The following is a 56272-nucleotide window of genomic DNA, read 5'->3' as shown; positions in this document are numbered from 1 at the left end:
CGCCTCGCACCTACTCGGTGCCTCGGTCGGGCGCGAGGGCACGGCGGTGCAGATGGGCGGTGCGCTGGCCGATCAGCTGACCTTGCTGCTGCGCCTCGGCCACCAGGAGCGCCGCATCCTGCTGATGGCGGGCATCAGCGCCGGCTTCGCCTCGGTATTCGGCACGCCGCTGGCCGGCGCCGTGTTCGGCCTGGAAGTGCTGGCCATCGGCCGCCTGCGCTACGACGCCCTGCCCGCCTGCCTGGCCGCCGCCGTCGCCGCCGACCGCGTGTGCCAGCTGTGGGGGGCGCATCATACCCACTATGCGATCCCCGCCGCTGCGATTCCGGCCGTGACGGCGTGGACGCTGGCGGCGCTCGTCGTCGCCGGCGCCGCCTTCGGCCTGGCCGGCAAGCTGTTCGCCGACTGGACCCATGCGCTGGGCGGCTGGTTCAAGCGACGCGTGGCCTACGCGCCGCTGCGCGCGCTGCTGGGCGGCATCGCCATCGCCGCCGCGGCCATGCTGCCGGGCACCGGACACTACCTGGGGCTGGGCATCCCGACCATCCAGGCCGCGTTCGTGCAACCCATGCCGCCCTGGGACTTCGCCGGCAAGATGGCTTTTACCATCGCATCGCTGGCCAGCGGCTTCAAGGGTGGCGAGGTGACGCCGCTGTTCTACATCGGCGCCACGCTCGGCAATGCCTTATCGCCGCTGCTGCAGCTGCCGTTTCCGCTGCTGGCCGGGGTCGGCTTCGTGGCCGTGTTCGCCGGCGCCGCGAATACGCCGATCGCCTCGACGCTGATGGCGCTCGAGCTGTTCGGCGCCGAGGTCGGGGTGTACGCCGCCATCGGCTGCGTGGTCAGCTACCTGTTTTCGGGACATACCGGGATCTATCGCTCGCAACGGATCGGCAACGGCAAGCACGGCCATGGAGAGCGGGCGCCGCACGCGTTGCGGCTGGGGGAATTGGCCGAATGGCGGCGCCGGGCCGGAAAGGAGAGCGCCTCCGAAGAGTGAGGCGATGCGTACGCCGCCAGCCCAAGCAGAGCCGGCAACGACGGCCACCGGCCCGGGCAGGTCTTGCCGCGATCGCAACCGCGGCCGTGTGTCAGGCGCGCTCGTCGCCGGGCACGGCGCTCATCGCCAGGTCGCGCACGTTCTTTTGCACGGCGACGATGGCGAACAGGGCGAGCACGAAGGACATCGCATAAAAACCCTTTTCGCTCAGGCTCAGGGTGGCGTTCAACAGGCCCACCACCAGCAGCAGGACCGCGGCCAGCAGCGACATCCAGCACAGGCCGAAGTAGATGCCGGTGACGCGTATGCCCTCGGCGCGGTCGCGCACCGTCTTCTGCAGCGACACCGCGGCGAAACAACCGTACAGCAGGATCGTCAGGTAATACCCCTTTTCGTTCAGCTGCATCTGGGCATTCCACAGCCCGATCAGGTAGGCGGCCAGCCCGATGGCGAGGGCGGCCCAGGAAGCGCCGACGAAGGCCGGGCTGGGGCGATAGGCGACGGTGCCGGACAGGCTCATGGGACGCTCCGCGGTCATGGATGAGGCTGGAACTTTGCCAGATCGTCATGGCAACCGCAAGTTGCAATGAATTTCCGCGGAACAATGTTGCGATGGATTATTGCGGTTGTGGCCGGCGCGCTACACAGGGCGCCAGATCAGCCGAGCTGCCACTTGGCGCGCGCCGCATCGTCGCTCACGCGCGCATCGACCCAGCGCGCGCCGCCCGGCGTCTGTTCCTTCTTCCAGAACGGCGCCTCGGTCTTCAGGTAATCCATGATGAATTCGCAGGCTGCGAAGGCTTCGCCGCGGTGCGCCGCGCTGCACGCCACCAGCACGATCTGTTCCATCGGCTGCATCGGTCCGACGCGGTGCACCACCAGCGCGCCGTACAGCGGCCAGCGCGCGCGCGCCTGCTCGACGATCTCTTCCAGCGAGCGTTCGGTCATGCCGGGATAGTGTTCCAGCTCCAGTTCCGCCACCCGGTCGCCGTCGTTCATGTCGCGCACGGTGCCGACGAAACTCACCACCGCCCCGATCCGGGCGTCGCCCGCGCGCAGGCGCGCGACTTCCGCGCCCAGGTCGAAATCCGCGGACTGTACCCGTACCTCGATCATGCATCCTCCCCGCTCGTCATCGTTGCCAACCTCATCCATTCTTCGCCAGGCGCATGACCAGCTGCTCGATGCGCGAGGCGGTGCGCGCGTCCAGCAGCGCCGGCAAGGCGCACAGGGCGCGCAGGCCGGCACCGGACGCGGCCGCGCCGCCCGGGTTGCCGCCCGCCGGCTGGCCGGGCGCCGCTTTCTGGCCGGCCCCGCGCTGCGCCGCCGGCTTCGGTCCCGACTTGAGCGAGGATTGCAGCACCTCGACCTGCAGTTTCAGGCGCTCGCGCGCGAATTCCGGGCCGCTGTCGATGCCGGCGCCGATTTCCAGGCGCAGCAAATCGTGCAGCAGCGCATCGCGGTTGTGCTCCAGCTGCCGCGCATAGGCGGCGCGCCGGGCCTGGTCGCCCTGCAGCGCGGCCAGGGCGGCGTCGAAGCGGGTGCGCAGCACGCGCTCCAGCTCGGCGTCCGGCGCCGCGACGGCGTCCCAGCGCGCTGCCCAGTCGACCGGCGCGGCATCGGCATCGTCGCCGCCGGCGACAGCCTGCTCCAGTTCGCGCACCAGGCGCAGCTTGTCGCGCAGGTGGCCGGCCTGGGCCACGCCGGCGGCGCGGCGCACGCCGTCGGCATGCTGCTGCACCAGCGCCAGCGCGGCGTGGAAGCGTTTCTCGACGCGCGCCTCGTGGGCGCGCGGCACCGGGCCGATCGCCTGCCATTCGGCCTGGGCCTCGCGCAGCAGCTTGCCGGCGCCGGCCGGGGTCGCGTCCGGCGCCGCCGCCTCCAGGCGCGCGCTGATCGCTTCCTTGGCGGCTTCGTGGGCGCGCCGCTCGATGTCGGCCTCGTGCATGCTGTCCTTGCGGCGCTGGAACACGTCGTCGCACACCGCGCGGAAGCGCTGCCACAGCGCCTGCTCGCTCTTGCGTTCCAGCGGCAGCGCGCGCGCATGTTCCTGCCAGCGCTGCTGCAGCGCGCGCATGGTGTCCACCGCGTGGCGATCGTGCGGATCGATGGCGGCGGCCAGCTCGATGATCTGTTCGCGCTCGGCCATCTCGGCCTTGCGCTGTTCTTCCAGCGGCGCCTGCAGCACGTTGAGGGCGTCGGCGAAGGCGCCGTCCAGGCGCTTCTTGTCCTTGCGGTCGATCGCGCCCAGGTGGCTCCAGGCCAGGCGCAGGCGCTGCACGGTGCCGGCCACGTGCTTCCATTCGGCTTCGCCGGATTGCAGGCGCGCGATCTCGGCGCGCGCCTCTTCGACCAGCTTGTCGCCGCGCGCCGCGTTGGCGTGGCGCTCGTCGGCCAGGTGGCGGAAATGGGCCGCGGCCGGGGCGTAGGCGGCGCTGCAGGCGGCGTCGAAGCGCTCCCACAGGCTCTTTGGCGCGGCGCCGGACAGGCTGTCGAGCGCCTTCCAGCGCTCGCGCATGCTGCCGACCTTCTTGGCCAGCTCGCTCATCGGCAACTGCTGGGTCGTCAAGGCCTCGACGGCCTTGATCAATTCTTCGCGCGACACGTTGCCGCCCCAGCGCGCCCAGTCGGACAGGCGCTTGAATTCGCTGCGCACGTGCGCCAGGCGGTCGGACTGGGCCGGCGTCAGGCGCATGCCCTTGTCGCGCGCTTCCTTGAGCGCCTTGTCGAGTTCGGCGGCGGTGCCCAGAGAACCCTGCTGCAAGGCGGCTTCCATGGCATCCATGTTGTCGATGAAGTGCTGGTCGGCGCCCTTGTTGCGCGGCGCGCTTCCCGGCTCCCGGGTCCTGGGCGGGCTGGCTTCCTTCGGCTTGCGCGCTTCCGGTTGCGGCGCACTGGCCAGCAAGGCATCGAAGCGATCCTGCAATGCGCCGCCCTGGCCCTGCGACAAGGCCTGCGCCAGTTCCTGCGGCAGCGGCGGCAGCGCGCGCCATTCCTTGCGCAGCGCATCCGCGTCGAGTTCGGCGGCGGGCCGGGCCTGCCGGTCCTCGAGGAAGGCGGCGCGCGCCGCCAGCGCCGACTGGCCGGCTTCGATCGCATGCAGGCCGGCCTGCAGCTTCTGGTGCTCGACGCCGAACTCGGCCGCCAGGCCGCGCGGCAGCGAGGCGTGTTCCGGCGCCTGCAGCGCCTCGCCCTGCTCGCGCGCCAGCGCATCCAGGCGCTCGGCCAGCTCGGCGGCGCTCGGCGCGGCGTCCGGCTGGGCCGACCCGAGCCGGCGCAGCGCCGCCAGGCGGTCGATCATGGCGCGCTGCAGGCGCACCTGGTCTTCCAGGCGCCGGCCGAGGGCGGTGCGTACCTGGCCGAAGGCGTCGGCCAGTTCGGGCGCGGCGATGACCGCCCATTTGCGGTCCAGTTCGGCAACATGGTTGGGCGTCAGCAGTGCGTCCTCGAGCAGGGCCTGCGCCTGCGCCAGCGTGGCCTCGGCGCGCCGGTGCTCGGACTCGCGATGGCGGTGCGCATCCAGGCGCGCCTGCATCAGCTTGGCGACACGGCGGTCGGTATTGCGCATCGCCGCATGCACGCGTTCGAGGGCGTCGGGACTATGGACGGACTCGGCGGCCGTGAGCCGCAGTTCGGAAAATTCGCATTGGAGAATGAATTCCACCGCGGCCGCTTCGTCGCCCCGGACCAGGGCCAGGCGCTCGGCCTGGAGCGCGCGCGGCGCGGTGGAGGCGGCCGGCCGGGAGGCGGACGGCTCTGGCTGCGCGCCCTGTCCGGCCGGCTTGTCGCCGGACTTGTTGTCGCCCGACCGCTTGAATAGGAACTCGAACATGATGAAATCGCACTTCCAAAATCGCCATCATAGCAAAGAACCCTGATGGCTTCGCGCCGCGGGGGCGGCGCGTGCAGGCATGGCCGTGTTCGAGCGTCGACGCCGCTTCAATGCAGGGCCGACAGCGCGGCGTGGCGGCGGCCGCCCTCGGCTGCAACCGGATCGCGTGCGAGCCGCCCGCCGCGCGGCGTCCCGCGCCGCTCGCGCGCATGGGCGTCGTGCGCCAGCATCTGGTTGGCGATCGCGAACCAGGCATCGCCGCCCACCGCGCTGCGCGCCAGCGGAAACAGTTCGTGCTCCTCGCGCTCCAGGCGCCGCCGCAGGGCCGCGACGCAACGCTCGACGGCGCCGCAGAACTGCACGCGCGGCACCGCGCGCTCGGCCGCGCCGATGCAGGCTTCGGCCGCGTCCAGCGCCTGCCAGGCGGCGCGGCTGAGCTCCTCGAGATCCTGCAGCAGCCCGTCGGCGACGGCGGTGTGGCGGCGCAGGGCCGGCACCAGGAACTTGTCCAGCTTGCGCCAGTGGCAGCTGTCGTAGGCCTGGCGCAGGCCGGCGCACAACTGCGCCGCGCGGCCGGTGGCCAGGGTGTGGAGATCGCCCGGCAGGACATGCAATTCTTGCAGCAGCGAGTGCAGCGCCGCGCGAACCTTGTTTTGTTCGACGGATAGGGCAACGAGGGTGTAAGTCGACGTCAGCATTCGGTCTCCGCTCGATGTTTTTGCCCAAACGAATTCCCGCCGGACGGTGGGGCCAGCCTGGAAGCCTGGATGGGAAACGTTGGTGTTGAACAAGCCCAAAAGAATGGTTTTATTGTCATCGGGCCTGAAGGAATACCAAGTGTAAGTTGCTTGCCCATCCGGCATTTGATCTAGCTCAAACCGGGAACCCAGCAAGCCACTTGGGCCGGCTTGCCGATCGCTCATCGGTAAAGGTGTTGCCAATCCGCCGCGCCGGCTAAAATAAGGGCATGCCAAGCAAGCTTCCCATCTTCCCCGGCCCGCGCACCGCACGCGGCGCCGTACTCGCGATCCTCCTGTCCAATGCCGACCAGGCCGGCGCCGAACCACTGCGCGGCCGCGTCACGCTGGCCGCCATCGTGCGTACCCTGAAACGCAAGTACCACTGGCCGATCGAGACCACCAGCTTTCCCTCCAACGCGCCCGACGGCCGCGCCACCTGGGCCACCGTGTACAGCCTGCCGGCCGAGGTCATCGCCGCGGCCATGGATGGGCGCGGGCGCGACTGGCTGCGCAGCAGCACCGGCGATCGTTAACACGCGCGCGGCGGCGCCAGCGCCGCCAATGCCGCCCGCAGCGGCCCGGCGAAGGCTTCCGGCTCGGCCTGCACCAGGGTCACCTGCGAACAAGCGTGCCAGCGTGCGCAGCGCAGGAAGGCGCTGGCCAGGTCGCCGGCCAGGCGGCCGCCGGTGCGCACGCCCGGCTCCAGCGCCAGCGCCTTCAGCTCGAACACGCCCTGCTTGCGGTGCGCCTTGGCGTCGACCCGCCCCACCAGCGCGCCGCGGCGCAACAACGGCAGCGTGAAATAACCGTGGCGGCGCTTGTGCGCCGGCGTGTAGCACTCCAGCCGGTAGTCGAAGCCGAACAGCTCGGCCGCGCGGCGCCGGTCCCAGACGATCGGGTCGAACGGCGACAGCGGACTGGTGACGGACGGCGTCAAGGCGCCGGCGGCGGCGCGTTCCAGCAGCGGGGCATGGTCCGGATGCACGAACAGCGCATCGCGCCAGCCTTCGACCCGGACACGCAGCAGCAGGCCGGCATCGGCCAGCGCGTGCGCATCGGTGTGCGGCGGCCGGGTGCGGTGGTAGTCCGCAATCCAGGCCGCCCTGGCCACGCCCAGCGCCTTGACCGCCTGCAGGACCAGGGCGCGCCGGGCGGCGTCCAGCGACGGCATATCGGCGTCGTCCCAGCCCGGCAGCACGCGTTCGGCCAGGTCGTACACACGCTGGAACTGCTGCCGGCGCGCGATCATCAGCCGGCCGGTCGTGAACAGCACCTCGAGCGCGCGCTTCTGCGGCTTCCATTGCCACCAGCCGCCGGCCTTGCCATCTTCGCGCACGAAATCCGCCGAGCGCACCGGGCCATGGGTACGAATGTGCTCCAATACGCGCTCGACCTCGTCCGGGTGCTCGCGCATCCAGGCGCCCGCGTATTTCCAGCCGAGCGAGCCGGGATCGATCATGCGGTGCCGGTACAGCCCGTAATCCTCGACCGGGATGAAGCAGGCTTCGTGCGCCCAGTACTCGAACAGCCGGCCCTGCTCCAGCAGCGCGTCCAGCCAGCACGGATCGTAGTCGCCCAGGCGGCTCCACAGCACCAGGTAAGGACTGCGCGCCACCACGCTGATGGTGTCGATCTGCAGCACGCCCATGCGGCGGATCGCGGCCAGCACGTCGCCAGGGGTGGCGCGGGCGCGGCGCGCCTGCAGCATGCCCTGGGCCGCCAGGTGCAGGGCGCGCGCGGCGCCGATGGAAAGGATCGGTTCGCTCATGGGACGATTGTAGTGGGCCCGGCGAAACGCCATCGCCCCGCACACCGCCGCCCCGGTCTGCGCTATAGTGGACGCCCTGGCTCATCCACCGCGCCGGCCCGGCGCATCTCCTGCTCATCGATCCCATGCGGCTGCTGCACACCTCCGACTGGCACCTCGGCCAGACCCTGCACAATTTCGACCGGACCTGGGAGCACCAGCGCTTTCTCGACTGGCTGCTCGACACCATCGTGGCCGAGGAGATCGACGCGCTGCTGATCGCCGGCGACATCTTCGACAACGCCAACCCGTCGGCGGCCTCGCAGCGCCAGCTGTACCGCTTCCTGCAGCAGGCGCGCGCCCGCTCGCCGCAGCTCGACATCGTCGTCATCGCCGGCAACCACGACTCGGCCGGGCGCCTGGAAGCGCCGGGACCGTTGCTGGAAGCGCACGGCACGCGCGTGGTCGGCCACGTGACGCGCGGCGCGGATGGCGCGATCGACCTGGAACGCTTCCTGGTGCCGCTGACCGACAAGGCGGGCGCAATCGCGGCCTGGTGCGTGGCGATCCCGTTCCTGCGTCCGGGCGACGTGCCGCGCGTGCCGGCGCCTGGCGCACCTGCCGATACCGGCGCGGCAACCGATATGGACGGGGCGGCCGGCGACGGCGCGGCGGGCGGCCAGGCCGCGGCGGACGAATCGGGCGCCGGCGGCGTCCACGACGCCTACCTGCAGGGCATCGCCCTGCTCTACCGGCAAGCCTATGCGCTGGCGCGCGCCCGCTGCACCGCGGGCCAGGCGATCGTCGCCATGGGCCACTGCCACATGGTCGGCGGCGATGCCTCGCCCGATTCCGAGCGCCGCATCGTGATCGGCGGCACCGAGGCGCTGCCGGCGTCGATGTTCGATCCGTCGATCGCCTACGCCGCCCTCGGCCACCTGCACCTGGCCCAGCGCGTCGGCAAACAGGAGCACCTGCGCTACAGCGGCAGTCCGCTGCCGCTGTCGTTCGCCGAGGTCGGCTACCAGCACCAGGTGCTGCGCATCGACCTGGAAGACGGCGCCGCGCGCGCCATCGTGCCGCTGCCGGTGCCGCGCGCGGTGGCGCTGCTGCGCGTGCCGGCCAGGCCGGCCCCGCTGAAGGAAGCGCTCGCCGAACTGGTGAGCCTGGACCTGCCCGACCTGCCCGAGCACGCCCGCCCCTACCTCGAAGTGCGGGTGCTGCTGGACGGTCCGGAACCGGGCCTGCGCGCCCAGGTCGAAGCGGCCATCGCCGACAAGCCGGTGCGCCTGGCCAAGATCGAGCCGAGCCGGCGCGCCGTGGCCGCGGACGAGGCCGATGCCGCCCTCACGCTCGACCAGCTGGCGCAGCTGCAGCCGGACGACATCTTCCGCCGCCTGTGGCGCCAGCGCTTCGGCGACGAGGCGCCGGACGACCAGCTGTCTGCCTTTGCCGAACTGATGCTGCCGCAGGATGGCGATGCCGCCGCGGCGGGTGCGAAAGGCCGCAAATGAAGATCCTGCGCATCGGCGGCAAGAACCTGGCCTCGCTGGCCGGCGAGTTCGAGGTCGATTTCGAAAGCGAGCCGCTGGCGTCGAGCGGCCTGTTCGCCATCAGCGGCCCGACCGGCGCCGGCAAGAGCACGCTGCTCGACGCCCTCTGCCTGGCCCTGTACGACGCCACGCCGCGCCTGCTGAAGGGACCGCGCGCCGGCAACCTGCTGCCGGACGTCGGCACCGACCTGCTGTCGGTGCAGGACCGGCGCACGCTGCTGCGGCGCGGCGCCGCCGAAGCCCACGCCGAGGTCGACTTCGTGGGCAACGACGGCGGCCGCTACCGCGCGCGCTGGAGCGTGCGCCGTTCGCGCAACCGCGCCGGCGGCGCGCTGCAGCCGTCCGGCATGAGCCTGCAGCGGCTGCCGGAACTGGCGGCGCTGGGCGGCACCAAGACCGAGGTGCTGGCCGAGATCGAAGGCCGCATCGGACTCTCGTTCGAGCAGTTCACGCGCTCGGTGCTGCTGGCGCAGAACGAATTCTCGGCCTTTTTGCGCACCGACGAGAACGAGCGCGGCGAGCTGCTGGAGACGCTCACCGGCAGCGCCGTCTACAGCGAGATCTCGCGGCGCGCCTTCGAACGCTGGCGCAGCGAGCAGGAAGCGATGCGCCGCCTGAGCGCGCGCCTGCAGGACCAGGCGCCCATGGCGCCCGAGGCGCGCAGCGCGCTGGACGAAGAATACGGCGCCGCCCAGGCGGCATCGAACCTGCTGGAAGCACGGCGCGCGGCGCTGCAGCTGCGCCTGCAATGGCGCCAGGAGCTGGAGCGCCTGCGCCAGGGTGAGCTCGAGGCCGCGCAGGCGCTGGCGCAGGCCGATGCCGCCAACGCCGAGGGCGGCGCGCGGCGGCGGCGCCTGGCCACGCTCGACGCGGTGCAGCCGGCGCGTCCGCTGGTGGCCGACCTGCAGCGCCTGGCGCACGAACGGCAGCAAGCCGAATCCGCACTGGAAAACGGCGAGCGCGAACTGGCGCGCGCGCTGGAGGCGCAGCAAGCCGCGGCCGGGGCGCGCCGGGAAGCCGAACGCCGGCTGGCGCGGGCCGAGGAAGCGCTCCAGGCGCAAGGGCCGCAACTGGACCGCGCCAAGGCGCTCGACGCCACGCTGGCGGCGCTGGCGAGCGCCCACGACAAGGCGCGCGCCGCGCGCGACGGCGCCGTTCTCGACGCCGGACAGGCCGCCAGCGCCTGCGCCGCCAGGAGCGCGCAGCGCGACGCCGCGGCGAACGCCCTGACCGACACCCGCGCCTGGCTGGCGGCGCACGCCGGCTTGCAAGACCTGGCCACGCAATGGGCGCGCTGGGAACAACGGCTGGTACAGGCGCAGGGCGACGCGCGCCGCGACGCCGACAGCGCCGCCGCGCTGGCGCACGCGCGCGCCGGCCTGACGCGCGCCGCCGCCGCGGCGCAGACGATCACGGCCGACCTGGCCGGCGCCGCCGCGCAGCTCGACCAACGCGACGCCGCCCGGCGCCAGGCCGCTGCGGCGCTGCTGGAAGTCGATGCCGACGGCCTGCGCGGCGAACGGCGCGCACTGGAAACCCGGCGCGAACGCCTGGCCGCCTTCGGCGCCGCCAGCAACGGCCTGGCGGCGGCGCATGGGCAGTTGGCCCGGCTCGACGCCCAGGCCGCGCGCCAGGACGAAGCGCGCGCCGCCGCGGCACGGGCGCTGGAGACGGCGCGCGCGGCCGGCGCCGTCGTCGACGCGACGCTGGCCCAGTCGGAGCGCCTGCTGGAAGCGGCCCAGCTGGCCTGCGCCGGCGGCGCGGAAAGCCTGCGCGCCAACCTGGCCGACGGCGCACCCTGCCCGGTGTGCGGCAGCGAAGACCATCCGTACCGGCACCAGGAAGCGCGCCTGCACACGGTGCTCGACGCGCTGGCCGGCGAAGTCGGCGCGCGCCGCCGCGAGCAGCGCGCCAACCGCGACGAGCAGACACGGCTGGACGCCGCCATCGTGGCCGCCGGCGAACGCCTGCAGGCACTGGCCGAGGAGCGTCCGGCCCTGCACGAAGCCATCGAGCAACTGGAAGACGAGCTTGCGGCCAGCCCGCTGGCGGCCGAGCTGGCCGGCAGTGCCGATGCCGGCGGCAACGCCCGGGCGGATGCGCCTGCGGATAACTCGCCGACCGCTACAGGCGCCGCGGCGGCGGCCCGCCGCGACGCCTGGCTGGCGGCCCGGCAGGACGCGCTGCGCGCCGCCGTCGATGCGCTCGACGCGCGCGAAGCGGCGCTGCGCCGCGCCGAGCAGGCGCGCGACGCCGCCGGCCAGGCCTGGGACGCCGCCCAGCGCGCGCACGCGCGCCTGGCGCAGGACGCCCAGACCGCGCAGGCGCTGCGCGCAAGCCTGGACACCGAAAGTGCCGCGCTGGCGGCGACGCGCGCAGCCGCCGGCACCGCCCTGGCCGCGGCGCTGGCCGAACTGGACCCGGTGCTGGCGCAAGCCTGCGGCCCCGCCTGGCAAGACGAATGGCGCAGCGATCCGGAGGGCTGGCGCCAGGCGCGCGCGCGCGCTGCCGCCGACTGGAACGCGCAATCGGCGCGCCTCGGACAGCTGGAGGCAGAGCGCGGCGCGCTCGAGGCCGGGCACGCGGCTGCGCAGGAACGCGCCGCAATGGCGGCGCAGCGGCTGCTCGATGCGCGCGCCGAGTTCGCACGCATCGATGCCGAGCGCGAGCAGCAGCGGCGCGAACGCGGCGCGCTGTTCGACGGCCGGCCCGCCCGCGAGGTCGAGGGCGCGCTGGCGGCCGACGTGGCTGCATCGCGCGCGGCGCTCGACGCCGGCCAGGCCGCCAGCCTGCAGGCCGTCCAGCTGGAAGCGCGCGTGCGCGAGGCGCAGGAACGCGCGCGCCAGCGCGGCGCCGACCTGCAGCAGGCCGCCGCCGACACCGCAGCGCGCCTGGTGCAATGGATCGAGGACTTCGACGCCACCGGCCCGGCCCTGGAACCCCTGGCGGACGAGCGCCACCTGGCCGAGCTGCTGGCGGTGGGCGCGGCCTGGATGTCGCAGGAACGCGCATTGCTGTTGGAACTGGACGGTGCGGCGCGCCAGGCCGGCGCCGTGCTGGCCGAGCGCCGCGCGCGCCTGCGCCAGCACCGGGAGGCGGCGCCGCCTTCGGCTGCCGACGCGGCGCAGCCGGACCTGGCCGACACCGCCATCGACGAGCTGCAGCAGGCCGTCGACGGCGCCGAACGCGAGCGCTGCGCCGCCCACGACGGCGCTACCGGCCTGATGCTGCGCATCCGCGAGGACGACCACCGGCGCGAGCGCGCGCGTTCGATGCTGGACGAGATCGAGCGCCAGCGCGCCGTCGAGGAACGCTGGGCCAGGCTGGCGGAACTGATCGGTTCCGCCGACGGCAAGAAGTTCCGCAACTACGCCCAGCAATTCACGCTCGACGTGCTGCTCGGCTACGCCAACCGCCACCTGTCCCAGCTGGCGCGGCGCTACCGCCTGGAGCGCGTGGCCGGCGCCGGCGGCCCGTCGCTGGCGTTGATGGTGCGCGACCAGGACATGGGCGGCGAGGTGCGCTCGGTGAACTCGCTGTCCGGCGGCGAATCCTTCCTGGTGTCGCTGGCGCTGGCGCTCGGGCTGGCCTCGCTGTCGTCGAACCGGGTCAAGGTCGAGTCGCTGTTCATCGACGAAGGCTTCGGCAGCCTGGACAGCGAGACGCTGGGCGTGGCGATGGACGCCCTGGACGCGCTGCAGTCGCTGGGCCGCAAGGTGGGCGTGATCTCGCACGTGCAGGAGATGACGGAACGGATCGCCACCAGGGTGCTGGTGCGGCCGAACGGGGGCGGCAGCAGTTCGATCAGCGTGCAGTGAGCGGCACGATGGGCGCCGCGGTGCGGCGTCGTCCCCGGTGCTAAAATGCCCGCCTTTTCCGCGCTGCGGCTCATCCCTCCCTTCCGGTACAGAACCATGTCCAAACCCGCCCGTATCCTAACCTTCAAGTGCGCCAAGTGCGACAAGCCGGTCAAGGTCTTCTTGCAGAAAGTCTCGGCCTGCTCGCACATCCAGCCCTACCAGGGCATCTGCGGCTGCGGCGAAATCAAGCGCCACGCGACCGGCAACCCGGACGCGGTGAAATCCTTCGTCGAGTCGAACGACGCCCACTGGCACCACCATCATTGAGCGGCGCCCGGTGACTACTCCAGCGAACATGCCGACGGGCGAACCCGCCGGCGCCGATGGCGCCTTTGCACTGCTGGCCTGGACCGAGGACGGCGAGCAACGCACTGCGCGCTGGCGCTCCGAAAGCGGCTGGCCGGCGCCGAAGAAGGTCGTCATCGCCGACGACACCATGAGCGCCGACACCGCCTGGCGCCTGGCGCTGGACGGCACCGGCCTGCTGTGGCGCGGCGACTTCCAGAACGCGCGCCAGCTGCTGCAGGCGCTGATGCGGCGCCTCGACCACAAGGGCGGCCGCGGCAAGCGCGCCAAGCCTGCCAAACCCGCCGCCACCCTGACCGAGCAGTTCCACCGCCACCGCTTGTCGCAGCTGCAGCGCGCGCGCGTGCTGGCGCTGCTGCTGATCCCGTTCGAGGCCGATTGCAGCATCCCGCTGCGGCGCGCGCCGGACGTGCGCGACGCCTGCCTGGAAGCGTACGGCGCCGTGCACGAACCCATCGTGGCCTCGCTGCGCGAGCTGCTCGGCCTGATCGGCGCGCACGAGTGGCGCCGCAAGGGCGTGTTCATTCCCGCGCTGGACGAGCGCATTCACCCCTGGTACGGCGTGTTCTCGCCGGTGCGCGGCGAATACGTGGAACTGGTGGCGCAGGCGCCGCTGCCGCGTCCGGGGTCGCCAGCGGCGGCGCTCGCCTTCGACATCGGCGCCGGCAGCGGCGTGCTGTCGGCGGTGCTGGCGCGGCGCGGCCTGCAGCGCGTCGTGGCCACCGACATGGACGAGCGCGCGCTCGGCTGCGCGCGCGCCAACATCGCACGCCTCGGGCTGGCGGCGCAGGTCGAGGTGGTGCGCGCCGACCTGTTCCCGCCGGGCCGCGCCGGCCTGGTGGTGTGCAATCCGCCCTGGCTGCCGGGCAAGCCGAGCTCGGCCATCGAGTACGCGGTCTACGATCCGGACAGCCGCATGCTCAAGGGCTTCCTGGCGGGCTTGAAGGACCATTTGCTGGAACAGGGCGAAGGCTGGCTGATCCTGTCCGACCTGGCCGAGCACCTCGGCCTGCGCTCGCGCGCGCAGCTGCTGGGCTGGATCGCCGGCGCCGGCCTGCAGGTGGCCGGCCGCCACGACATCCGTCCGGTGCACCCGAAGGCGAGCGACCCGGACGACCCGCTGGCGGCGGCGCGCTCGCAAGAGGTGACCTCGCTGTGGCGCCTGCGCGTGGCCTGAATACCGTCGTCCCCGCGCAGGCGGGGACCCATACCCGGCTTCCAAGACCCAGGCATCAAGAAAGACTGCGGCATCTCCGAAGTCGCGGGTTCCGATGTTCAGCATGGCTCCCCGCCTCCGCGGGGACGACGGATCTACCCGGCCGTGGCCACCCGCGCACTTTCCCGATTTGCATTGCCGTCCCGCTTGCGCTACAATGGCATCAACAGACGCGGGGTGGAGCAGTCTGGCAGCTCGTCGGGCTCATAACCCGAAGGTCACAGGTTCAAATCCTGTCCCCGCAACCAGTTTCGTAGTGTACAAGCCCGACTCCAGAGGGCCTCGATCATCGGGGTTCGCTCTTGCAGCCGGGCTTTGTGTTTTGGCCCGCGCATCAATGAGAGACAAGAAAGACAACGCCACCTTCGACTTGCCGGGCCTGGAAACACCGGCACGGGATGAAGGCGTTGCCGTTGCCGACACCGATGCGCATACGGACGCGCCGAAACGCGCCACGCCCCGCCCGCGCCGGGTCGCGCTCAAGCAGGAGCAGCTGCAGCTCCTGGAAGAAACCGACACCTCCGGCTTGCCGGTCTGGAAGCGCGATCCGAACCTCGACCTGACCGGCCTGCCGATCTGGCAGCCGGCCTGATTTCACCACCGCGCACGCGGATTTCACCATGCAAGATACCGCCTTCTCCTCGCTCCAGCTCGAGGAGCGCTTCCTCGCGAACCTGTCCCAGCTCGGCTACCGCCAGATGACGCCGGTGCAGGCATCCGCCCTGCCCGCGGCGCTGGCCGGGCGCGACCTGATCGTCCAGGCCAAGACCGGCAGCGGCAAGACCGCCGCCTTCGGCATCGGCATGCTGCTCAAGCTGAACCCGACGCTGTTCGCAGTGCAGGGCATGGTGCTGTGCCCGACGCGCGAACTGGCCGACCAGGTCGCCGGCGAACTGCGCCGCCTGGCGCGCGGCATCGGCAACGTCAAGGTGGTCACGCTCACCGGCGGTGTGCCGATGCGCCCGCAGATCGCCAGCCTCGAATTCGGCGCCCACATCGTGGTCGGCACCCCGGGCCGGGTGCGCGACCACCTGCAACGCCGCACCCTCGACCTGGCGCGCCTGCACACGCTGGTGCTGGACGAGGCCGACCGCATGACCGACATGGGTTTCTACGACGAGATCGCCGGCATCGTGCGCGATTGCCCCAGCTATCGCCAGACCCTGCTGTTCTCGGCCACCTACCCGGACGACATCCGCGAAGCCACCGTCCACTTCCTCACCGATCCGCAGGAGATCGCGGTCGAGACGCAACATGCGCCGGCCCAGATCGAACAGCGCTTCTACGAGATCGGCTTCGACGGCCGCGACGCCGCCGTGGCGCGCCTGCTGCGCCACTACCGCCCGGCGTCGGCGATCGCCTTCTGCAACACCAAGGCGCGCTGCCGCGAAGTGGCCGATTACCTGCAGCAGCAGGGCTTTTCGGCTCTGGCGCTGTACGGCGAACTGGAGCAGCGCGACCGCGACGAGACCCTGGTGCTGTTCGCCAACCGCAGCTGTTCGGTGCTGGTCGCCACCGACGTGGCGGCGCGCGGCATCGACATCGCCGGCCTGGAAGCGGTGATCAACGTCGACGTCTCCAAGGACCCGGAAGTGCACGTGCACCGGGTCGGGCGCACCGGCCGCGCGGGCGAGAGCGGCCTGGCGCTGTCGCTGTGCGCGCCCAACGAAAAGCGCTTCGTGCGCGCCATCGAGGACATGCAGGGCGCGCCCGCGTCCTGGCATCCGCTGGACGAGCTCGATGGCGACGCCGGCGTGGTGGAACCGGCGCCGATGGTCACGCTGTGCTTCGCCGGCGGCAAGAAGGACAAGCTGCGCCCGGGCGACCTGCTGGGCGCGCTGACCAACGACGGCGGCCTGACCAAGGAACAGGTCGGCAAGATCCACATCCTCGAATTCGCCAGCTACGTGGCGCTGGCGCGCGACGTGGCCGAGCAGGCCTTCGCGCGCCTGAGCGCCGGCAATCCGCTGGGTGCGGACTACGGCAGCGTCAAGGGACGCAATTTCCGGATGCGTTTCATTACGCCCTGAGCGGGAGCGCGACAAGGGACCGGCGCCGGCACCACGGCGCACGGTTGGGCTGAAATCCGACAACTTTCCTGTTATTCTGGCATGATTTTGCTACGCAACCAGATCGACGAGATGACCAGCCCAACCAATACCGGCCCGGACCACGCGGCTTCCATCGGCAACACCGTCAGGGACATCGTCGAGCACGATCCCGGACGGATCGACGAGGCCTGGTGCTACAAGCTCATCCGCCAGCTGCTGCGCTCGATCGACATGCAGACCGCGATGGGCATGCCGCACCGCGCCATCACGCCCGACACCGTCGCCATCCACGACAACGGTGCGCCGCTGCTGCTGCCCCTGCTCCTCAGCGACGTACGGCCCGCGGTAGAAGAAGACCTGCATGCCCTGGCCGGCGTCATCCACTACGCCATCACCCGGGAACTGCTGCCGCAAGGACCGTTGCGCGGACGCGACCTGCCCGGCTACGGCGAACCGCTGCTGACGGCGATCGACCGCTGCATGTCGCCCGATCCCGGGGAGCGTCCGCACGGCATCGGCGAACTGCGCGGGCTGCTCGGCATCGCGGCGGTCGAGACGCCGGCGCCGCCGCCTGCGCCGGCCGGACTGGACCTGCCCGGCCTGGACCTCGATGCGATCGATCCGGCCGACCTGGGGCCGATACCGGACGACGAGCCTGCGCCGGCCGATGCCCTGGAGCCGGATCCGGCGGCGCAGCTGGATGCCATCATCGCAGAACTGGATGCGGCGGCGGACCCGGACGACGGTGCACCCCGGCCGGACGCACCGGCGCAGGAAAGCGACGCTTCCGCACGAACCGGGATGGCACAGGTTCCCGACCCGGCGCCCGCGCCCGTACCCGATACTGCGCCCGTGCCCGTACCCGTACCCGATACTGCGCCGCTGGCCGATGCCGCCCGATCCGGCGACACGGCGCCGCCCGCCGTCCCGGCGCAGCTGATCAAGCCCGCGCAAGCGGGACCGGCCGCGGATGCGCCGTCCGTACCCGCTGCCGATGCGGCATCCGCACGGCCGGCTTCCTCGACGGACGACGGGCCGGTACCGCAACCGCTGCGCCCCTCCAGCCCGGCACCGCTGGAGACAGCCGCCGTCATCCCGCCGCTGTCGGCCTCGACATCCCCTTCGGTCGCGGTCGGCATCCCGCCGCCGCCGCTGCAGGCCGGCAAGGCCAACGCCGGCCGCGCACCGCAGGCGCAGCGCCGGCCCTGGAGCCTGGCCGTGGGCGCGGCCGTGCTGGTGGCCATCGTGCTGGCCGGGTACCTCGGATGGCGCGGCAAGGGACCGTCCACGCCTGCCGGCCGGGCACCGGCACCGGTGGAGGACGCCGGAACCGTGCCGGGTACCGGTACGCCAGCCGCCAGCGTGCCGGCCGCCGGTACGCCTGACATTGGCACATCTGCCACCGGCAGCGCCGGGACGGGCACCGACCAGGCGCCGTCCGCCGCGCCGTCCGCGGCGCCGCCCACTACGTCAGCGAGCACTGTTGCACAAGGCGGTACGGCGACGGCGCCGGCAACGCCCGCGGCAGCCGCCGGCCAGCCGGCGAGCGGCAACATGGCGGCCACGCCAACACCGTTCCCGGCGCCCGCAACTGCCAAGGCGCCCATGCCGCCGTTGCAGCCCGGCGCACCGCGCAACGCCGGCAGCGTCAATCCCGCCCCTGCACCGGCCGCCGCGCCGGAGCGGCCGGCCGCCGCGTCTTCGGCGGCGCAGCCGGCATCCGAAGCGCCCGTCCCCAACGGCGGCGCCGCCTACCGGCTGCAGATCCAGCCGTGGGGCGTGGTCTATGTGGACGGCGCCGAACGCGGCGTCAGTCCGCCGCTCAAGCGCGTGACGCTGGCGCCGGGACGCCACACCATCCGCATCGCCAATCCGAATTTCCAGGAACGCGCGCTCGAAGTCGATACCGCCGAAGGCGACGGCCGCATCACGGTCGACTTCGCCGCCGAATGACCCACCACGGAGGCGCCATGCACCAGACCAGCCAGCACCCAGCGACGACCGGCCAGCGCGGACGGACGCGGACCGTCCCGCCGCGCGCCGCCGGGCTGCTGTGCGCGCTGCTGGCCGCAACCGTGCTCGCCGCCTGCAGCGGCGACCCGATCCTCGATACGCGACGCGCCCGCACGCCTTCCCACCCCAAGGCCGCCGATGTCCTGAAACGCCAGGCGGCGCCGGCGCGCGAGCGCAGCGACGCCATGGCCGGCAACGCCGCCAGCGAGGCCGGCCTGCGCGAAGGCATCCGCCTGTACGGCGACGGCGACTTCAACGGCGCCATCCGGCGCCTGGCGGCGCGCGACGTCGCCGGCGGCCCGCAAGCCACCCGCCTGGAAGCGCTGAAGTACACTGCCTTCAGCTATTGCGTGAGCGCGCGCGCGGCGCAGTGCCGCCAGGCCTTCGACCGGGCGCTGCGGCTCGATCCGTCATTCACCCTCGACCCCGGCGAGCAGGGCCACCCTCTGTGGGGGCCGGTGTTCGACAAGGCCCGCCAGGCCGCGCCACACCCATGAGCAACCTGCCCGCCAACTGCGACCGCCCGCTGGCGGAAAGCGCATCGCCCGCGCCGGCGTCGACGCGCAGCGCCCATCCGAACTTGGTGCTGGCGACGTCGATCCTGTCGACCAGCCTGGCCTTCATCGACGGCTCGGTGGTGAACGTCGGCCTGAGCACCATCGGACACGAACTGGGTGGCGCGGGCGCCGACCTGTCGTGGGTGGTGAACGGCTACCTGCTGCCCCTGAGCGCCCTGCTGCTGCTGGGCGGCGCCGCCGGCGACCGCTTCGGCCGGCGCCGGCTGCTACTGGCGGGCATCGCGGTGTTCGCGCTGGCATCGCTGCTGTGCGCGCTGGCGCCCAACTTGTGGCTGCTGGTCGGCGGGCGGGTGCTGCAGGGCGTCGGCGCCGCCATGCTGATGCCGAACAGCCTGGCGGTGCTGGGCGCCACCTTCGAGGGCAAGGCGCGCGGGCGCGCGATCGGCATCTGGGCCGCGGCGGGCGCCGCCGCCGGCGCCCTCGGTCCGCTGCTGGGCGGCTGGCTGATCGACGCCGTCGGCTGGCGCGCCATCTTCACCATCAACCTGCCGATCGCAGCGCTGGCGCTGTTCATGGGCTGGCGTTTCGTCCGGCCGCCCGCCGACTCCAAGCCGGCCGCGCTGGATCCCGCCGGCGCCGTCCTGGCCAGCCTGGGCCTGGGGTCGCTCACCTGGGGCCTGGCCGCGGCCTCGGCCGACAAGGGCCTGACGCTCGCCTCCGGCCTGGCGCTGCTGGCCGGCGCCGCCATCCTGGCGGCCTTCGTGCTGGCCGAGCGGCGCGCCGGGGAACGCGCCATGCTGCCGCTGTCGCTGTTCCGCGCGAACGGGTTTTCCGGCCTGAACCTGATGACCTTCCTGCTGTACGGCGCGCTCGGCGCCTTCATGGTGCTGGTGCCCTACACGCTGATCCAGGCGCTCGGCTACTCGGCGCAGCAGGCCGGCGCGGCGCTGCTGCCGTTCCCGGTGGTGCTGGCGCTCGGTTCGCCGCTGATGGGCCGGCTGGCCGGCAGCATCGGCTCGCGCCTGCCGCTGGCGGTCGGCGCCCTGGTCGTGGCCGGCGGCTTCCTGCTCGGCACGCGCATCGGCCCGGGCGGCTACGCGGGCACCGTGCTGCCGGCGATCCTGACGATCGCCATCGGCATGGCCTGCGTGGCGTCGCCCCTGACGACCGCGGTACTGTCCTCGGTGGACGGCAGCCACACCGGCATCGCCTCCGGCTTCAACAGCGCCGTGGCGCGCGGCGGCGGCCTGATCGCCACCGCCCTGCTGGGCGCGGTGCTGACGGCGCATGGCAAGGCGCTGCTGGCGGCATTCCACCTGGCGATGACGGTGTGCAGCGCCTGCGCGGCGGCGGCGGCGGTGTGCGCATTCGTCTGGGTGCGCAAAGGCGGCGCCGGCAGCCCCTGACCCTGCAGGAAAGCCGGAAACGCGCGACAATGACCGATTGCGTTTTACAGTGTTCACATTCCCATGCCCGATTCCGCTTCCCTGCCGCTCCCCCGCCGCGCCGCCGTCAACCCGGGTCCGCTCGGCGTGTCCTTGACCCTCATCGCGCTCGGCGCGGTGTATCTCGCCCAGGGCGTCGGCGCGCGCCAGTCAGCGCTGTACGTGGTCGGCGCCCTGCTCGGCGTGGCCCTGTACCACGCCGCCTTCGGCTTCACCTCGGCCTGGCGCGTGTTCATCGCCGACGGCCGCGGCGCCGGCCTGCGCGCGCAGATGCTGATGCTGGCCGTCGGCGTCGCCCTGTTCTTTCCGGCGCTGGCGGCCGGCACCCTGTTCGGCAACCCGGTCACCGGCCTGGTCTCGCCGGCCGGCACCTCGGTGGTGGTGGGCGCCTTCCTCTTCGGCATCGGCATGCAGCTGGGCGGCGGCTGCGCCTCCGGCACCCTGTACACGGTGGGCGGCGGCAGCACGCGCATGATCGTGACCTTGATCGCCTTCATCGCGGGCTCGGTGATCGCTACCGCGCACATGCCGTTCTGGACGGCGCTGCCGCAACTCAAGCCGATTTCCCTGGTCAAGACGCTCGGCCTGGCGCCGGCGCTGCTGCTGAACTGGATCGTGTTCGCAGTGATCGCCGCCGTCACCGTGCTGGTCGAGAAGCGCCGCCACGGTCGCCTGGTGGCCTCCCACGTGCAGCCGAAACATACCTCGCCGTGGCTGCACGGCCCATGGCCGCTGGCGGCCGGCGCGCTGGCGCTGGTACTGCTGAATTTCGCCACGTTGGCGCTATCCGGCCGGCCGTGGGGCGTGACCTCGGCGTTCGCGCTGTGGGGCGCCAAGGCCGCTGCGGCGATCGGCATCGACACCCCGGGCTGGGCCTACTGGTCGACCAAGGCCAACGCCGCCGCGCTGGCGGCGCCGCTGTCGCACGACGTGACCTCGGTGATGGACATCGGCATCGTGCTGGGCGCGATGCTGGCGGCGGCGCTGGCCGGCCGCTATGCGCCGGTGTGGCGCCTGCCGCTGCGTTCGCTGTTGGCAGCGGTGGCGGGCGGCCTGCTGCTCGGCTATGGCGCGCGCCTGGCCTACGGCTGCAACATCGGCGCCTACTTCAGCGGCATCGTCTCGGGCAGCCTGCACGGCTGGCTGTGGCTGGTCGCCGCCTTTTGCGGCAACGTGTTCGGCACGCACCTGCGTCCGCTGTTCGGCCTCGAGGTCGAGCGCCTGCGCCCGACCGCCTGCTGATGCCGGCAGCGCATGGCGGTGCGCAGCGCCTGCGCGCCGACCATTTTTTCAGGTGGCGACGTTGACCGTCGCCGGAAAGCCCGGCGCGCGCCGGCGCCGGCTGGCCTGCTCGTAGGCGTAGGCCATGCCGATCAGCGTCGCCTCGCTCCAGGCCCCGCCGACGAACGACAGCCCGACCGGCAAGCCGTGCACGTAGCCGGCCGGCACCGTGATGTGCGGATAGCCTGCCACCGCCGCCGGCGAGGAAAAGCTGGCGCCGTAATGGTCGCCGTTGATGTAGTCGGTGAGCCAGGCCGTGCCGCCGGTGGGCGCCACCAGCGCGTCCAGGCGCTCTTCCCGCATGATCCGGTCGATGCCTTCCTCGCGCGCGTAGCGGCGGTTGTTGGCCAGCGCCTCGCGGTACGCCTTGTCGTCCAGCCCCGGCTTGGCCTGGGCCGCGACCAGGTGTTCCTGGCCGAAGTGCTTCAGTTCGCGCGCCGCGTTCTTTTGGTTGAAGGCGATGACGTCGGCCATGGTCTTCACCGGCGCATGGGGAGCATACGCCGCCAGCCAGGCTTCCAGGTCGGGGCGGAATTCGCCCAGCAGCACTTCCAGTTCGCTGTCGCCGTACTTGTCGGTATTCGGCAGCTTGACGTCGACCAGGATCGCGCCCTGCGCCTTCAGCAGCGCCAGCTCCTGCTCGACGACGGCATCGGCGGCGCCATCGCCGAAGAAGTTGCGCGCCACGCCCAGGCGCCTGCCCTGCAGGCCGTCCTTGCGCAGCGCCTGCACATAGCCGGCCGGCTTGCCGGGGGCGTTGCGCGTCTCGGCATCGTGCACATCGGGGCCGGCGATGGCGTCCAGCAGCAGCGCGGCGTCGGCGACGCTGCGCGTCATCGGGCCGGCGGTGTCCTGCGAATGCGCGATCGGGACGATGCCGCTGCGGCTGACCAGGCCCAGGGTCGGCTTGATGCCGACGATGCCGCAGATCGACGACGGCGAGACGATCGAGCCGTCGGTCTCGGTACCGATCGCCAGCGTCGCCAGGCTGGCCGCCATGGCCGCGCCGGAACCGGCGCTGGAGCCGCTGGTGTTGCGGTCGAGCGCATACGGATTGCGCGTCAGGCCGCCGCGCCCGCTCCAGCCGCTGATCGAGTGGGTCGAGCGCATGTTGGCCCATTCGGACAGGTTGGTCTTGCCGAGGATGACGGCACCGGCGGCGCGCAGGCACTCCGCCACGAAGGCGTCGCGGCTGGCGCGCACGCCGGCCAGCGCCAGCGAACCGGCGCTGGTGCTCATCCTGTCCGCGGTGGCGATGTTGTCCTTGATGAGCACGGGAATGCCGTGCAGCGGGCCGCGCAGCTTGTTCGCCTTGCGTTCGCGGTCGAGTTCCTCGGCGATGCGCACGGCGTCGGGATTCAGTTCGATGACGGCGTTGATGGCGGGGCCGGCCTTGTCGATGGCGGCGATGCGCGCCAGGTAGGCTTGCACCAGCGCCTTCGCCGTCAGCTTGCCGGCCGCCATATGCGCCTGCTGTTCCTGGACGCCGGCCTCCAGCAGGGGGCCGCTGACGCCCCCGTTGGCTGCTGCGGCCAGTCGTGTGATGCCGGCGGTGCCGCCGGCGACACCGGCCGCCATGCCGATGCGAACGAAATCCCTGCGCTCCATGCATTCCTCCGATCAAATAATCAAGGAGGATAGCAGTAAAGTTGCCGATGCGATCCGTCTAGCAAAAGAGATGGCGTATCGACCCGATATACAGGGTCGACGTGACATAGTCAGGCATCGCACTCATCGACGAACGCATCCATGGCCCGGGATGTCAGCGCGCCGCACCCGGCGTCAACGTGTTTGCCAGCGCCAGCGCCTCCTGCTCGCGCCCGGCGGCCACCAGCTCGGCCGGCGTCTTGCCATCGCAGGCAGCCAGCGGCGCATTCATCCAGGCATCGGCCGCCTCGTCGCTTTTCAATGCGCCGCGCGCCGCGTGCATGACGGCATAATATTTTTGCGCCTTGTTCGACTGCTGCTGGAAACGCGCACGCAAGGCATCGAGCGCGGCCGGGTTCAATGATTCCTTGTCGGACATGGTAATACTCCAGTCAAAACGGGCGAAAAAAAAGCGCCGCCCACAGGCAGCGCTTTTCTCATCGGACCGCATGCGAATGCGGTCACGAACACCAATCAGTTGCGCACGACGCGCTTGTACTCGGCGGTGCGGGTATCGATCTCGATGGTGTCGTCCTGGTTGACGAACAGCGGCACCTGGATCGTGAACTGCTTGGCTTCGATCGCGTTTTCCAGCTTGGCTTCCTTCAGGACGTTGCCCGAAGTGTTGCCCTTGACGGCCGGCTCGGTGTAGATGACCTGGCGTGCGATGGTGATCGGCAGTTCGACCGAGATCGCCTTGCCGTCGTAGAACACGGCTTCGCATTCCATACCGTCTTTCAGGTAGTTGATCGCTTCGCCCATGTTTTCTTCTTCGATTTCGTACTGGTTGTACTCTTCGTCCATGAAGACGTACAGCGGGTCGGCGAAGTACGAGTAGGTCACCGGCTTCTTGTCCAGCACGACGACGTCGAACTTGTCGTCGCCGCGGAACACGTTCTCCAGCGGTGCATTGGTCAGAAGATTCTTCATCTTCCACTTGTAGGTGAAGCCCGTGCGGCTCGAGCCGTTGACGTCAGAGCGCAGCACGATAAACGGCTTTTCATCGACCATGATGATGTTGCCGACACGGATTTCTTTTGCGGGTTTCATAGGAAGTATTGGCCAAAAAAGGAGTTGCAGTAATCGAGCATCATATCATGATCCTTGCCTGCCGCCTACCGCAGCGACCGGGCGAAGCGCAGCAGATTGCTCACCAAGTCGCCATTCGCCAACATCGACGCCTGCCATGCAGCGGCGCGGGCATCGATGGCCGGCAGGTCGGCTTGCAGGGCCGTCCACAGCGCCGGCCAGTCCGGCCGCTCGTCCGTGGTCGTCCCGGCCGCGCCATTCCAGCGCAGGGAAAAATCGATCAGACTCTCGACGCTTCCCGCAGCCATCTGCAGGAACGCGCGAAGTTTAACATGATGCAAGTTTTCATCTTGCGGATAAATGTGCCAGACGAATGGGCGTCCGGCCCACTGGGCGCGCACCCAGGAGTCCTCGCCGCGCACGAAATTCAGGTCGCACGCCCACAGCAGGCGGTCGTAGTCGGTCTGCGCCATGAACGGGATCACGCGCAGCGTCAGCGCGCCGCGCGTGGCCGTGGCGCCGGGCACGGCCGGCGCACCGAAGAAGGCGGCGACCCGCTCGGCGGCGACGCCTTCCGGCACCAGGCAGGTCACCGGGCGTGCGCCCGCCTCCCAGGCGCCGAACAGGCCGTCGATCGGCGCCTCGGGATAGCAGAACAGGCTGACCCTGAGGCCGGCCTTCGCTGCGGCGATCTCCTGTGCGCTCAAGCCGAGCTGCGCGAAGAAGGCGTCCAGCGCCGCCGGGTCGGCCCGGAAACGGTCGCGCTGGTCCAGCAGCGCGGCTTCGCGCAGCAGCCCCCCGGTTTTTGCCGTAAAGCCGGGAAAGAAGAAATGCTTGGTCAGCTTCAGGCGCGGGTGCATCGACGGCAGTGTGTGGCAGCCTTCCACCCATGCCTCGGCGCTCAAGCCCTCGTAGTTGATCCAGACCGGCGGCGGATCGCGCCGCGCCATCGCCGCGACGTAGCCCGGCGGCAGTTCGACGCCGAAGAATTCGATCACTATGTCGGGCACGCCGGCGGGATCGAACCCGCCGTCCTGGCCGCGCCAGTGGCGCACCTGCACGCCGTCGACTTCCTGCACCTCGGCGCCCGCGTCCACCGCCGGCCAGATGCGCCGGAAGCTGCGCAGGTCGTCGACCCATAGCGTGACCGCGATGGCGTGCTCGTGCCGCAACAGGCGCGCCAGGCGCCAGCAGATGCCGATGTCGCCGAAGTTGTCGACGACCTTGCAGAAGATGGCGAGCGAACGCGGAAAGCCTTGGGTGGACTGCATGGAAGGGGAAGAAAGCGGCGGCGGGGAACGGCATTGTAGCGGATTTCCCTGCTCCAAGAAGGGCGCGCCCCGCCCTGCCCGGCAGCACAGGTAAAAGACGCGATCGGCGCTCCGTCTGCGCCAGCACAAGGCGCACGACACCCACCCTGCATGGCGCATCCTCCGACAAACTTCGCCGCGCAGCGCGGGTCGAACAGCCACCCTTGCACGGGCAAGGACCGGCGGCGCACGCAGCGCCGCCATCATCGCCGCTCCGGCCGGGCGACCGGCGGGAGTGTTCCTTCATCGCGGCCGCATCGTGGTGCGCGGGCACGGGAGCGGACCAGCGCGTTTGGCGCTGCGCGCCCGGCCACGGCCGCATCCAGAACGAGGAGTCGATCATGAATGAATTTCAGCAGCTCGGCATCGGACAGGCATTGGCACCGCAACAGTTTCTACAGCAACCGTTTCCACAGCAACAACTGTCGCCGCAAGGTTGGCTGGGCGGCATGATCGGGGCGCCGCTGGGCGGGCTGGCCGGGCGCGCCATCGGCGGCCTGTTCGACAATCCGCAGCTGGGCGCCCAGATCGGGCAGTATGCCGGCGGCATCGGCGGCGGCTTGCTGCCGCTGGCGGCCGGCCCCGGCCAGGCATTCGGCCAGGGCGGGCAACAGCAGGCCTTCGGCGGCCAGATCGCGCCGCAAGCCTGGCCCGGCGACCTGCTGGGCGGCCTGCTGGGCAACATCGGCATCATCAAGACCGCCGTCACGCTGCTGAACACCCTTGCCGGCCTGCTGCCGGTGGTCGCCTCGGCCCTGCCGCCGGGCTCGCGGGTGGCGCAGCGGCTGCAACAGGTCCAGCAGGTACTCCAGCAATTGCAGCAGGTATTCCACCTGCAGTCGCAGCAGGGCATGCAGCCGCAGATGCTGCAGCAACCGCAGCAGTTCCAGCAACAGCAACCACAGCAATTCCAGCAACCGCAGCAGGTCGGACAGGGATTGCAAGGCCAGCAGTTGCAGGGCCAGCTGGCGCCGCAGGGCTGGCTGGGCGACGCGCTCGGCCAGGTGGGACGCCCGCTCGGCGGCCTGATCGGCGGCATCGCCGGCAACCAGCAGTTGGGCAGCACCATCGGCGGCCTGTCCTCCGCGCTGGGCAGCCTGCTGCCGTTCTCGGCCGATCCCTTCCAGCTGCAGCAACTGGCCATGCAGCAAGCGTTGCAGGCGCAGCAGGGCCAGGCCGGGGCGCAGCAGTTCCAGCCGGGCCAGTATCCGGCCTACCAGGGCAATCCGATGGCCCAGGCGTATGGCCAGCCTTACGCGCAGGGGTTCGGCCAACTGCAGGGCGGCGCACAGCAGTCGCCCGGCGGCGGCGCCACCATCCATTGATCGATCGCGCAGGCGCTGCGCCGTACCGTGGTCATAGGGAGATCCGCATGCAGAACGCAGGTGGCACCAACCGCTACATCATCCATGCCGTCGGCGACGGGCCGGCCCTGGCGGCCTTTGTCGCCGGCATCGATGCCATCCCGGCGCTGCGGCTGGTCGAGAAGATCGGACCGCAGGCGCAGCCGCATACCGTGGTGGTCGAGACCGATGCCCATACGGCGCAACTGCTCGAGGCATCGTTCCGGCCGGCCAACCAGTTGATGATCGAACCGGACCGGCCGCTGTCGCTGTTCGACTAGCGCCGTCCTCAACCATTACCCGGAACGCCTCCGGCACCGCCGCCAGCGCGCGGCCGCTTGCCGGGGCGCTCCTTCGAGGAGCAGACATGGGCAAATCTCCAATGCCTGGACAGCCCGGCGCGCCGGATGGCGGCGGCCAGGAAGCGCCCCCGCCGCCGGACGGCGAGGCGGCGCGCGGCATGCGCGCCAGGGCGGACGAAGCGCCCGGCCGCCGCGTGGGCGAACGCAAGAAGCAGTTCCTGGTGGCGCCCCAGCAGGCGCCCGGCCTGGCCGCAATCGGCCCGTTCGGCATGCCATCGCCGGCGCTGCAGCCGCCGTCGCTGCAGGCAGTCGAAAAAGCGTTGAACGACCACCCCGACATCGACGTGGTGCGCACCGTCGGTACGGCCGGCATGGGCCCGCTGGGCATCGGCGCGGCCGCCGGCGGCGGCACGCTGGTGGCGCGCATGACCGACGACAAGGCGCGCGCGCTGCAGCAGCAGACGCAGGGCCAGCTGGTGATCGAGCGCGACCAGCATCTGTTGCTGCACGAAGTCATGCCGCGCCAGCCGGCAATGGTGAATTCGCTGGCGGTGCGCGCCAGCGCCACGCTGGCGTTCCGCATGGTGGTGCTGGGCAAGGACGGCACGCCCCTGCCGGACGCCGAGGTGGCGCTGTTCGGCGGCCTGCTGCCGGCCGGCGGCATGACCGATGCACGCGGCGAAGTCACGGTGACGCTGTACGGCGACTCCCCGCACATGGTGAGCGGCGTGTACGTCAAGCCGCGCGCCGATTACTGGAGCTTCTACCAGCGCGACCCCGACCTCGGCACCGACGAGGCGAACGTGATCGGCCTGCGCCCGCTGTCGGACTGGCCGCAACTGCCCGACTTTCCCAAGCGCAGCGCGATCGGCTGGGGCCAGCGCGCCATGCGCCTCGACCAGCTGCCGCCGAACTTCCGCGGCCAGGGCGTCAAGATCGCCGTCATCGATTCCGGCGCGGACAACCGCCATCCGGACCTGAAGCGCATCCAGAACGGCGTCGACATCATCGGCAAGAACCCGGACAGCTGGAACCAGGACGTGCTGGGCCACGGCAGCCATTGCAGCGGCGTCATCGGCGGCGCCGACCCGACCTTCGGCATCCACGGCTTCGCGCCGGAGGCCGAGATCCACGTCTGCAAGCTGTTCCCCGGCGGCCAAGTCAGCCAGCTGATCGAAGCGCTCGACTATTGCATCGAGCAGCAGATCGACGTGGTCAACCTGAGCCTGGGCGGCGTCTCGCCGTCGCCGGCGCTGGAGCAGCGCATCGTGCGCGCCAAGCAGGCCGGGATCGCCTGCATTGCCGCCACCGGCAATTCGGGCGGACCGGTGCAGTATCCGGCGGCGTCGCCCAACGTGCTGGCGGTGGCGGCGATCGGCAAGTTCGACGAATTTCCGCGCGATAGCTACCACGTCGAAACGCTGAGCACCGACGTCGATGCCTCGGGCTATTTCACCGCGAAATTCAGTTGCTTCGGGCCGGAAGTCGACGTGTGCGCACCGGGCGTGGCCATCGTTTCCTCGGTGCCGCCTGCCAATTTCGCCGCCTGGGACGGCACCTCGATGGCGGCGCCGCACGTGACCGGGCTGGCGGCGCTGATGCTGGCGCACCATCCGGCCCTGCAGGCGCAGGGCGGCATGCGCTCGGCGCAGCGGGTCGACGCCTTGTTCGACCTGATCCGCCGGAGCGGGCGCCGCGTCACCCAGTCCGGCGCATTGCGCACCGGCGCCGGCATGCCCGATGCGCCGACCGCGTTCGGGCTGGGGCTGCCTGGCCAGCAAGCCATGCAGGCGCCGCTGGGTTCGATGGCGGGCGCCATGGCGGCCAATGCGATGTTCGACCCCGCGATCAATGCCGCATACCTGGGCATGGGCGCACCGCGCGCACCGGCCTTCATGGCGCCGCTGGGGTTCGGGTATGGTGGAACGCGCGTCGGTTGGTAGGCGCAAAAAGAAAAACCGGAGCACCTGTCCGCGCATGCGCGGTGGTCTGCTCCGGTCTTTGCCTGGCGTCCCCACGGGGATTCGAACCCCGGTACTCACCGTGAAAGGGTGATGTCCTAGGCCTCTAGACGATGGGGACCTAAAACGGTGTGCTGCATCCTGCCTGCTGGCGTCCCCACGGGGATTCGAACCCCGGTACTCACCGTGAAAGGGTGATGTCCTAGGCCTCTAGACGATGGGGACCCGGACTGCAACATCGACAACTTGGTGGAGGTAAGCGGGATCGAACCGCTGACCTCTTGCATGCCATGCAAGCGCTCTCCCAGCTGAGCTATACCCCCCGAAACTTCAACAAAAAAGCCGCTCAAGGCGGCTCCTTGCAACTGGCGTCCCCACGGGGATTCGAACCCCGGTACTCACCGTGAAAGGGTGATGTCCTAGGCCTCTAGACGATGGGGACCTAAAACCGATACTACGTTGACTACACTGGCATGCCGCAGCGATGTGCCACCATCGCTCCGCCATCATCCATGCAACCCGCTGGCGGCTGCACGATGTTGGCAAAAACCTTGCCGAATTCTTGGCGTCCCCACGGGGATTCGAACCCCGGTACTCACCGTGAAAGGGTGATGTCCTAGGCCTCTAGACGATGGGGACCCTGGACTACTTGTCGACTGCATGATGCTACCGTCGTTTTTCCCTGCTTGGTGGAGGTAAGCGGGATCGAACCGCTGACCTCTTGCATGCCATGCAAGCGCTCTCCCAGCTGAGCTATACCCCCTACGGGAAAACGACACTATAACATACTGCATCTGCTTCTACTACCACGCCGCTTGCCCGAAAACCTGCGACGCTGGCGTCCCCACGGGGATTCGAACCCCGGTACTCACCGTGAAAGGGTGATGTCCTAGGCCTCTAGACGATGGGGACCCTGAACTACCTGACTGCCTACTGCACACTTCAACCTTGGTGGAGGTAAGCGGGATCGAACCGCTGACCTCTTGCATGCCATGCAAGCGCTCTCCCAGCTGAGCTATACCCCCGCAGTGCTGAAGTGCGAGCATTATAGCGGACGCACTTGCATTACGCAAATAGCCAAATCGCTTACAAACCCTTCGCTACGCGCGCCGCCACGGCGTCGCGGCCGAACAGTTCCAGCACGGCATCGATGGCCGGGGTCTGCAGCTGGCCGGTGACTAGCAGGCGCAGCGGCATGGCCAGCTGCGGCATCTTGAGGCCGTGGGCCGCCAGCACGTCCTTCATCATGGCCGCCAGCGCCGGCTTGGTCCACTCGACCTCGCGCACGCGCTCGGCGAACTGCGCCAGCGCGGGGCGCACAGCGTCGGTCAGGTGCTGGGCCAGCAACGCAGCGTCCGGCGCTGGCGTGCGATAGAACAGCATCGCCGCATCGGCCAGTTCGTTGACGGTGTTGGTGCGCTCCTTCATCAGGCCCAGCACGCTCGCCAGCGGCGGCGCGCCGTCGAATTGCGCGCCCTGCGCCACCATCTTCGGCCGCGCCAGATCGGCCAGGCGCCCGTTGTCGGCCTGCTTGATATAGTGGTTGTTCAGCCAGGCCAGCTTTTCCGGATTGAACTGGGCGGCCGAGGCCGTCAGGTGCTCCAGGTTGAACCACTCGGTAAACTGCTGCATCGAGAAGATCTCGTCGTCGCCGTGGCTCCAGCCCAGGCGCGCCAGGTAGTTCAGCATCGCCTCCGGCAGGAAGCCCTGCTCCGGATACTGCATCACGCTGACCGCGCCATGGCGCTTGGACAGTTTCTGGCCGTCCGGACCGAGGATCATCGGCAGGTGGCCGTACTGCGGCAGCTCGGCGTTCAACGCACGCAGGATGTTGATCTGGCGCGGCGTGTTGTTCACGTGGTCGTCGCCGCGCAGCACGTGGGTGATCCGCATGTCCCAGTCATCCACGGCCACGCAGAAGTTGTAGGTCGGCGTGCCGTCCGGGCGCGCGATGACCAGGTCGTCCAGTTCCTTGTTGGCGATGGTGATCGGCCCCTTGACCACGTCGTGCCAGGTGACTTCGCCGTCCAGCGGATTCTTGAAGCGCACCACCGGCTTGACGCCTTCCGGCACCGCCGGCAGGGTCTTGCCCGGCTCCGGACGCCAGGTGCCGTCGTAGCGCGGCTTCTCGCCCAGGGCGCGCATGCGCTCGCGCATGGCCTCGACCTCGTCGGGGGAGCAATAGCACAGGTAGGCGGTGCCGGCGTCCAGCATGCCCTTGACCACCTCGCGGTAACGGTCCATGCGCTGCATCTGGTAGAACGGGCCTTCGTCGTGGCTCAGGCCCAGCCACTGCATGCCGTCCAGGATCGCCTGCACCGCTTCCGGGGTCGAACGCTCCAGGTCGGTGTCTTCGATGCGCAGGATGAAGGTGCCGCCGAAATGGCGGGCGTAAGCCCACGAATACAGCGCGGTGCGGGCGCCGCCGAGGTGGAGATAGCCGGTCGGGCTGGGAGCGAAACGGGTACGGACGGTCATGGTAGGGAGAATGGGGCTGTGAATGGCCGGATGATTGGCAAGGCGGTTATTTTACAACCTCATCCCCGGCCTGCGTGGCCAGCCGCCCATGGCGTATGGATGCAACAGTTTCCAAATTGCAAATCAGCAAAAACAACAATTACTTTACATGAAATTGAACACTGGCTACAGTGTTGCCCGGATTTCAGCAATTTTTCGCCTCATCCTAGCCTCCGCCATCCATGCCGAACGATCCGAGCATTGCTTCCATTGCGCGCCTGCGTGGAGAATTTTCCTGTCCAGCCATGGAGGCCGGCTTCCTTCAGCACCAATCCGCCGAAATCCGGTCGCAGCTGCGCCGGGCGCTCCTGCTGTGCTCGCTGTTCTATGTGCTGTTTGGAATCAACGACATCGCCTTGCTGGGGCCGGAACGCGCGCTGGCGCCGGTGCTGGCGCGCGTTTGCATGCCGCTGCTCGCGGTGCTCGGCCTGCGCCATGCAAGCAGGCCCGGCGCCTCGGTGCGCGCGCCCTACCACGTCGCCAGCGCCTTCACGCTGTGCTGGATGGCCAGCTTCCTGGTGGTGACCTGGTGCCGGCCGCAGGAAGTACTGCTGCACGGGATGTCGCTGGCGATCATGGTCATCGTGTTTAACATCTTCATTCCGAACCGTCCGCTGGCCGCCCCGCTGCTGGCCTGCGGCGCCACCCTGGCCTTCCTCGCCATCGCCTTCCACCAGCACCAGGAAACCACGCGCCACCTGCGTTCGATGGCGGTGCTGCTGGTATTCGCCAACGTGTTCGGCGCGGCCGCCGCCAACCGCTTCGCGCGCCTGTGGCGCGAACAGTACCGGACCCAGCAGGTGCTGACCAGCCTGTCGATGCGCGACCCGCTCACCGGCTGCTACAACCGGCGCCACCTGAACGACGCCCTGCTCGACGACGAAATGGCGCGCGCGCGGCGAGACGGCCTCGACCTGTCGCTGATCCTGTGCGACCTGGACGGCTTCAAGGCGATCAACGACACCCACGGCCACCACGCCGGCGACCTGGTGCTGCAACGCTTCGCGGCCTTGCTGCAATCGATGACGCGCGAGGGCCTGGACACGGTGGTGCGCTATGGCGGCGAGGAATTCCTGGTAATCCTTCCTGAAACCGCCCCCGAAGACGCGGCCGCACTGGCCGAGCGCATGCGCGCCGCCTGCGCGGTTGAACGCATCGCCTTCGGCGACATCGCGCTGGCGGCCAGCGCCAGCTTCGGCGTGGCCGGCGCCAATCTGGCCGCCGTGCGCACGCTGGCGCCGCACGCGCTGATCGCCGCCGCCGACGAACTGATGTACGAGGCCAAGCGCGCCGGCCGCAACCGGGTGCGCGCGCGCCGCCTGCTGCCGCCGATCGGCATGGCGGCCTGATTCGGGATACCGACACCGACGCCGGCATGGCGCCTCGCAAGGGTGGCGGCGCAATCCGCGACGAGGCCGGCAAGCGATCCGCACGAGCGGCCACCGTTGCCGGCACGCGTGCCTTGCGCCACAATACACGCATGCACACCGATCCCGCACCGCACGCGCTCCAGTCCCATTACGACGCCATCTGGGAGCGCAGCCGCGCCGCCATCGGCACCGGCGACATCGACTGCGACGCGCGCCTGCTGCAAGGCCCCGACCCGCGCCGCGGCCTGACCCTGATCGCACGCCCAGGCGCCGCGCTGGCGGGCCGCTTCACCCACCTGCTGGAACGCCTGGACGCGCTCGAACCGGGCCAATACCTGCATCCGGCCGTCGACCTGCACGTGACCGTGCTGTCGCTGTTCACGGTGGGCGACGATTTCCAGCCGCAGTTGGCGCGCCTGGACGATTACCGCGACGCGGTACGCTGCGCGGTGCATGGCCTGCCGGCCTTCGAGATCGATTTTCGCGGCGTGACGGCGTCGCGCGGCGCGGTGCTGGCACAGGGCTATCCGCACGGCGACACGCTGGCCACGTTGCGCGACCGCCTGCGCGCCGAGCTGCGCGCACGCGCACTGGACGCGTCGCTCGACCGGCGCTACCGCCTGGTGACGGCGCATGCGACGCTGCTGCGCTTCGTGCGGCCCCTGCGGCAGCCGCGGCGCTTCGTCGAAGCGATCGAGACGCTACGTGGTGCAGCGCTGGGCGTCATGCGCGTGGAGCGGATCGAACTGGTGGTGAATGACTGGTACATGAGCAGTGCCTCGCTACGGCAGGTAGAGATGCTGGATCTGTAGGGTGGGCGGGGCTGGCCACGCGGCTTCGTCAGCGCCGCTTGAATGCGTGGACGGCGGCGAGGGTGGTGCGATGCGAACGGTACGGTGCGGCCGCCCACCCTACCGAAACACGTACAGGCCAACGATCATGCCTGCACATCCCGGTTCCCTCATGCCTTATGCGAAGGCACATCGACGAGGCGGTGCCGGCCGCTCATGCCGCCTTCGGCTGCCTGTGCAGCGCCTGCATCCGCACCGGCTGCCCGCCCGCGGCGCGCGCGCGCAATTGCCCGCAGCCGCCGTCGACGTCCTGCCCGGCCGAATCGCGCAGCTTGGTCAGCACGCCGCGGCTGGACAGGTGCGCGGCGATGGCGCGCGCCTTGTCCCAGCCGGGGCGGCGAAACGGCAGGCCGGGATTGGTGTTGTAGGGGATCATGTTGAGCACCGCATACTTGCCGCGCAAGAGATCGACGATGGCGTCGAGCTCGTCCTGGCCGTCGTTGACGCCGTCCAGCAGCGTCCACTGGTACTGGATCGGATAGGCGGATACCCGCGCATAGCGCTCGCCGTGCTCGACCAGCTCGGCGGCCGTGAAGCGCGGCGCGCGCGGCAGCAGGCGCGCGCGCAGGTCGGCCCGGGTGGTGTGCAGCGACAGCGCCAGCGCCGGCTTGACGCGCCCCAGCGGCAGGCGCTCGAACACGCGCGCATCGCCCACGGTGGAAAACACCAGGTTCTTGTGGGCGATGTTGCCCTCGATGCCGAGCAGCTCGATCGCTTCCAGCACGTTGTCGAGGTTGTGGGCCGGTTCGCCCATGCCCATGAACACCACCTTCTTGACCGGCCGCAGGCGCCGCGCCAGCACCACCTGCGCCACGATCTCGCCGCTTGTCACCTGGCGCACCAGGCCGCCCTGCCCGGTCATGCAGAATTGGCAGCCGACCGCGCAGCCGACCTGGCTCGACACGCACACGCCGTCGCGCGGCAGCAGCACCGATTCCACCGTCTGGCCGTCGGCCAGTGCCACCAGCAGCCGCGCCGAGCCGTCCTCGGCCGGATGGTTGCCGATCACGCGCGCCATGGCGTCCAGCTCGGCGTCCAGTTGCGGCAACGCCTCGCGCACCGGTTTCGGCAGGAAGTCGGCGGGACGGCGCCGGCCCTGGTCGTGCGGCATGGCGCGGACCCAGTCGCGCAGGACGCGGTCTTCGTGCAGGGGCATGGCGCCGAGGCTGCGCAGGCGGGTGCGGATGGTGTCGATGCGCATGGTTTTTTGTTCCGACGAGCGAGAAGCAATGAATGAGATGCGAGCGTAAAAACGTCGTCCCCGCGAAGGCGGGGACCCATGCCGAGCCTCCGGAAGCCGATATACTGGAAGCGGCGGTGGCGCTTTCAATGGATCGACCTTGGGAATTCAGCATGGGTCCCCGCCTGCGCGGGGACGACGGCTTAAGCGCTGGCGGTGAAAACCTGTGTCAGTCGTTCTTGACCACGATGGTCGGAAACTTGGAACTCATGTCCTTGGCCTTTTCCGCCACCTTGATCGCCACCTTGCGCGCGATGTCCTTGTAGATCTGCGCCACCGCACCGTCCGGCTCGGCCACCACGGTCGGGGTGCCGGAATCGGTCTGTTCGCGGATGGCGAGGGTCAGCGGCAGCTTGCCGAGGAACTCGACGCCGAAGTCGGCGCACATCTTCTGGCCGCCGCCGGAACCGAAGATGTCTTCGGCGTGGCCGCAGTTGGAGCAGATGTGGGTGCTCATGTTTTCCACCACGCCGACGATCGGGATGCCGACCTTCTCGAACATCTTGAGACCCTTGCGCGCGTCCAGCAGGGCGATGTCCTGCGGGGTGGTGACGATCACGGCGCCGGTGACCGGCACCTTTTGCGACAGGGTCAGCTGGATGTCGCCGGTGCCCGGCGGCATGTCGACGATCAGGTAGTCGAGCGCGCGCCAGTTGGTCTGTTCCAGCAACTGCTGCAGCGCCTGCGTGACCATCGGGCCGCGCCACACCATCGGCTCGTCCGGGTCGATCATGAAGCCGATCGACGAGACTTGCACGCCGTGGCCTTCGAGCGGCTCCATCGACTTGCCATCCAGGCTCTTCGGCTGGCCGCTGACGCCCAGCATCATCGGCTGCGACGGGCCGTAGATGTCGGCGTCCAGCAGGCCGACGCTGGCGCCTTCGGCGGCCAGGGCCAACGCCAAATTGACCGCGGTGGTCGACTTGCCGACGCCGCCCTTGCCCGACGCCACGGCGATGATGTTCTTCACGTTCGGCATCACCTTCAGGCCGCGCTGCACCGCGTGCGAGACGATCTTGCTGGTGACGTTGACACTGACGTTGCCCACGCCCGGCAGCGCGCGCAGCGCGTTGATCACGCCCGTGCGGATGGCGCCGACCTGGCTCTTGGCCGGGTAACCGAGTTCGATGTCCAGCGACAGGCTGTCGCCGTCGATCTGGATGTTCTTGGCCGACTTGGTGCTGACGAAATCTTTATTCGTGTTCGGATCGACGACGGCCGACAGCGCGGCCTTGACGTCTTCTACAGTGATGCTCATGGGGTTCTCCGGATGTGATGCGCAAGTTTAGCGCAAAACGGCCGATCGATTAGTGTCCAGGGGGCAAAACCGCCAAGAAGCCCCTGCGCGTTCGGGGTCATCCACTGTAAAATGCCTGTTTTCCCAATCGAACTTCCCTTTCCGACCATGACACGCAAGCTGTTCGTCACCACCGCCCTGCCCTACGCCAACGCCGCCTTCCACATCGGCCACATGATGGAATACATCCAGGCCGACATCTGGGTCCGCTTCCAGCGCATGCAGCAAGACAACGGCCAGCAACGCGTGGTGCACTTCGTCGGCGCCGACGATACCCACGGCACGCCGATCATGATCGCCGCGGAAAAGGACGGCGTGACGCCGCAAGCATTCGTGGCGCGCATCGCTGCCGGCCGCCAGCAATACCTGGACGGCTTCCACATCGCCTTCGATAACTGGTATTCGACCGATTCGCCGGAAAACGTCGATTTGTCACAGGGCATCTACCGCAAGCTGCGCGATGCCGGACTGATCTATACGAAAACCGTCGACCGCTTCTACGACACTGCCAAGGGCATGTTCCTGGCCGACCGCAACATCAAGGGAGAGTGCCCGGTGTGCCATGCCAAGGACCAGTACGGCGACAACTGCGAAGTCTGCGGCGCCGCCTACCAGCCGACCGAGCTGATCAACCCGTTCTCGGTATTCACCGGCTCGACCCCGGTCCTGAAGCCGTCCGAGCAGTACTTCTTCAAGCTGTCCGACCCGCGCTGCTTCCAGTTCCTCAAGGACTGGCTGAACACGCCGGGCCGCCTGCAGCCGGAAATGGTCAACAAGGTCTCCGAATGGCTCGGTGAAAACGGCGAAAAGCTGGCCGACTGGGACATCTCGCGCGACGCGCCCTATTTCGGCATCCCGATCCCGGACGCGCCGGGCAAATTCTTTTACGTGTGGCTGGACGCGCCGGTCGGCTACCTGGCCAGCCTCAAGAACTATTTCGAAAAGCAGGGCCTGGACTACGAGGCCTTCCTCCAGGACCCGAGCGCGGAGCAGGTGCACTTCATCGGCAAGGACATCGTCTCCTTCCACCTGCTGTTCTGGCCGGCGATGCTGAATTTTTCGGGCCACCCGATCATCGACAAGCTGAAGGTCAACGTGCACGGCCACCTGACCGTGAACAACGAAAAGATGTCGAAATCGCGCGGCACCGGCATCTCGCCGCTGCGCTACCTGGAACTGAAGATGAACCCGGAGTGGCTGCGCTACTACCTGGCGTTCAAATTGAACAGCAAGGTCGAGGACCTGGACTTCAACGGCGACGACTTCGTGGCGCGCGTGAACAGCGACCTGATCGGCAAGTACGTGAACATCGCCAGCCGCTGCGCCGGCTTCATCGCCAAGAAGTTCGACGGCAAGCTGGCCGCGTCGCTGTCGGACGACGCCAAGGGTTGGATCGCGCGCGCGCTGAACGGCGAGCAGGGCGAACGCCAGGCCAGCATCGCCGCCAATTTCGAGTCGCGCGAGTTCGGCAAGGCGCTGCGCGAGATCATGGAAGTGGCCGACGTCGCCAACCGCTACGTCGACGAGAACAAGCCGTGGATCCTGGCCAAGGACGAAGCGAAGACCGCGGAACTGCACGAAGTCTGCACCACGGCATTGATCCTGTTCCGCCAGCTGACCATCCTGCTGTCGCCGGTGCTGCCGCAGGTGGCGGCGCGCGTGCAGGAGTTCCTGGGCGACGCTGCCTTCGGCTGGGCCGATACGCAGGGCGACACGGTGTACACGTCGATGCTGGGCCGTACCATCGGCGCCTACAGCCACCTGATGCAGCGCGTCGACGCCAAGATGGTCGAGGATTTGTTCGACAAGCCGGGCGTCGCCACGCCGGCACAGGTCGCCGCTCCCACTGCTGCTGCGGCAGCGACTACCCCGGCAGCGGGCACGGCGGCAAGCGCTGCGGCAGGACCCGCCGACGCGGGTGTGCAAGCGGCCGCCGGCGACATCGAGGAACTGGCCCCGGAAATCTCGATCGACGATTTTACGAAGATCGACCTGCGCGTGGCGAAGATCGTCAACTGCGAGCACGTGGAAGGCTCCAGCAAGCTGCTGCGCCTGACGCTGGACGTGGGCGAAGGCCGCCACCGCAACGTGTTCTCCGGCATCAAGTCGGCCTACCAGCCGGAGCAATTGATCGGCAAGCTGACCGTCCTGGTCGCCAACCTGGCGCCGCGCAAGATGAAGTTCGGCGTGTCGGAAGGCATGGTGCTGTGCGCCTCCGCCAAGGACGAAAAGGCGAACCCGGGCCTGTACCTGCTGGAGCCGGTGTCCGGCGCCCAGCCGGGCATGCGCATCCGCTGATCCTTTCCTGCGCCGGCGCCGGCCGGCGCCACCGGATGCGGCGCTCCCCGAGCGTGGATGCCGCATCCGGCCCCAGCCGCACGCCCTCCGCAGCGGCCGCGGCCGCTGTCCTTCCGCCACCCGCCGCGCATGACGATTGAGGCAGCCCGCCCGCCTCGCCGCTTGCCAGACTAGTATCAATTTTTGCGCACCAGTGGCGGTATAATGCGCACCTTCAATAACAAGGGGGCCGGCCCCAGTCCAGGCGCCGATCCTTCCTACTTTCGAGCGATGGCACATACTATGACCGAATACAAAGCCCTGAGGCATATCCCGCACGCCAACCTGTTCCGCCAAGGTGACGTGTTCGTCCTGTTCGGCGAACTGTTCGGCCGCGGCTACGCCAACGGCCTGGTCGACCAGGCGCGTGCCGCCGGCATGACCATCCTCGGCATCACCGTCGGCCGCCGCGACGAGGGCGGCGCGCTGCGCGCGCTGACCACGGAAGAGCACGCGGAAGCCGAAGGCAAGCTGGGCGGCAAGATCATCAACGTGCCGCTGATGGCCGGCTTCGACATGGACGCGCCGGAAGGCGAGCAGAACCCGACTGAGATGCTGGCCGGCGTCACCCTCAAGGGCTGGCAGGAAGACAAGCTGGACTGGGACAAGATCGAAGCCTGCCGCCTGGCCGGCGTGCGCCGCTTCAGCGCGGCGGCGCAGCAGGCCATGGCGGAGATCGACAAGCTGGTGCCGGATGGCGCCAACGTGTTCTTCGCCCACACCATGGCCGGCGGCATTCCGAAGATCAAGGCCTTCCTGGCGATCGCCAACCGCATCTACAAAGGCCGCGGCGAGCGCTTCATGTCCTCGCGCGCCCTGCTCGACAGCGACCTGGGTAAGCTGATCCTGATGAACTTCGACGAAGTCACCGCCAACACGCTGAAGTACCTGATCGACGCGTCGAGCGCGATCCGCGAACGCGTGACGGCGCAGGGCGGCCAGGTGCGCTACACCGCCTACGGCTACCACGGCACCGAAGTGCTGATCGGCGGCGAGTACACCTGGCAGACCTACACCAACTACACGCAAGGCTACGCCAAGATGCGCCTGGAATCGATCGCCGAGGCGGCTTGGCGCCAGGGCATCGCCGCGACCGTGTTCAACTGCCCGGAAATCCGCACCAATTCGTCGGACATCTTCGTCGGCGTCGAACTGTCGCTGTTCCCGCTGCTGGCAGCGCTGAAAAAAGAAAACGGCGGCGCCTGGGCCCAGCAGCAGTGGGACGCGTGCCAGGCCCTGCTGGGCGAAGGCGTGTCGCTGCAATCGATCCTGGACAAGCTGGAAGCCTACCTGCAGACCGACACCAGCAAGGGTTTCCGCGACTTCGAAGCCTGGCCGATGGACAATACCCCGGCGCTGGCCGACGTCATGATCGGCACCTCGGACGAGATCACCTCGCTGCATCTTGACCGCAAGGCGCTGATCACCGACCACCTGTCGGCGCTGGTGCTGGAAAGCGCGGGCCCGCTGATGTTCCACGGCGCGGCCGAAAAGATCGCGCCGGTGTTGTGGCTCAACCACGACATCATCGCGCGCCAGCTGAACGAACTGCACAACTAAACCTTATTCATTCCGGCTGGCAGGCAGTATCATTGCCTGTTTGCCGACTTTAGGACAAAGAAAACCATGGGCCTGTTCACCAAACATTCGATGTACGAATCCGACCACACCAAGTTCATCCGGGAACTCAAGGAAAAGACCCCGGGCATGGACGAGCGCCAGGTGGCCGGCCGCGCGCTGCTGTGGGACAAGGCGCCGCTGACGCTGGACGAGCAGCGCCGCGTCGAGGAATCGCGCCTGCGCCAGCAAGCCTACCCGTACCAGAGCAAGGTCTGATTCCCGAGGCCGGCGACGATGCTGCCCGAGCAGGTGGCCCCGGATGGGGCCGCCGATCCCGTTGCCGGCGACGGCGCCGCGTCCGGCCATCCCCAGGATGAGGCCGGCGCCGCGGCCCAGGCCGCCGCACAGGCGGCCGAAGCCGCGGTGGCGCGCCTGTACGGCGAACCGCTGCTGCGCCTGCCCAACGACCTGTACATCCCGCCCGACGCGCTCGAGGTGTTCCTGGACGCCTTCGAAGGCCCGCTCGACCTGCTGCTGTACCTGATCCGCAAGCAGAACTTCAACATCCTCGATATCCCGATGGCGCAGGTGACCCTGCAATACCTGGAGTACGTCGAGCAGATCCGCCAGAGCAACCTGGAACTGGCGGCCGAATACCTGCTCATGGCGGCCATGCTGATCGAGATCAAGTCGCGCATGCTGCTGCCGAAGCGCCAGGACTTGCTGGTCGAGGAAGCCGACGATCCGCGCGCGGAACTGGTGCGGCGCTTGCTGGACTACGAGCAGATCAAGCTGGCGGCCAAGGACCTGGGCGCCCTGCCCCAGTACGAGCGCGATTTCCAGCGCCCGTCGCTGCCCATCGAGCAGGGCGACGCCGTGGTCTGGCCGCAGGTCGACGCGCACGACCTGCAGCGCGCCTGGATGGACGTGCTGCGCCGCGCCAGGCTGACCCAGCACCACCGCATCGGGCGCGAGGAACTGTCGGTGCGCGAGCACATGTCGGCCATCCTGCGCACGCTGCAGTCGGCGCGCTTCGTCGAGTTCGCCGACCTGTTCGGCGGCCAGGCCGGCGTGCCGGTGGTGGTGGTGCACTTCGTCGCCCTGCTCGAGCTGGCCAAGGAAACCCTGATCGAAATCACCCAGGCCGAACCGTTCGCGCCGATCTACGTGCGGCTCGCCTATTCCCCGGCCTGAACGCCGGCCCGAACCACGGCGCGGCGCCGCCTCAACGAAACCGAATCAATCATGAAAATCATCTCTTCCATCGAGGACCTGCGCGACCAGTTGCGCGGCCAGCTGCGTACCGCCTTCGTTCCGACCATGGGCAACCTGCACGAGGGCCACCTGTCGCTGATGCGCCTGGCGCGCCGCCACGGCGACCCGGTGGTCGCCTCGATCTTCGTCAACCGCCTGCAGTTCGGCCCCAACGAGGATTTCGACAAGTACCCGCGCACCTTCCAGGCCGACGTCGAGAAGCTGGAAAAGGAAGGCGTGTACGTGCTGTTCGCGCCGACCGAGAAGGACCTGTACCCGGAGCCGCAGGAATACCGCGTGCAGCCGCCGGACGGCCTGGGCAACATCCTCGAAGGCGAGTTCCGCCCCGGCTTCTTCAACGGCGTGTGCACCGTGGTGACCAAGCTGTTCTCGTGCGTGCAGCCGCGCGTGGCGGTGTTCGGCAAGAAGGATTACCAGCAGCTGATGATCATCCGTAACATGGCGCGCCAGTTCGCGCTGCCGACCGAGATCATCGGCGCCGAGACCTTCCGCGCCGAGGATGGCCTGGCGCTGTCCTCGCGCAACGGCTACCTGTCGCCCGCGGAACGCGCCGAAGCGCCCTTCCTGTACCAGACCCTGCAGTACGTGGCGGAACAGGCGCGCGCCGGCCACCCGGACCTGGCGGCGCTGGAGCGCGACGCCATGGCGCGCCTGGCCGGCCACGGCTGGCAACCGGACTACGTCTCGATCCGCAAGCGCATGGACCTGCAGGCGCCCAGCGCCGCAGAACATGCCGCCGGCGATCCGCTGGTGGTGCTGACTGCGGCCAAGCTGGGCAATACGCGCCTGATCGATAATCTGGAAATATGATATTTTTCCATTTGGAAATTTCGATGACGTTTTGCTAAAATCGTGGCATTGTTTCTTAACCAAGGCCTGCGGCAGGTACCCGAATGACCGACTTCGCTCCCAACCATTTGCGCAAGGGCCCGCCCAAGGCCGCCGACGCCGTCGACCGCATCGGCCCGCAACACGGGGCGCACCAGATGCGCGACGCGTCCGAGATCGCCGGCACGCTGGCGGGGCTGGCGCAGGCCGGCGAAGCGGTCACGGTGTACCCGCCCGGGCGCCTCGTGGCCATGGCGCGCATCGACGAGGTACTGCCGGATGACGCTTGCTTCACGCTCGACCTCGCCGACGGCGACCTGGTGCTGGCGGAAGGCAAGACCACGCTGGTGGCTTCGCTCGGCGGCAACGCCAAGATCCAGTTCGAGCTGGACGCCGACTGGAACGTCGTGCCCGGCCGGCCGCACCTGACCCGGTTGCCGATTCCGGTCATGTGCCAGGTGCTCAACCGGCGCGCCGAGCCGCGCCTGGAAACGCCGGTCGGCGTCAACTACAGCGCGCGCTTCACGACGCTGGGCAAGGTGTTCGAACTGCCGCTGCACGATTTTTCCAGCGGCGGCGTGGGCATGCGCGCCACGCCGGAACAGGCCTACGAACTGTACGTGGGCAGGAAGCTGGATGGCGTGCAGCTGGACCTGGGGCCGTCGCTGCGCATCGTGGCCGACCTCGAAGTGCGCCTGCTGCGGCCGTTCCGCACCTTTTTGCTGGGGCAGCAGGTGCAGATCGGCTGCCGCATCTCGCAGATCGCGATGCAGATGCGCCAGGGGCTGGACCGGGCGGTGACGACGGTGCAGAAGCGCAGGTGATGGGTGGCAGAGGCCGCGACATGCGCACAAACGACAACGGGCCGCGCGGCCCGTTTTTTACGTTCGATGGTAGGGTGGACGGGTCCCCCGTCCACGCGTTCAACCAATGCATGCACATGTTGAACGCGTGGACGGCGGAGCCGCCCACCCTACCAACGGTGCCACGGTGTTTCACGCGGCCACGTTCTGCGCCCACGCCAGCGCCGACAAGTGCGCCTGGTTGACGGCCAAGGGCGCGATCCCGAGCGCGGCGGCCATCGAGGCCACCAGGTTGGAATTCAGTTCGCACGCCTCCGCCAGCGCCAGGTAGGGTCCGTACACGCCGTCGCGCGCCAGCAGCGCGCGCACCACCGGCTCCGGCAGCTGGATCGCATCCAGCACTTCCTGCATCGGCAAGCCCAGTAAACGGTCGAGCAGCGAGAACATGCCGGCCACGAACAGGTATTCGCCATCGCCGCGCGGCAAATTCTTCTGCCCGAGCAGCTCGCACAGGCGCGCGCGCACCACCGCGGTTTCCATCAGCACCGGCGAATAGCCGCTGGAACTGGCGGTCGCCAGCAGCAGCACCAGCCAGCGGTACAGCGGCGCGTAGCCGAGCATGGCGATCGCCTGGCGCAGCGACTGGATCTCGCGCCCGGCGCCGAAACCGGCCGAATTGATGAAGCGCAGCAGCTTATAGATCAGCGCCGGGTCGCGCTTGAGCACGGCCTCGATCTTGGGCACGTCCTCGTTGTTCTGCACCATCTGCATCAGTTGCAGGATGATGGCCTGCGCCGGGTTCATGCCCTTCACCGGGTTGCCGGGACGCGGTGTCAGGTGCAGCTTGCCGACCACCGAGTCCAGTCCGAGCGCGGCGCAGGCGTCGAATTCGGCCCAGGTGGCGACCGGGCGCCCGACCAGGCGCAGCGAGGATTGCTTGGCGGCGGCATAGGTGCGGGCCTGGGCGGCGACATCGGCGCCGGCGAAGCGCACCTCGGCGAACGAGGCCAGCGGCGCCAGGTTGCGCCCCAGCAGGTCGAGGTTCACGCCGCGGATCGAGATGCCGACCCCGCCGGCGCGCAGGCCCTGCACCGCGGCGCGGGTATCGGCGTTGGCCAGGTCGCGCGTGCGCACCGACAGCACGGTGCGTTCCGGCGGCAGCGCATGCAGCGCGTCCAGCGACAGCATGGCCGGCACCGCGTCCAGGAACAGCAGCTTGTCGCGCAGCAGCCAGCCGCCCTCCTCGTCGACCAGCTGGCCGGCGACGAAGCCGACCAGCGCTTCCAGGTCGGCGTCGGTGACCTGCTGTTCGTGCTGCTGCCATGACAGTTCGTAGCCGATGACGCGCTGCCTGGGATCGAGCAGGGGTTCACGGACGATGAAATTGGTCTGGTGCATGAGTCTGGGCGCCGGTGAGACGATGGGTGAGACTGGGTGAAACTTTTGATGCCGGATGGGCGGCACCGCTTGCTGCTGGCAATACATGTGGATCGGTTACCCCGTCGTCCCCGCGAAGGCGGGGACCCATACTGAGTACCAGAATTCGCTAACGTTGAAACCGTCACGGTTTTGCTAGGACAGCAGCTTTGGAGGCGCAGCATGGGTCCCCGCCAAGGGGGCCGCCCAGGCCGGGGACGACGTGCATCATGTTGCGCTTACATTATCGACGCGGATGACTCGACCGCTTCAAAAACCCAAGCTGTCGAGCAGGTCATCCACCTGCCCCTGGTCCGCCACCACCTCGGTATTGCCCTGCGGCTTGATCTGCGGCCCGTTCAGCAAGCCATTGTCCAGCTCGCGCTTGATCTCTTCCGGCGCGAAGTCGACCAGCACCTGCACCAGTTGCTTTTCCAGGTTCTGGGCGATGCCGGTGATGCGCTTGATCACCTGGCCGGTCAGGTCCTGGAAGTCCTGGGCCATCATGATGTCCATCAGGTGGCCCTTGGTGGCGCCGGCCGACGTACGCGCGACGTCCAGGCTGGCCACGGTACGCTCGGCCAGCGCGCGCCAGGCAGCGTCGTCGCCAGCCGGCGCAGCCAGCAGCGCCTGCCAGGACCGGGACAGGTCGGTGGCCGAGGCGTCGATGCCGTCCTGCAGCGGATTGGCGGCGTCGGTGGCGTCCAGCACGCGCTTGGCGGCCTGTTCCGACAGGCGCGCCACGTAGTCGAGGCGGTCGCGCGCGTCGGGGATGTCGCTGGCGGCCTTTTCGATCAGCTTGTCCAGGCCCAGACCGCGCAGGTTCTCGTGCAGCGCGCGCGTCATGTGGCCGATGCGGCTGAGCACCTCGTCGTGCGCACCGGGTTCGACCGCCGCGGCGTCGACGGCCGCCACCTCTGCAACCTGGCCAGCGATGTGCGCATTCATGTCAGGCAGCCTTTTCCATCTTTTCGAAGATCTTGTTCAGCTTCTCGTCCAGCGTGGCCGCGGTGAACGGCTTGACGACATAGCCATTGGCGCCGGCCTGGGCCGCCGCGATGATGTTTTCCTTCTTGGCCTCGGCGGTCACCATCAGCACCGGCAGCTTGGCCAGCGCGGGATCGGCGCGGATGTTCTGCAACATGGTCAGGCCGTCCATGTTCGGCATGTTCCAGTCCGACACCACGAAATCGAACTGTTCGCTGCGCAGCTTGGCCAGCGCCATCACGCCGTCTTCGGCTTCGTCGACGTTGGCGTAGCCCAGTTCCTTCAGCAGGTTCCGGACGATACGGCGCATCGTCGAGAAGTCGTCAACAACCAAAAAACGCATCTTTGGATCAGCCATGAATTACTCCGTTGTTTCTGTATTCTGATAAGGCATCCCGGCCGCGGGCGGTTTGCGGGACCCCGTGATGTTGGTAGGGTTCGGCACTGCTTAACAGGCCTTAGCATAGCATTTTTGTTGCCGTACGGCGATAAAACTACAGTGAAAGCAACCGGTTCGGATCAAACACGCAACGCCCGCCCCCCATGCGTTGCAAGATGGCCAAGAACCAGTCCCGGCAAGGCCTGCAAGGGCGCGATTTCGTGGGCGGCGCCGATGGCGATCGCTTCGCGCGGCATGCCGAACACCACGCACGAAGCTTCGTCCTGGGCGAAATTGTACGCTCCCGCCCCCTTCATCTCCAGCATCCCTTGTGCGCCGTCCTTGCCCATGCCGGTCAGGATCACCCCGACCGCGTTCTTGCCGGCGGCCTGGGCCGCCGAACGGAACAGCACGTCCACCGACGGACGGTGGCGGTTGACCGGCTCGCTCTGCTCGATGCGGGTCATGTAGTTGGCGCCGGAACGCGTCAGCAGCAGGTGCGAATGGCCGGGGGCGATGTAGGCATGGCCCGGCAGCACCCGTTCGTTGCCCTGCGATTCGCACACGCTGATCTTGCACAGCGAATCGAGGCGGCGCGCGAACGAGCTGGTAAAACCTTCCGGCATGTGCTGGGCGATCAGGATGCCCGGACAGTCGGACGGCATCTGCATCAGGAATTCGCGGATCGCCTCGGTGCCGCCGGTGGAAGCGCCGATGATGATCAGCTTTTCCGACGAGTTCAGCGGCGCGCGCAGCACCGGCATCGCGGTTCCCGTCCCGGTGCCGGCGCCCGGCGCATGCAGGCTGCGCGGCCGGATGCGCGCGCGCGCGGCGGCGCGGATCTTGTCGGTGATCAGTTCGGTGTATTCGCGCATGCCGGACTGGATCGAGATCTTCGGCTTGGTGACGAAGTCGACCGCGCCCAATTCCAGCGCGCGCATCGTGATCTCGGACCCGCGCTCGGTCAGCGAGGACACCATCAGCACCGGCATCGGCCGCAGGCGCATCAGGCGCTCGAGGAAATCGAGGCCGTCCATCTTCGGCATCTCGACGTCGAGCGTGAGCACGTCGGGATTGGTGCGCTTGATCAGTTCACGCGCCACCAGCGGGTCGGGGGCGACCCCGGCCACTTCCATGTCGGGCTGGGAATTGACGATCTCGGTCATCACGCTGCGGATCAGGGCCGAGTCGTCGACGATCGCCACCTTGATCTTGTTGGTCGTGTTCATCCTGCGAGCCTTTCTCTCAAGCGGATTTTATTATTGGAACAGGTCGACGTCGCCGCCCACCGGCGCCACCTTGAGGCGGCTGGCGTAGTCGGATTCGCGCTTGGCCAGCGTGTCGTTGTGGGTCTGCATCAGCTTCTTGACCAGCACGCGGCCGCTGCGCGGAAAAAAATACACTTTTCTCGGGTAGATGTCGTTGAGGTCCTCGGCCACCACCGGGATGCGCTCGGTCTTCAGGAAGCGCATCACGAAGGCGGCGTTGCGCTCGCCCACGTTCATCGCCGAAAAGCCGCGCAGCACGGCGCCGCCGCCGAACACCTTGGCTTCCAGGTGTTCGCGCCGCGCGCCCGCTTTCAGCAAATCGTTGATCAGCACTTCCATCGCATAGGTGCCGTAGCGCATCGAGGCCGAGACCGGACTGCCGGCCTCGCCGCCGCCGTCGGGCAGCATGAAGTGGTTCATCCCGCCCAGGCCCTTGGTACGGTCGCGGATGCAGGCCGACACGCAGGAGCCGAGCACGGTCACGATCAGCATGTCCTTGGCGGTGTAGTAGTACTCGCCCGGCAGGATCTTGGCGGCGTCGCAATCGAAGGTGCGGTCGTAGTAGACGTTGGTGGCAAAATGGGTATTGTCCATGCGTGGTTCATCCCGCCTAGGCCTGGGCCAGTTCGTACACCGTCTTGCCGCGCAGGCGCAGCGCGTCGGACACATACAGGAAGTTCTCCGAGTGCCCGGCGAACAGCAGCGCATCCGGCTTCATCAGCGGCACGAAGCGCGACAGGATCTTGCGCTGGGTGGCCTTGTCGAAGTAGATCATCACGTTGCGGCAAAAGATCGCGTCGTACGGCCCCTTCACGTCCCAGCCGTCGGCCAGCAGGTTCAGCTGGCGGAAGCTGACCAGGTTGCGCAGTTCCGGGCGCACCCGCACCATGCCCTGCTGGGCGCCCTTCCCCTTCAGGAAGAAGCGGCGCAGGCGTTCCGGCTCCAGCTTGTCGACGCGCTCCATCGGATACACGCCGGCGGCGGCCGTGGCCAGCACGTTGGTGTCGATGTCGGTGGCGACGATCTGCACGGGCGGCGTGGCGCTGCCGAAGGCTTCGCACAGCGTCATCGCGATCGAGTACGGCTCTTCGCCGGTGGAACTGGCCGAGCACCAGACGGTGAACGGCGCCGCTTTGTCGCGGCGCGCCCTGGACGCATGCTCGGCCAGCAGCGGGAAGTGATGGGCCTCGCGGAAGAACGAGGTCAGGTTGGTGGTGAGCGCGTTGGTGAACGATTCCCACTCGCCGCCCATGTGGCCGCCTTCCAGGCCGTCCAGGTAGGTCGCGAACGAGGCGATGCCGGTGGCGCGCAGGCGGCGCGCCAGGCGGCTGTAGACCATTTCCTGCTTGCTGTCGGCCAGCGAAATGCCGGCGCGCTGGTAGATCAGCCCGCGCACGCGCTCGAAGTCGTGGCGCGTGAATTCGAATTCCTTGCCGGTTTCCTGCTTGCTTGTCAGCGGCACGTTTTACCTCTGTCTCTCGTTATGCGCACGCCGTACGGCGCGCGCTGTGTTGCGCCGCGTCGGGTGCTTACGCCGCCATCTTGTCGATCAGGCCCATCTCGCTGGACGACATCAGCTTGTCGATGTCGATCAGGATCAGCATGCGCTCGTCGACGGTGCCCAGCCCGACCAGGTAGTCGGCGCTGAAGGCGCTGCCCATGTCCGGCGCCGGCTTGATCTGGTCCGGGGTCAGCGTGGTCACGTCGGACACGCTGTCGACCACCATGCCCATGATGCGCCCGCCGATGTTCAGGATGATCACGACCGTGAACTGGTCGTAGGTCGGGGTGCCGAGCTTGAACTTGATGCGCATGTCGACCACCGGGATGATGATGCCGCGCAGGTTGATCACGCCCTTGATGAATTCCGGCGCGTTGGCGATGCGGGTCACGGCTTCGTAGCCGCGGATTTCCTGCACCTTCAGGATGTCGATGCCGTATTCCTCGGAGCCGAGGGTGAAGGCCAGGTATTCGCTGCCGCTGCCGTCGTGGGCGTCGTTCTTGATGGTCAGATGTGTGGACATGTCGGTTCCCAATGGATGAGTTGAGGTTGTTCGGTTACAGGGTGACGGCGTCGTCGGTCAGCTGGCGGGCCGAGCGCAGCAGCGCGGCCACGTCCAGGATCAGGGCCACGCCGCCGTCGCCCAGGATGGTGGCGCCGGAGATGCCGGCCACCTTGCGGTAATTCGATTCGAGGTTCTTCACCACCACCTGCTGCTGGCCGACCAGCTCGTCGACGAACAGCGCGGCCTTGCGCCCTTCGGTCTCGAGGATCACCAGGATGCCCTCGGTGGGGTCGGTGCAGTGCGGCTCGATGTTGAACATCTGGTGCAGCGGGATCAGCGGCAGGTACTCGCCGCGCACCTTGACCACGCGGCCCTGGCCGGCGATCTCCTTGACGTCGGAGGGCAAAGGCTGCAGCGACTCGACCACGAAGCCCAGCGGCAGGATGTAGATCTCGTCGCCGCAGCGGATCGACATGCCGTCCAGGATCGCCAGCGTCAGCGGCAGCGAGATCAGGATGGTGGTGCCGAAGCCCTGGGCCGAGCGGATGTCGATGCTGCCGCCCAGCGCCGTGATGTTGCGCTTGACGACGTCCATGCCGACCCCGCGCCCGGAGACGTCGGTGACGATTTCCGCGGTCGAGAAGCCGGGCGCGAAGATCAGCTGCCAGACCTCGGCATCGCTCATGGCGTTCGATACCGGCAAGCCGTTGGCGGCGGCCTTGGCCAGGATCTTTTCGCGGTTCAGGCCGGCGCCGTCGTCAGCCACCTCGATCACGATGTTGCCGCCCTGGTGCGCGGCCGACAGGAACAGGCGCCCCGACTCCGACTTGCCGGCCTTGACGCGCGCGGCCGGCAGTTCGATGCCGTGGTCGATGCTGTTGCGCACCAGGTGCGTCAGCGGATCGACGATGCGCTCGATCAGGCCCTTGTCCAGTTCGGTGGCCGCGCCGTGGGTGATGAAGTCGACCTTCTTGCCCAGCTTGCCGGCCAGGTCGCGCACCATGCGCGGAAAGCGCGAGAACACGAAATCCATCGGCATCATGCGGATCGACATCACCGCTTCCTGCAGCGCGCGCGTGTTGCGGGTCAGCTGCGACACCGATTGCAGCAGGCGCTCGTGCAGCATCGGGTCGAGGCCGTCGCTTCTCTGCTCGATCATGGCTTGCGTGATCACCATCTCGCCGACCAGGTTGATCAGCTGGTCGACCTTTTCGATCGACACGCGGATCGAGCCCGCTTCGGCGTGCGCATGGGCCGCTTCCGCCGCCTTCTTCGCCGCCTTTTTCTCGAGCGCTTCGGCTTCCTGCGCCTCGGCGCGCGCCTGTGCGGACGCCGCCTTCGCCGCCTCTTGCGGCACATCGGCGATGCCGGCCTCGCGCCGGATCTGCTCGATCGGCTGGAAGAAGCCGTAGCCGCGCTCGTCGTCGGACGGTTCGGCCGCATGTGCGGCGGCGCCGGCATCGGGCTCGACCGGGTCGAAGAAGCCGTAGCCCTGCGCGTCCTCGATGCGGGCGCGTTCGGCAGCCTCGATGGCGCGTTGCTCGGGCGTCAAGGGCGGCGCCTCGAACACCTTGAGGTCGTCCGGATCGAGCACGAACGAGCAGATGGCGACGATGTCGTCCAGGCTTTCGTGGGTGGTGATGACCAGCGCGCTGCGTCCGCCCGCGAGCGGCACCACCGACACCCGTCCCATCAGCCCGAGTTCGTCGACCAGCGCGTTCACATCGCGCTGCGGCAGGTCGGGCAGTTCGATCTTGTAGCGGTGCGCGCCTTCGGCCACGGCCTGCTTGTGCTCGGCATGCAGGAACGACGGCACGGTGGCGTGGTGCACCGGCACCACGCCCTGCGACAGGTCGTGCAGCACCATGCGCACGTTGGCGACGGCATCCTGGTCGACGGCGGCGCCGTGGCGGTGGCCGTCGAGCTGCATCTTGAGGATGTCCTTGGCCGACAGGAAGGCGTCCACGTGCTGCGCGGTGAGCGCCATCTCGCCCTTGCGGATGCGGTCGAGCAGCGACTCCAGCACGTGGGTCACTTCGCTCATGTCGTTCAGGCCGAAGGTCGAGGCGCCGCCCTTGATCGAATGGGCGGTGCGGAAGATCGCGTTCAGGTCTTCCGCGTCGGGCGCGGCGGGATCGACGGCCAGCAGCAGACGCTCCTTCTCGGCGAGGAGTTCTTCCGCCTCGTCGAAAAAGACCTGGTAGAACTGGCTGATGTCGATGCTCATGGTGCTTCCCGTGGTGACCCTGTTATCCAATGACCTTCTTGACGACCTCGATCAGGCGCTGCGGATCGAAGGGCTTGACCAGCCAGCCGTTGGCGCCGGCGGCGCGGCCCCTGGCCTTCATCTCGTCGGACGATTCGGTGGTCAGCATCAGGATCGGCACCTTGGCATAGGCCGGCATGCCGCGCAGCGACTTGATCAGCGTGAGGCCATCCATCTTCGGCATGTTCTGGTCGGTCAGGACCAGGTCGACGGTCTGCTGGCGCGCCTTGTCCAGCCCATCCTGGCCGTCGACCGCCTCCACCACCTGGTAGCCGGCCGCCTTCAGGCTGAACGCCACCATCTGGCGCAGCGAGCTCGAATCGTCGACCGCGAGAATTGTTTTTGCCATTTTTTTTACTCCTAGGGGTCAGCGCCCGGTTTTTCCTTCAGGGCTCCGACCCCGGTGTTCAGCCACAGGCCTAGCCCGTCTTGATCAGATGAGGTCAGAGCCCACCCGAGTGAACCGGGCACCGACCCCATAACATAAATTAGAACAACTCCACATCCCCGCTTTCCAGTTGCCGCTGTTCCACCGACTTGCGCAGCATGCCGCGCAGCGCGATCGACTGCAGCGCCAGCGCGCTGCCGACCTGCCCCAGGCGCTCGACGATTTCCTCGCTGTCGCTCTCGGGCACGATGCCGGCGCCGTGCGCGTTCAGCGTCGCCAGGAAGGCGCGCAGGCCGCTCACGCGGCGCAGCGTGCGGTCGAGCAGCTGGCTGGTCATGTCCTGGAACTGCATGCCGGTGACGGCGCCGTTCACGTGGCGCGCGATCTCGGCGGACATGCCGCCCAGCGCGGCGACATCGTCGGCGCTCGGTGCGGCGCCCGCCAGCAGGCGGTCGATCGCGTCCTGGCGCGTCTCCACCGCCTGGTGGATCGCCATGAAGCTGGCGGTCAGCTTGACGATCGCCTCCTCGAGCAGCAGGTTGGTCTGCACCAGGTCGGTCTCGACCTCGACCAGGTGGCGCCGGCCATGGTCGGACACGCCCGACAGCAGGCGCTTGACGCGGGAGCCGAGAATCTTTTTCCTTGTCATGCCATCCTCCAGATCGTCACGCCGCGCTACTTCCCGGCCGCGGCCGGCGCCGCCGGGGCTGCCGCTGCCTCAGCAGGCGCGATGCCGCCGCCCGTCGCCGACGCCACCGCCTTCACCGCTGCGTCGGCATCGTCGCCCGGCACGTCGAGCGCCACGCCGTCGCGCAGCAAGCCTTCCTCGGTACGCTTGTTCATCACCAGGATGCTGATGCGGCGGTTGACCGGATTGAACGGGTCCTTGCGGTCCAGGTGGTTGACGCCGGCCAGGCCCACCACGCGCAGCACCTTGGCGTCGGCCAGGCCGCCGCGCACCAGTTCGCGGCGCGAGGCGTTGGCGCGGTCGGCCGACAATTCCCAGTTGCTGTAGCCGCTCTCGGTCATGTAGGGCGTGGAATCGGTGTGGCCGGACAGGCTCAGCTTGTTCGGCACGTCGTTCAGCACCAACGCCAGCACGTCCAGGATGTCGCGCGTGTACGGCTGCAGCTCGGCGCGCGCGCTCTCGAACATCGGACGGTTCTTTTCGTCGACGATCTGGATGCGCAGGCCTTCGCTGGTGATGTCCAGCAGCAGCTGGTTCTTGTACTTCTTCAGCACCGGGTTGGCCTCGATGGTGGCCTGGATGCGCTCCTTCAGCGTCTGCAGGCGCTCCGCTTCGGCGCGCTCGACCGCGGCGCGCGCCGCCTTCATGTCGTAGACCTTCTTGTCGGGGGTGACTTCGCCCTTCTTGACCTGGCCGTTGCGCCGGGTCAGGTCCTGGCCGCCGCCCTGCAGGATCGAGGTGGCGTCGCCGGCGCCGGAACCGCCCTGCAAGGCCACCTTCAGCGGCGTCTTGAAGAAGCTGGCGATGCCTTCCATGTCGCCCTTGGTGGTCGAGCCGAGCAGCCACATGAGCAGGAAGAACGCCATCATCGCCGTCACGAAGTCGGCATAGGCGATCTTCCAGGCGCCGCCGTGGTGGCCGTGGCCGCCCTTCTTGATGCGCTTGACGATGATCGGGCGCTGGCCTTCGTCAGCCATGGCGGCCTCCCCGTGGGCGTGCGATCGGCATTATTTGCTCTTGGCCTTCTTGATGTGGTCTTCCAGTTCGGCAAAGGTCGGACGCTCGGTCGAGTACAGCACCTTGCGGCCGAATTCGACGGACAGCGCCGGGGCGTAGCCGTTCAGGCTGGCCAGCAGCGTCACCTTCACGGTCTGGAACATCTTGGTGGATTCCTCCAGTTTCTGTTCCAGCAGGCCCGACAACGGACCGACGAAGCCGTAGGCCAGCAGGATGCCGAGGAAGGTGCCGACCAGCGCGTGCGCGATCAGGATGCCCAGCTCGGCCGGCGGCATGCCCACCGATTCCATCGTGTGCACCACGCCCATCACCGCCGCCACGATGCCGAAGGCCGGCAGGCCGTCGCCCAGCTTGGCGATACACTGGGCCGGGAGCGCTCCCTCATGATGGTGGGTCTCGATTTCGTTGTCCATCAGGTTCTCGATCTGGAAGGCGTCCATGTTGCCGGATACCATCAACCGCAAGTAATCGGTGATGAATTCGACGATGTGGTGGTCGGCCAGCACGGCCGGGTACTTCGAGAACACCGGGCTCTGTTCCGGGCTTTCGATGTCGCCTTCGATCGACATCAAGCCTTCCTTGCGCACCTTGGACAGCACGTCGAACAACAGCGACATCAATTCCATGTACATGTCGCGCGTGAATTTGGAGCCCTTGAACACGGTCGGCAGCGCCTTCATGGTCGCCTTGACCGCTTTCGGGGTATTGCCCACGAAAAACGCGCCGAGCGCGGCGCCGAAGATCATGACCAGCTCCAGCGGCTGCCACAACACGGCCAGGTGGGCGCCGGTTGCGGCATAGCCGCCGAACACGGCGCCTATGACGACGATGTAACCAATAATGACAAACACGGCGCTCCCGATCGATGAATCCGCGTATTCCACGGCCCTGGATTCGACAAACAATAAATCCAAGAAGAAATATTTACTTAGGGAACTAGATTAACGGGAGAAGTGACTACGAGCAAGTAAAAATGCCCTGACTGTGGTTCAAAAGTGCCATACGTAAACATTTTTATGGGTACTTTCGATAACCAAATGCCAATCCGGTGCCCTATCGACAATAATGAATTCGTAACTAACAAGCACACTGCCGGGCTGCATCTCGGCGCTGGCCTTGCGCCACAGCGCCGCCATTGCTGCCGGCGACAGGTAGGCGAACACCAGGTCGTAGCTGCCGAAGTCGAGGTCGTCGTAGTCACCGCGCAGGAAGCGCGCGCGGCTGCCTTCGAGGCGCGCGCGCAGGCGGCTGGCCAGCCATGGCAGCGGCGCCAGCTCGATGCCGTCGATGCGGCAATCGGGACGGCGCCGCGCCAGGTCCAGCACGAGGCCGCCGAGGCCGCTGCCGATGTCGATCGCCGCCGCCGGCCGCTCCTGGGGCAGCAGGCCGGCGACCACGTCGCGCACCGCGCGTCCGGACGGGTAGTACGGCACTTGCGTGCGGAAGGTCGACCAGTACACCAGCACCAGCAGCAGGAACACAACCAGGAACAGTGCCGGCGGCAGCGCCAGGCCGCGCGCGCCATCCTGCGCCAGCAGCAAGGCGGATGGGAAGACGAACTGGATCGCAAGCCACCAGCGCGCCAGGCCGGCGCGCCAGGACAGCAACGCAGCCCCGGCGCCCTGCAGCAGCGCCACGCCCAGCGGCTGCGGCGCCATGCCGGCGCGCGCCAGCAGCCATACCGCGGCCAGCGTCAAGGGAAACGCCAGCATTTGCAGCAGCAGTGCGCGCAGGGCGGGCGCCGCCAGGATACGGCGCAGGCGCGACGCGTTCATGAATGCGGAGGAAGGAAAGTCAGTTGCCGCCAGCCTGGGCGGCGGCGTCCTTGGCCTTGCGCGTCTTGCCGGCGCGCGAGGGCATGTGGCACAGGCCGCACTGGTAATTGTCGTTCAGGTCGAGCGCGTTGACCACGAACTTGCCCTGGCACTTGGAACACGGCGCCACCATCAGCATGTTTCCTTGGAAGAAACGCACCAGGGTCCAGGCGCGCGTCAGCGACAGCAAGGGCTCCTCGCCCGGCTCCGGCGGCATCTGCTCCAGGTACAGCTGGTAGGACTTCATGATCGCCTGGATGCCGGTGGCGCCGGCGTTGTCGACCAGGAATTTATAAATATTGATGTACAGCGAGGAATGGATGTTCGGCTGCCAGGTCAGGAACCAGTCGGTCGAGAACGGCAGCATGCCCTTCGGCGGCGACACGCCCTTGAGTTCCTTGTACAGCTTGATCAAGCGTTCGCGCGACAGCGAGACTTCGTTCTCCAGCAGCTGGAGACGGGCGCCCAGCTGGATCAGTTCGATGGCCAGCTGGATTTCCTGGGCTTCGGACACGACGCTTTTCTTGCTCATGATGACCTGTTGGCGGCTGCGGGGAGGATGCCACGTCCACCCTACCGCCGTGGACCGAAAACCGGGGTTTGAATCTTAGGCGATTTCTTCGGCGGGCTGGCCGGCCATCAGGATGGCGGCGTGCGACTGCGCCAGGGCGCGGTCCTTGCTGTGGCTGGTGAGCATGCCCAGGATCGCCGAATCGTCGAAGCGGAAGCGCGCCAGCATCATGTTGCCGCCGGCCAGCTTCAGGATCTGGGCATTGCTCATGCCTTCGATTAGTTCGGCAATGTCGGCCGA

General features: G+C 68.6%; 50 protein-coding genes and 9 tRNA genes (2 of these 59 only partly in view). 24 read left to right on the top strand and 35 right to left on the bottom strand.

The window, feature by feature from the left end; genetic code table 11:
* Positions 1-1000, top strand: partial view of a chloride channel protein gene (locus tag HH212_RS16795; RefSeq protein WP_170203510.1) — the 3' portion only. It extends 344 nt beyond the left edge of the window; only the last 1000 of its 1344 coding nucleotides appear in the window; the start codon falls outside the window, past its left edge; the stop codon is at positions 998-1000.
* Between the two features lie 91 nt (positions 1001-1091).
* Here the strand turns inward: HH212_RS16795 and yiaA are convergent, their stop codons facing one another.
* From yiaA to HH212_RS16775, 4 genes are all read right to left on the bottom strand, one after another.
* Complete coding sequence (gene yiaA, locus HH212_RS16790) at positions 1092-1520, bottom strand: inner membrane protein YiaA (protein WP_170203509.1); 429 nt, start codon at positions 1518-1520, stop codon at positions 1092-1094.
* A gap of 137 nt (positions 1521-1657) precedes the next feature.
* Positions 1658-2116, bottom strand: coding sequence for a molybdopterin synthase catalytic subunit MoaE (moaE, locus tag HH212_RS16785; RefSeq protein ID WP_211172353.1), 459 nt, complete (start codon positions 2114-2116; stop codon positions 1658-1660).
* Positions 2117-2147: 31 nt separating this feature from the next.
* A complete protein-coding gene (locus HH212_RS16780; protein WP_170203508.1) occupies positions 2148-4832 on the bottom strand; it encodes a DUF349 domain-containing protein in 2685 nt (894 codons plus the stop codon).
* Between the two features lie 107 nt (positions 4833-4939).
* Positions 4940-5530 (bottom strand): hemerythrin domain-containing protein, encoded by a 591-nt coding sequence (locus HH212_RS16775; RefSeq protein WP_170203507.1) that lies wholly within the window; start codon positions 5528-5530, stop codon positions 4940-4942.
* 269 nt (positions 5531-5799) lie between these two features.
* On the opposite strand from HH212_RS16775, the gene HH212_RS16770 reads away from it, so the two are divergent.
* Positions 5800-6105 carry a hypothetical protein gene (locus tag HH212_RS16770; RefSeq protein WP_170203506.1) on the top strand — a complete coding sequence of 102 codons (306 nt, stop codon included), beginning with the start codon at positions 5800-5802 and terminating at the stop codon, positions 6103-6105.
* Here HH212_RS16770 and HH212_RS16765 read toward each other — a convergent pair.
* Positions 6102-7340 carry a winged helix-turn-helix domain-containing protein gene (locus HH212_RS16765; protein WP_170203505.1) on the bottom strand — a complete coding sequence of 413 codons (1239 nt, stop codon included), beginning with the start codon at positions 7338-7340 and terminating at the stop codon, positions 6102-6104. The genes HH212_RS16770 and HH212_RS16765 overlap by 4 nt on opposite strands.
* A 125-nt stretch (positions 7341-7465) precedes the next feature.
* Between HH212_RS16765 and HH212_RS16760 the strand changes: the two genes are divergently transcribed.
* The 11 genes from HH212_RS16760 (at position 7466) to HH212_RS16710 (ending at position 21523) form a co-directional block, all read left to right on the top strand.
* The gene (locus HH212_RS16760; RefSeq protein ID WP_170203504.1) at positions 7466-8833 is read left to right on the top strand and encodes an exonuclease SbcCD subunit D C-terminal domain-containing protein; all 1368 of its coding nucleotides are present in this window, start codon (positions 7466-7468) and stop codon (positions 8831-8833) included.
* Positions 8830-12690, top strand: a complete 3861-nt coding sequence (locus HH212_RS16755) for an AAA family ATPase (protein WP_170203503.1) — start codon at positions 8830-8832, stop codon at positions 12688-12690. Before HH212_RS16760 ends, HH212_RS16755 begins: the two co-directional genes overlap by 4 nt.
* Before the next feature lie 96 nt (positions 12691-12786).
* The gene (locus HH212_RS16750) at positions 12787-12999 is read left to right on the top strand and encodes a hypothetical protein (protein WP_170203502.1); all 213 of its coding nucleotides are present in this window, start codon (positions 12787-12789) and stop codon (positions 12997-12999) included.
* Positions 13000-13027: 28 nt separating this feature from the next.
* The gene (locus tag HH212_RS16745) at positions 13028-14215 is read left to right on the top strand and encodes a methyltransferase (protein ID WP_170203501.1); all 1188 of its coding nucleotides are present in this window, start codon (positions 13028-13030) and stop codon (positions 14213-14215) included.
* Between the two features lie 210 nt (positions 14216-14425).
* Positions 14426-14502: transfer RNA gene (locus HH212_RS16740), tRNA-Met, on the top strand.
* 89 nt (positions 14503-14591) lie between these two features.
* The gene (locus HH212_RS16735) at positions 14592-14846 is read left to right on the top strand and encodes a hypothetical protein (protein WP_170203500.1); all 255 of its coding nucleotides are present in this window, start codon (positions 14592-14594) and stop codon (positions 14844-14846) included.
* Positions 14847-14874: 28 nt separating this feature from the next.
* Positions 14875-16284 carry an ATP-dependent RNA helicase DbpA gene (gene dbpA / locus HH212_RS16730; RefSeq protein ID WP_170203499.1) on the top strand — a complete coding sequence of 470 codons (1410 nt, stop codon included), beginning with the start codon at positions 14875-14877 and terminating at the stop codon, positions 16282-16284.
* 81 nt (positions 16285-16365) lie between these two features.
* Positions 16366-18258: a hypothetical protein gene (locus HH212_RS16725; protein ID WP_211172352.1), complete on the top strand. Its 1893-nt coding sequence runs from the start codon at positions 16366-16368 to the stop codon at positions 18256-18258.
* A gap of 17 nt (positions 18259-18275) precedes the next feature.
* Positions 18276-18815, top strand: a complete 540-nt coding sequence (locus HH212_RS27415) for a TssQ family T6SS-associated lipoprotein (RefSeq protein ID WP_229217314.1) — start codon at positions 18276-18278, stop codon at positions 18813-18815.
* Positions 18812-20242, top strand: coding sequence for an MFS transporter (locus HH212_RS16715; protein ID WP_170203498.1), 1431 nt, complete (start codon positions 18812-18814; stop codon positions 20240-20242). Before HH212_RS27415 ends, HH212_RS16715 begins: the two co-directional genes overlap by 4 nt.
* A gap of 63 nt (positions 20243-20305) precedes the next feature.
* A complete protein-coding gene (locus HH212_RS16710; protein ID WP_170203497.1) occupies positions 20306-21523 on the top strand; it encodes a YeeE/YedE family protein in 1218 nt (405 codons plus the stop codon).
* A gap of 48 nt (positions 21524-21571) precedes the next feature.
* Here HH212_RS16710 and HH212_RS16705 read toward each other — a convergent pair whose 3' ends face one another.
* The 4 genes from HH212_RS16705 to earP form a co-directional block, all read right to left on the bottom strand.
* Positions 21572-23170 (bottom strand): amidase, encoded by a 1599-nt coding sequence (locus HH212_RS16705; protein WP_170203496.1) that lies wholly within the window; start codon positions 23168-23170, stop codon positions 21572-21574.
* A gap of 154 nt (positions 23171-23324) precedes the next feature.
* A complete protein-coding gene (locus HH212_RS16700) occupies positions 23325-23588 on the bottom strand; it encodes an antitoxin Xre/MbcA/ParS toxin-binding domain-containing protein (RefSeq protein ID WP_170203495.1) in 264 nt (87 codons plus the stop codon).
* Positions 23589-23683: 95 nt separating this feature from the next.
* A complete protein-coding gene (locus tag HH212_RS16695; protein WP_170203494.1) occupies positions 23684-24259 on the bottom strand; it encodes an elongation factor P in 576 nt (191 codons plus the stop codon).
* Positions 24260-24324: 65 nt separating this feature from the next.
* Entirely contained in the window at positions 24325-25509 is a 1185-nt protein-coding gene (gene earP / locus HH212_RS16690) for an elongation factor P maturation arginine rhamnosyltransferase EarP (protein WP_170203493.1), read from the bottom strand.
* Between the two features lie 380 nt (positions 25510-25889).
* Between earP and HH212_RS16685 the strand changes: the two genes are divergently transcribed.
* From HH212_RS16685 to HH212_RS16675, 3 genes are all read left to right on the top strand, one after another.
* The gene (locus tag HH212_RS16685) at positions 25890-26873 is read left to right on the top strand and encodes a hypothetical protein (RefSeq protein WP_170203492.1); all 984 of its coding nucleotides are present in this window, start codon (positions 25890-25892) and stop codon (positions 26871-26873) included.
* A 47-nt stretch (positions 26874-26920) separates the two neighbouring features.
* Positions 26921-27172 carry a hypothetical protein gene (locus tag HH212_RS16680; RefSeq protein ID WP_170203491.1) on the top strand — a complete coding sequence of 84 codons (252 nt, stop codon included), beginning with the start codon at positions 26921-26923 and terminating at the stop codon, positions 27170-27172.
* 86 nt (positions 27173-27258) lie between these two features.
* Entirely contained in the window at positions 27259-29136 is a 1878-nt protein-coding gene (locus HH212_RS16675; RefSeq protein WP_229217313.1) for a S8 family serine peptidase, read from the top strand.
* 63 nt (positions 29137-29199) lie between these two features.
* Here HH212_RS16675 and HH212_RS16670 read toward each other — a convergent pair.
* The 9 genes from HH212_RS16670 to gltX form a co-directional block, all read right to left on the bottom strand.
* Positions 29200-29275 (bottom strand) — tRNA-Glu (locus tag HH212_RS16670).
* Between the two features lie 28 nt (positions 29276-29303).
* Positions 29304-29379: transfer RNA gene (locus HH212_RS16665), tRNA-Glu, on the bottom strand.
* A 22-nt stretch (positions 29380-29401) separates the two neighbouring features.
* Positions 29402-29477 (bottom strand) — tRNA-Ala (locus HH212_RS16660).
* A 43-nt stretch (positions 29478-29520) separates the two neighbouring features.
* A tRNA-Glu gene (locus HH212_RS16655) sits at positions 29521-29596 on the bottom strand.
* Between the two features lie 121 nt (positions 29597-29717).
* Positions 29718-29793 (bottom strand) — tRNA-Glu (locus tag HH212_RS16650).
* A gap of 48 nt (positions 29794-29841) precedes the next feature.
* A tRNA-Ala gene (locus HH212_RS16645) sits at positions 29842-29917 on the bottom strand.
* Between the two features lie 73 nt (positions 29918-29990).
* Positions 29991-30066: transfer RNA gene (locus HH212_RS16640), tRNA-Glu, on the bottom strand.
* 37 nt (positions 30067-30103) lie between these two features.
* Positions 30104-30179 (bottom strand) — tRNA-Ala (locus HH212_RS16635).
* Between the two features lie 61 nt (positions 30180-30240).
* Positions 30241-31632 carry a glutamate--tRNA ligase gene (gene gltX / locus HH212_RS16630; protein ID WP_170203490.1) on the bottom strand — a complete coding sequence of 464 codons (1392 nt, stop codon included), beginning with the start codon at positions 31630-31632 and terminating at the stop codon, positions 30241-30243.
* Between the two features lie 221 nt (positions 31633-31853).
* Between gltX and HH212_RS16625 the strand changes: the two genes are divergently transcribed.
* Both HH212_RS16625 and HH212_RS16620 read left to right on the top strand, forming a co-directional pair.
* On the top strand, positions 31854-33020 hold the full coding sequence (locus HH212_RS16625; protein WP_170203489.1) for a GGDEF domain-containing protein: 1167 nt from the start codon (positions 31854-31856) through the stop codon (positions 33018-33020).
* Positions 33021-33151: 131 nt separating this feature from the next.
* Positions 33152-33853, top strand: a complete 702-nt coding sequence (locus HH212_RS16620) for a 2'-5' RNA ligase family protein (protein WP_170203488.1) — start codon at positions 33152-33154, stop codon at positions 33851-33853.
* Positions 33854-34046: 193 nt separating this feature from the next.
* On the opposite strand, the gene HH212_RS16615 is transcribed toward HH212_RS16620, so the two are convergent.
* Together HH212_RS16615 and apbC are read right to left on the bottom strand one after the other, a co-directional pair.
* Entirely contained in the window at positions 34047-35093 is a 1047-nt protein-coding gene (locus HH212_RS16615; RefSeq protein ID WP_170203487.1) for an RNA methyltransferase, read from the bottom strand.
* Between the two features lie 208 nt (positions 35094-35301).
* Complete coding sequence (apbC, locus tag HH212_RS16610) at positions 35302-36390, bottom strand: iron-sulfur cluster carrier protein ApbC (RefSeq protein WP_170203486.1); 1089 nt, start codon at positions 36388-36390, stop codon at positions 35302-35304.
* A 147-nt stretch (positions 36391-36537) separates the two neighbouring features.
* On the opposite strand from apbC, the gene metG reads away from it, so the two are divergent.
* The 6 genes from metG (at position 36538) to HH212_RS16580 (ending at position 43253) form a co-directional block, all read left to right on the top strand.
* The gene (gene metG / locus HH212_RS16605) at positions 36538-38727 is read left to right on the top strand and encodes a methionine--tRNA ligase (protein ID WP_170203485.1); all 2190 of its coding nucleotides are present in this window, start codon (positions 36538-36540) and stop codon (positions 38725-38727) included.
* A 282-nt stretch (positions 38728-39009) separates the two neighbouring features.
* Positions 39010-40326 (top strand): enoyl ACP reductase FabMG family protein, encoded by a 1317-nt coding sequence (locus tag HH212_RS16600; RefSeq protein ID WP_170203484.1) that lies wholly within the window; start codon positions 39010-39012, stop codon positions 40324-40326.
* 66 nt (positions 40327-40392) lie between these two features.
* On the top strand, positions 40393-40602 hold the full coding sequence (locus HH212_RS16595; protein ID WP_170203483.1) for a DUF3460 family protein: 210 nt from the start codon (positions 40393-40395) through the stop codon (positions 40600-40602).
* 18 nt (positions 40603-40620) lie between these two features.
* The gene (locus tag HH212_RS16590; RefSeq protein ID WP_170203482.1) at positions 40621-41520 is read left to right on the top strand and encodes a segregation and condensation protein A; all 900 of its coding nucleotides are present in this window, start codon (positions 40621-40623) and stop codon (positions 41518-41520) included.
* Positions 41521-41571: 51 nt separating this feature from the next.
* Positions 41572-42411, top strand: a complete 840-nt coding sequence (panC, locus tag HH212_RS16585; protein ID WP_170203481.1) for a pantoate--beta-alanine ligase — start codon at positions 41572-41574, stop codon at positions 42409-42411.
* Between the two features lie 83 nt (positions 42412-42494).
* Positions 42495-43253 carry a PilZ domain-containing protein gene (locus tag HH212_RS16580; protein ID WP_170203480.1) on the top strand — a complete coding sequence of 253 codons (759 nt, stop codon included), beginning with the start codon at positions 42495-42497 and terminating at the stop codon, positions 43251-43253.
* 171 nt (positions 43254-43424) lie between these two features.
* Here the strand turns inward: HH212_RS16580 and HH212_RS16575 are convergent, their stop codons facing one another.
* From HH212_RS16575 to flhD, 15 genes are all read right to left on the bottom strand, one after another.
* Positions 43425-44630 (bottom strand): EAL and HDOD domain-containing protein, encoded by a 1206-nt coding sequence (locus HH212_RS16575; RefSeq protein ID WP_170203479.1) that lies wholly within the window; start codon positions 44628-44630, stop codon positions 43425-43427.
* A 288-nt stretch (positions 44631-44918) separates the two neighbouring features.
* Positions 44919-45596 carry a protein phosphatase CheZ gene (gene cheZ, locus HH212_RS16570; protein ID WP_170203478.1) on the bottom strand — a complete coding sequence of 226 codons (678 nt, stop codon included), beginning with the start codon at positions 45594-45596 and terminating at the stop codon, positions 44919-44921.
* Between the two features lies 1 nt (position 45597).
* Positions 45598-45993 (bottom strand): chemotaxis response regulator CheY, encoded by a 396-nt coding sequence (cheY, locus tag HH212_RS16565; protein WP_060566987.1) that lies wholly within the window; start codon positions 45991-45993, stop codon positions 45598-45600.
* A gap of 161 nt (positions 45994-46154) precedes the next feature.
* On the bottom strand, positions 46155-47243 hold the full coding sequence (locus tag HH212_RS16560; protein ID WP_170203477.1) for a protein-glutamate methylesterase/protein-glutamine glutaminase: 1089 nt from the start codon (positions 47241-47243) through the stop codon (positions 46155-46157).
* Positions 47244-47273: 30 nt separating this feature from the next.
* Positions 47274-47876, bottom strand: a complete 603-nt coding sequence (cheD, locus tag HH212_RS16555) for a chemoreceptor glutamine deamidase CheD (RefSeq protein ID WP_170203476.1) — start codon at positions 47874-47876, stop codon at positions 47274-47276.
* Positions 47877-47892: 16 nt separating this feature from the next.
* Positions 47893-48744, bottom strand: coding sequence for a CheR family methyltransferase (locus tag HH212_RS16550; protein WP_370663880.1), 852 nt, complete (start codon positions 48742-48744; stop codon positions 47893-47895).
* 67 nt (positions 48745-48811) lie between these two features.
* Positions 48812-49306, bottom strand: a complete 495-nt coding sequence (locus tag HH212_RS16545; RefSeq protein ID WP_170203475.1) for a chemotaxis protein CheW — start codon at positions 49304-49306, stop codon at positions 48812-48814.
* A gap of 34 nt (positions 49307-49340) precedes the next feature.
* Positions 49341-51515 carry a chemotaxis protein CheA gene (gene cheA / locus HH212_RS16540; RefSeq protein WP_170203474.1) on the bottom strand — a complete coding sequence of 725 codons (2175 nt, stop codon included), beginning with the start codon at positions 51513-51515 and terminating at the stop codon, positions 49341-49343.
* 22 nt (positions 51516-51537) lie between these two features.
* Positions 51538-51903, bottom strand: coding sequence for a response regulator (locus HH212_RS16535; RefSeq protein ID WP_170203473.1), 366 nt, complete (start codon positions 51901-51903; stop codon positions 51538-51540).
* Between the two features lie 139 nt (positions 51904-52042).
* On the bottom strand, positions 52043-52591 hold the full coding sequence (locus tag HH212_RS16530; protein ID WP_170203472.1) for a chemotaxis protein: 549 nt from the start codon (positions 52589-52591) through the stop codon (positions 52043-52045).
* A 26-nt stretch (positions 52592-52617) separates the two neighbouring features.
* Positions 52618-53607, bottom strand: coding sequence for a flagellar motor protein MotB (gene motB, locus HH212_RS16525; protein WP_170203471.1), 990 nt, complete (start codon positions 53605-53607; stop codon positions 52618-52620).
* 30 nt (positions 53608-53637) lie between these two features.
* A complete protein-coding gene (motA, locus tag HH212_RS16520; RefSeq protein WP_170203470.1) occupies positions 53638-54498 on the bottom strand; it encodes a flagellar motor stator protein MotA in 861 nt (286 codons plus the stop codon).
* A gap of 138 nt (positions 54499-54636) precedes the next feature.
* Positions 54637-55422 (bottom strand): class I SAM-dependent methyltransferase, encoded by a 786-nt coding sequence (locus HH212_RS16515; protein ID WP_170203469.1) that lies wholly within the window; start codon positions 55420-55422, stop codon positions 54637-54639.
* Positions 55423-55441: 19 nt separating this feature from the next.
* Complete coding sequence (gene flhC, locus HH212_RS16510) at positions 55442-55993, bottom strand: flagellar transcriptional regulator FlhC (RefSeq protein ID WP_170203468.1); 552 nt, start codon at positions 55991-55993, stop codon at positions 55442-55444.
* A gap of 75 nt (positions 55994-56068) precedes the next feature.
* Positions 56069-56272, bottom strand: partial view of a flagellar transcriptional regulator FlhD gene (gene flhD, locus HH212_RS16505; protein ID WP_170203467.1) — the 3' portion only. It continues 114 nt past the right edge of the window; 204 of the gene's 318 nt are visible here — the last part of the coding sequence; its start codon lies beyond the right edge, outside the window; its stop codon occupies positions 56069-56071.

The organism is Massilia forsythiae (assembly GCF_012849555.1).
GTDB lineage: Bacteria > Pseudomonadota > Gammaproteobacteria > Burkholderiales > Burkholderiaceae_D > Telluria > Telluria forsythiae.
The sequence above is the reverse complement of the archived record's forward strand: the minus strand, read 5'-3'. Positions and strand labels throughout refer to the sequence as shown.

What these genes read in the sequence shown, in the direction of transcription:
- HH212_RS16580 (WP_170203480.1), top strand. Translation starts at nt 42,495, where the DNA reads ATGACCGACTTCGCTCCCAACCATTTGCGCAAGGGCCCGCCCAAGGCC.
- HH212_RS16760 (WP_170203504.1), top strand. Translation starts at nt 7,466, where the DNA reads ATGCGGCTGCTGCACACCTCCGACTGGCACCTCGGCCAGACCCTGCAC.
- HH212_RS16515 (WP_170203469.1), bottom strand. Translation starts at nt 55,422, where the DNA reads ATGAACGCGTCGCGCCTGCGCCGTATCCTGGCGGCGCCCGCCCTGCGC.
- HH212_RS16755 (WP_170203503.1), top strand. Translation starts at nt 8,830, where the DNA reads ATGAAGATCCTGCGCATCGGCGGCAAGAACCTGGCCTCGCTGGCCGGC.
- HH212_RS16595 (WP_170203483.1), top strand. Translation starts at nt 40,393, where the DNA reads ATGGGCCTGTTCACCAAACATTCGATGTACGAATCCGACCACACCAAG.
- HH212_RS16675 (WP_229217313.1), top strand. Translation starts at nt 27,259, where the DNA reads ATGGGCAAATCTCCAATGCCTGGACAGCCCGGCGCGCCGGATGGCGGC.
- HH212_RS16710 (WP_170203497.1), top strand. Translation starts at nt 20,306, where the DNA reads ATGCCCGATTCCGCTTCCCTGCCGCTCCCCCGCCGCGCCGCCGTCAAC.
- HH212_RS16705 (WP_170203496.1), bottom strand. Translation starts at nt 23,170, where the DNA reads ATGGAGCGCAGGGATTTCGTTCGCATCGGCATGGCGGCCGGTGTCGCC.
- yiaA (WP_170203509.1), bottom strand. Translation starts at nt 1,520, where the DNA reads ATGAGCCTGTCCGGCACCGTCGCCTATCGCCCCAGCCCGGCCTTCGTC.
- HH212_RS16765 (WP_170203505.1), bottom strand. Translation starts at nt 7,340, where the DNA reads ATGAGCGAACCGATCCTTTCCATCGGCGCCGCGCGCGCCCTGCACCTG.
- HH212_RS16535 (WP_170203473.1), bottom strand. Translation starts at nt 51,903, where the DNA reads ATGGCAAAAACAATTCTCGCGGTCGACGATTCGAGCTCGCTGCGCCAG.
- HH212_RS16625 (WP_170203489.1), top strand. Translation starts at nt 31,854, where the DNA reads ATGCCGAACGATCCGAGCATTGCTTCCATTGCGCGCCTGCGTGGAGAA.
- HH212_RS16735 (WP_170203500.1), top strand. Translation starts at nt 14,592, where the DNA reads ATGAGAGACAAGAAAGACAACGCCACCTTCGACTTGCCGGGCCTGGAA.
- HH212_RS16680 (WP_170203491.1), top strand. Translation starts at nt 26,921, where the DNA reads ATGCAGAACGCAGGTGGCACCAACCGCTACATCATCCATGCCGTCGGC.
- HH212_RS16725 (WP_211172352.1), top strand. Translation starts at nt 16,366, where the DNA reads ATGATTTTGCTACGCAACCAGATCGACGAGATGACCAGCCCAACCAAT.
- HH212_RS16745 (WP_170203501.1), top strand. Translation starts at nt 13,028, where the DNA reads ATGCCGACGGGCGAACCCGCCGGCGCCGATGGCGCCTTTGCACTGCTG.
- gltX (WP_170203490.1), bottom strand. Translation starts at nt 31,632, where the DNA reads ATGACCGTCCGTACCCGTTTCGCTCCCAGCCCGACCGGCTATCTCCAC.
- HH212_RS16575 (WP_170203479.1), bottom strand. Translation starts at nt 44,630, where the DNA reads ATGCACCAGACCAATTTCATCGTCCGTGAACCCCTGCTCGATCCCAGG.
- cheD (WP_170203476.1), bottom strand. Translation starts at nt 47,876, where the DNA reads ATGGACAATACCCATTTTGCCACCAACGTCTACTACGACCGCACCTTC.
- HH212_RS16615 (WP_170203487.1), bottom strand. Translation starts at nt 35,093, where the DNA reads ATGCGCATCGACACCATCCGCACCCGCCTGCGCAGCCTCGGCGCCATG.
- HH212_RS16770 (WP_170203506.1), top strand. Translation starts at nt 5,800, where the DNA reads ATGCCAAGCAAGCTTCCCATCTTCCCCGGCCCGCGCACCGCACGCGGC.
- HH212_RS16590 (WP_170203482.1), top strand. Translation starts at nt 40,621, where the DNA reads ATGCTGCCCGAGCAGGTGGCCCCGGATGGGGCCGCCGATCCCGTTGCC.
- moaE (WP_211172353.1), bottom strand. Translation starts at nt 2,116, where the DNA reads ATGATCGAGGTACGGGTACAGTCCGCGGATTTCGACCTGGGCGCGGAA.
- HH212_RS16695 (WP_170203494.1), bottom strand. Translation starts at nt 24,259, where the DNA reads ATGAAACCCGCAAAAGAAATCCGTGTCGGCAACATCATCATGGTCGAT.
- cheZ (WP_170203478.1), bottom strand. Translation starts at nt 45,596, where the DNA reads ATGAATGCGCACATCGCTGGCCAGGTTGCAGAGGTGGCGGCCGTCGAC.
- HH212_RS16780 (WP_170203508.1), bottom strand. Translation starts at nt 4,832, where the DNA reads ATGTTCGAGTTCCTATTCAAGCGGTCGGGCGACAACAAGTCCGGCGAC.
- HH212_RS16775 (WP_170203507.1), bottom strand. Translation starts at nt 5,530, where the DNA reads ATGCTGACGTCGACTTACACCCTCGTTGCCCTATCCGTCGAACAAAAC.
- panC (WP_170203481.1), top strand. Translation starts at nt 41,572, where the DNA reads ATGAAAATCATCTCTTCCATCGAGGACCTGCGCGACCAGTTGCGCGGC.
- HH212_RS16545 (WP_170203475.1), bottom strand. Translation starts at nt 49,306, where the DNA reads ATGTCCACACATCTGACCATCAAGAACGACGCCCACGACGGCAGCGGC.
- dbpA (WP_170203499.1), top strand. Translation starts at nt 14,875, where the DNA reads ATGCAAGATACCGCCTTCTCCTCGCTCCAGCTCGAGGAGCGCTTCCTC.
- HH212_RS16750 (WP_170203502.1), top strand. Translation starts at nt 12,787, where the DNA reads ATGTCCAAACCCGCCCGTATCCTAACCTTCAAGTGCGCCAAGTGCGAC.
- HH212_RS27415 (WP_229217314.1), top strand. Translation starts at nt 18,276, where the DNA reads ATGCACCAGACCAGCCAGCACCCAGCGACGACCGGCCAGCGCGGACGG.
- HH212_RS16530 (WP_170203472.1), bottom strand. Translation starts at nt 52,591, where the DNA reads ATGACAAGGAAAAAGATTCTCGGCTCCCGCGTCAAGCGCCTGCTGTCG.
- HH212_RS16560 (WP_170203477.1), bottom strand. Translation starts at nt 47,243, where the DNA reads ATGAACACGACCAACAAGATCAAGGTGGCGATCGTCGACGACTCGGCC.
- earP (WP_170203493.1), bottom strand. Translation starts at nt 25,509, where the DNA reads ATGCAGTCCACCCAAGGCTTTCCGCGTTCGCTCGCCATCTTCTGCAAG.
- cheY (WP_060566987.1), bottom strand. Translation starts at nt 45,993, where the DNA reads ATGGCTGATCCAAAGATGCGTTTTTTGGTTGTTGACGACTTCTCGACG.
- metG (WP_170203485.1), top strand. Translation starts at nt 36,538, where the DNA reads ATGACACGCAAGCTGTTCGTCACCACCGCCCTGCCCTACGCCAACGCC.
- flhC (WP_170203468.1), bottom strand. Translation starts at nt 55,993, where the DNA reads ATGAGCAAGAAAAGCGTCGTGTCCGAAGCCCAGGAAATCCAGCTGGCC.
- HH212_RS16715 (WP_170203498.1), top strand. Translation starts at nt 18,812, where the DNA reads ATGAGCAACCTGCCCGCCAACTGCGACCGCCCGCTGGCGGAAAGCGCA.
- motB (WP_170203471.1), bottom strand. Translation starts at nt 53,607, where the DNA reads ATGGCTGACGAAGGCCAGCGCCCGATCATCGTCAAGCGCATCAAGAAG.
- HH212_RS16600 (WP_170203484.1), top strand. Translation starts at nt 39,010, where the DNA reads ATGACCGAATACAAAGCCCTGAGGCATATCCCGCACGCCAACCTGTTC.
- HH212_RS16700 (WP_170203495.1), bottom strand. Translation starts at nt 23,588, where the DNA reads ATGTCCGACAAGGAATCATTGAACCCGGCCGCGCTCGATGCCTTGCGT.
- apbC (WP_170203486.1), bottom strand. Translation starts at nt 36,390, where the DNA reads ATGAGCATCACTGTAGAAGACGTCAAGGCCGCGCTGTCGGCCGTCGTC.
- HH212_RS16685 (WP_170203492.1), top strand. Translation starts at nt 25,890, where the DNA reads ATGAATGAATTTCAGCAGCTCGGCATCGGACAGGCATTGGCACCGCAA.
- HH212_RS16620 (WP_170203488.1), top strand. Translation starts at nt 33,152, where the DNA reads ATGCACACCGATCCCGCACCGCACGCGCTCCAGTCCCATTACGACGCC.
- cheA (WP_170203474.1), bottom strand. Translation starts at nt 51,515, where the DNA reads ATGAGCATCGACATCAGCCAGTTCTACCAGGTCTTTTTCGACGAGGCG.